Source organism: Pseudomonas sp. QLc11A (assembly GCF_052112305.1).
GTDB classification, from domain to species: domain Bacteria; phylum Pseudomonadota; class Gammaproteobacteria; order Pseudomonadales; family Pseudomonadaceae; genus Aquipseudomonas; species Aquipseudomonas laurylsulfatiphila.
Genome location: NZ_JAVAJJ010000019.1, coordinates 1 through 57,671, shown reverse-complemented (window position 1 = coordinate 57,671; position 57,671 = coordinate 1). Strand labels below are relative to the sequence as shown.

Annotated in this window: 45 protein-coding genes and 3 pseudogenes (1 of these 48 running past the window's edge); 33 read left to right on the top strand and 15 right to left on the bottom strand. The window is 61.4% G+C overall.

The window, feature by feature from the left end:
- The 9 genes from Q8X48_RS24025 to Q8X48_RS23985 form a co-directional block, all read right to left on the bottom strand.
- Nucleotides 1-253, bottom strand: the 5' end (the start) of a protein-coding gene (locus Q8X48_RS24025) for an acyl-CoA dehydrogenase family protein (protein WP_007974349.1). It extends 908 nt beyond the left edge of the window; only the first 253 of its 1,161 coding nucleotides appear in the window; its start codon is at nucleotides 251-253; its stop codon lies beyond the left edge, outside the window.
- A gap of 40 nt (nucleotides 254-293) precedes the next feature.
- Nucleotides 294-1,085: an enoyl-CoA hydratase/isomerase family protein gene (locus Q8X48_RS24020; RefSeq protein ID WP_407801649.1), complete on the bottom strand. Its 792-nt coding sequence runs from the start codon at nucleotides 1,083-1,085 to the stop codon at nucleotides 294-296.
- Nucleotides 1,086-1,438: 353 nt separating this feature from the next.
- Nucleotides 1,439-2,863 (bottom strand): amino acid permease, encoded by a 1,425-nt coding sequence (locus Q8X48_RS24015; RefSeq protein WP_407801648.1) that lies wholly within the window; start codon nucleotides 2,861-2,863, stop codon nucleotides 1,439-1,441.
- Nucleotides 2,864-3,071: 208 nt separating this feature from the next.
- Nucleotides 3,072-5,327, bottom strand: coding sequence for an ATP-binding protein (locus tag Q8X48_RS24010; protein ID WP_407801647.1), 2,256 nt, complete (start codon nucleotides 5,325-5,327; stop codon nucleotides 3,072-3,074).
- Entirely contained in the window at nucleotides 5,324-6,097 is a 774-nt protein-coding gene (locus tag Q8X48_RS24005) for a substrate-binding periplasmic protein (RefSeq protein WP_407801646.1), read from the bottom strand. The genes Q8X48_RS24010 and Q8X48_RS24005 overlap by 4 nt, the downstream gene beginning before the upstream one ends.
- A 5-nt stretch (nucleotides 6,098-6,102) precedes the next feature.
- Nucleotides 6,103-6,819: a response regulator gene (locus Q8X48_RS24000; protein ID WP_095967099.1), complete on the bottom strand. Its 717-nt coding sequence runs from the start codon at nucleotides 6,817-6,819 to the stop codon at nucleotides 6,103-6,105.
- Nucleotides 6,820-6,911: 92 nt separating this feature from the next.
- The gene (locus Q8X48_RS23995) at nucleotides 6,912-7,559 is read right to left on the bottom strand and encodes a TetR family transcriptional regulator C-terminal domain-containing protein (protein ID WP_007974341.1); all 648 of its coding nucleotides are present in this window, start codon (nucleotides 7,557-7,559) and stop codon (nucleotides 6,912-6,914) included.
- A 245-nt stretch (nucleotides 7,560-7,804) separates the two neighbouring features.
- Nucleotides 7,805-8,593, bottom strand: coding sequence for a class II aldolase/adducin family protein (locus tag Q8X48_RS23990; protein WP_407801645.1), 789 nt, complete (start codon nucleotides 8,591-8,593; stop codon nucleotides 7,805-7,807).
- Between the two features lie 74 nt (nucleotides 8,594-8,667).
- Complete coding sequence (locus Q8X48_RS23985; protein WP_126045964.1) at nucleotides 8,668-9,717, bottom strand: ABC transporter substrate-binding protein; 1,050 nt, start codon at nucleotides 9,715-9,717, stop codon at nucleotides 8,668-8,670.
- 317 nt (nucleotides 9,718-10,034) lie between these two features.
- Between Q8X48_RS23985 and Q8X48_RS23980 the strand changes: the two genes are divergently transcribed.
- Complete coding sequence (locus Q8X48_RS23980) at nucleotides 10,035-11,996, top strand: oxidoreductase (RefSeq protein ID WP_407801644.1); 1,962 nt, start codon at nucleotides 10,035-10,037, stop codon at nucleotides 11,994-11,996.
- Between the two features lie 177 nt (nucleotides 11,997-12,173).
- The gene (locus Q8X48_RS23975) at nucleotides 12,174-12,770 is read left to right on the top strand and encodes a cupin domain-containing protein (protein ID WP_126045966.1); all 597 of its coding nucleotides are present in this window, start codon (nucleotides 12,174-12,176) and stop codon (nucleotides 12,768-12,770) included.
- Here Q8X48_RS23975 and Q8X48_RS23970 read toward each other — a convergent pair.
- Nucleotides 12,767-13,699, bottom strand: a complete 933-nt coding sequence (locus Q8X48_RS23970) for a helix-turn-helix domain-containing protein (protein WP_102700076.1) — start codon at nucleotides 13,697-13,699, stop codon at nucleotides 12,767-12,769. The genes Q8X48_RS23975 and Q8X48_RS23970 overlap by 4 nt on opposite strands.
- 162 nt (nucleotides 13,700-13,861) lie before the next feature.
- On the opposite strand from Q8X48_RS23970, the gene Q8X48_RS23965 reads away from it, so the two are divergent.
- The 11 genes from Q8X48_RS23965 (at nucleotide 13,862) to Q8X48_RS23915 (ending at nucleotide 25,803) form a co-directional block, all read left to right on the top strand.
- On the top strand, nucleotides 13,862-15,220 hold the full coding sequence (locus tag Q8X48_RS23965) for a glutamine synthetase family protein (RefSeq protein ID WP_007974329.1): 1,359 nt from the start codon (nucleotides 13,862-13,864) through the stop codon (nucleotides 15,218-15,220).
- Nucleotides 15,221-15,372: 152 nt separating this feature from the next.
- Nucleotides 15,373-16,461, top strand: coding sequence for a polyamine ABC transporter substrate-binding protein (locus Q8X48_RS23960; RefSeq protein ID WP_407801643.1), 1,089 nt, complete (start codon nucleotides 15,373-15,375; stop codon nucleotides 16,459-16,461).
- The gene (locus Q8X48_RS23955; RefSeq protein WP_407801642.1) at nucleotides 16,458-17,759 is read left to right on the top strand and encodes an NAD(P)/FAD-dependent oxidoreductase; all 1,302 of its coding nucleotides are present in this window, start codon (nucleotides 16,458-16,460) and stop codon (nucleotides 17,757-17,759) included. Before Q8X48_RS23960 ends, Q8X48_RS23955 begins: the two co-directional genes overlap by 4 nt.
- Before the next feature lie 243 nt (nucleotides 17,760-18,002).
- Nucleotides 18,003-18,599 (top strand): paraquat-inducible protein A, encoded by a 597-nt coding sequence (locus Q8X48_RS23950; RefSeq protein WP_407801641.1) that lies wholly within the window; start codon nucleotides 18,003-18,005, stop codon nucleotides 18,597-18,599.
- Nucleotides 18,596-19,252, top strand: coding sequence for a paraquat-inducible protein A (locus Q8X48_RS23945; protein WP_015095269.1), 657 nt, complete (start codon nucleotides 18,596-18,598; stop codon nucleotides 19,250-19,252). The genes Q8X48_RS23950 and Q8X48_RS23945 overlap by 4 nt, the downstream gene beginning before the upstream one ends.
- Nucleotides 19,233-20,909, top strand: coding sequence for a PqiB family protein (locus Q8X48_RS23940; protein WP_126045971.1), 1,677 nt, complete (start codon nucleotides 19,233-19,235; stop codon nucleotides 20,907-20,909). The genes Q8X48_RS23945 and Q8X48_RS23940 overlap by 20 nt, the downstream gene beginning before the upstream one ends.
- Before the next feature lie 17 nt (nucleotides 20,910-20,926).
- Nucleotides 20,927-21,484: a PqiC family protein gene (locus tag Q8X48_RS23935; RefSeq protein ID WP_407801640.1), complete on the top strand. Its 558-nt coding sequence runs from the start codon at nucleotides 20,927-20,929 to the stop codon at nucleotides 21,482-21,484.
- Nucleotides 21,485-21,561: 77 nt separating this feature from the next.
- Nucleotides 21,562-21,873 (top strand): hypothetical protein, encoded by a 312-nt coding sequence (locus tag Q8X48_RS23930; RefSeq protein WP_407802786.1) that lies wholly within the window; start codon nucleotides 21,562-21,564, stop codon nucleotides 21,871-21,873.
- Nucleotides 21,874-22,120: 247 nt separating this feature from the next.
- Nucleotides 22,121-23,134, top strand: a complete 1,014-nt coding sequence (locus Q8X48_RS23925; protein WP_407801639.1) for an iron ABC transporter substrate-binding protein — start codon at nucleotides 22,121-22,123, stop codon at nucleotides 23,132-23,134.
- 3 nt (nucleotides 23,135-23,137) lie between these two features.
- Entirely contained in the window at nucleotides 23,138-24,736 is a 1,599-nt protein-coding gene (locus Q8X48_RS23920) for an ABC transporter permease (RefSeq protein WP_407801637.1), read from the top strand.
- A complete protein-coding gene (locus Q8X48_RS23915) occupies nucleotides 24,733-25,803 on the top strand; it encodes an ABC transporter ATP-binding protein (RefSeq protein WP_407801636.1) in 1,071 nt (356 codons plus the stop codon). The genes Q8X48_RS23920 and Q8X48_RS23915 overlap by 4 nt, the downstream gene beginning before the upstream one ends.
- Before the next feature lie 4 nt (nucleotides 25,804-25,807).
- On the opposite strand, the gene Q8X48_RS23910 is transcribed toward Q8X48_RS23915, so the two are convergent.
- The gene (locus Q8X48_RS23910) at nucleotides 25,808-26,746 is read right to left on the bottom strand and encodes a site-specific integrase (protein WP_095967082.1); all 939 of its coding nucleotides are present in this window, start codon (nucleotides 26,744-26,746) and stop codon (nucleotides 25,808-25,810) included.
- 316 nt (nucleotides 26,747-27,062) lie between these two features.
- Between Q8X48_RS23910 and Q8X48_RS23905 the strand changes: the two are divergent.
- The 7 genes and pseudogenes from Q8X48_RS23905 to Q8X48_RS23875 form a co-directional block, all read left to right on the top strand.
- Nucleotides 27,063-27,206, top strand: a pseudogene (locus Q8X48_RS23905) (DegT/DnrJ/EryC1/StrS family aminotransferase); the annotation flags it as partial.
- Nucleotides 27,207-27,355: 149 nt separating this feature from the next.
- Nucleotides 27,356-27,493: pseudogene (locus Q8X48_RS23900) on the top strand (4-amino-4-deoxy-L-arabinose-phosphoundecaprenol flippase subunit ArnF); the annotation flags it as partial.
- Entirely contained in the window at nucleotides 27,490-28,869 is a 1,380-nt protein-coding gene (locus tag Q8X48_RS23895; RefSeq protein ID WP_407801635.1) for a UDP-glucose dehydrogenase family protein, read from the top strand. The pseudogene Q8X48_RS23900 and the gene Q8X48_RS23895, both read left to right, overlap by 4 nt.
- A gap of 243 nt (nucleotides 28,870-29,112) precedes the next feature.
- Nucleotides 29,113-30,291 (top strand): MFS transporter, encoded by a 1,179-nt coding sequence (locus Q8X48_RS23890; protein ID WP_126045977.1) that lies wholly within the window; start codon nucleotides 29,113-29,115, stop codon nucleotides 30,289-30,291.
- A gap of 159 nt (nucleotides 30,292-30,450) precedes the next feature.
- A complete protein-coding gene (locus Q8X48_RS23885; RefSeq protein WP_407801634.1) occupies nucleotides 30,451-31,158 on the top strand; it encodes an HPP family protein in 708 nt (235 codons plus the stop codon).
- Between the two features lie 96 nt (nucleotides 31,159-31,254).
- On the top strand, nucleotides 31,255-32,718 hold the full coding sequence (locus tag Q8X48_RS23880) for a nucleobase:cation symporter-2 family protein (RefSeq protein ID WP_407801633.1): 1,464 nt from the start codon (nucleotides 31,255-31,257) through the stop codon (nucleotides 32,716-32,718).
- A 66-nt stretch (nucleotides 32,719-32,784) separates the two neighbouring features.
- Nucleotides 32,785-33,255 (top strand): LEA type 2 family protein, encoded by a 471-nt coding sequence (locus Q8X48_RS23875; protein WP_015095281.1) that lies wholly within the window; start codon nucleotides 32,785-32,787, stop codon nucleotides 33,253-33,255.
- Nucleotides 33,256-33,282: 27 nt separating this feature from the next.
- Here Q8X48_RS23875 and Q8X48_RS23870 read toward each other — a convergent pair whose 3' ends face one another.
- Both Q8X48_RS23870 and pssA read right to left on the bottom strand, forming a co-directional pair.
- A complete protein-coding gene (locus Q8X48_RS23870; protein WP_095967078.1) occupies nucleotides 33,283-34,299 on the bottom strand; it encodes an AraC family transcriptional regulator in 1,017 nt (338 codons plus the stop codon).
- Between the two features lie 306 nt (nucleotides 34,300-34,605).
- Nucleotides 34,606-35,949, bottom strand: a complete 1,344-nt coding sequence (pssA, locus tag Q8X48_RS23865) for a CDP-diacylglycerol--serine O-phosphatidyltransferase (protein ID WP_407801632.1) — start codon at nucleotides 35,947-35,949, stop codon at nucleotides 34,606-34,608.
- Between the two features lie 217 nt (nucleotides 35,950-36,166).
- Between pssA and Q8X48_RS23860 the strand changes: the two genes are divergently transcribed.
- From Q8X48_RS23860 to Q8X48_RS23850, 3 genes are all read left to right on the top strand, one after another.
- Complete coding sequence (locus tag Q8X48_RS23860; protein WP_015095284.1) at nucleotides 36,167-36,730, top strand: TetR/AcrR family transcriptional regulator; 564 nt, start codon at nucleotides 36,167-36,169, stop codon at nucleotides 36,728-36,730.
- Between the two features lie 55 nt (nucleotides 36,731-36,785).
- A complete protein-coding gene (locus Q8X48_RS23855) occupies nucleotides 36,786-37,262 on the top strand; it encodes a nuclear transport factor 2 family protein (RefSeq protein ID WP_015095285.1) in 477 nt (158 codons plus the stop codon).
- Nucleotides 37,263-37,452: 190 nt separating this feature from the next.
- On the top strand, nucleotides 37,453-38,232 hold the full coding sequence (locus tag Q8X48_RS23850; RefSeq protein WP_407801631.1) for a TSUP family transporter: 780 nt from the start codon (nucleotides 37,453-37,455) through the stop codon (nucleotides 38,230-38,232).
- Here the strand turns inward: Q8X48_RS23850 and nudC are convergent.
- Nucleotides 38,200-39,030 carry an NAD(+) diphosphatase gene (nudC, locus tag Q8X48_RS23845; RefSeq protein WP_015095286.1) on the bottom strand — a complete coding sequence of 277 codons (831 nt, stop codon included), beginning with the start codon at nucleotides 39,028-39,030 and terminating at the stop codon, nucleotides 38,200-38,202. The two genes, Q8X48_RS23850 and nudC, sit on opposite strands and share 33 nt — an antisense overlap.
- A gap of 6 nt (nucleotides 39,031-39,036) precedes the next feature.
- Nucleotides 39,037-39,849 carry a crotonase/enoyl-CoA hydratase family protein gene (locus Q8X48_RS23840; protein ID WP_102673559.1) on the bottom strand — a complete coding sequence of 271 codons (813 nt, stop codon included), beginning with the start codon at nucleotides 39,847-39,849 and terminating at the stop codon, nucleotides 39,037-39,039.
- A gap of 559 nt (nucleotides 39,850-40,408) precedes the next feature.
- Here Q8X48_RS23840 and glgA point away from each other — a divergent pair.
- The 10 genes and pseudogenes from glgA to Q8X48_RS23790 form a co-directional block, all read left to right on the top strand.
- Nucleotides 40,409-41,992 (top strand): glycogen synthase GlgA, encoded by a 1,584-nt coding sequence (gene glgA, locus Q8X48_RS23835; RefSeq protein WP_095967073.1) that lies wholly within the window; start codon nucleotides 40,409-40,411, stop codon nucleotides 41,990-41,992.
- Between the two features lie 12 nt (nucleotides 41,993-42,004).
- On the top strand, nucleotides 42,005-43,804 hold the full coding sequence (gene treZ, locus Q8X48_RS23830) for a malto-oligosyltrehalose trehalohydrolase (protein WP_407801630.1): 1,800 nt from the start codon (nucleotides 42,005-42,007) through the stop codon (nucleotides 43,802-43,804).
- Nucleotides 43,797-45,875 (top strand): 4-alpha-glucanotransferase, encoded by a 2,079-nt coding sequence (gene malQ, locus Q8X48_RS23825; RefSeq protein WP_407801629.1) that lies wholly within the window; start codon nucleotides 43,797-43,799, stop codon nucleotides 45,873-45,875. The genes treZ and malQ overlap by 8 nt, the downstream gene beginning before the upstream one ends.
- A complete protein-coding gene (locus Q8X48_RS23820; RefSeq protein WP_407801628.1) occupies nucleotides 45,872-48,667 on the top strand; it encodes a malto-oligosyltrehalose synthase in 2,796 nt (931 codons plus the stop codon). Before malQ ends, Q8X48_RS23820 begins: the two co-directional genes overlap by 4 nt.
- A 21-nt stretch (nucleotides 48,668-48,688) precedes the next feature.
- Complete coding sequence (locus Q8X48_RS23815; RefSeq protein ID WP_407801627.1) at nucleotides 48,689-49,009, top strand: DUF2934 domain-containing protein; 321 nt, start codon at nucleotides 48,689-48,691, stop codon at nucleotides 49,007-49,009.
- Nucleotides 49,010-49,227: 218 nt separating this feature from the next.
- Entirely contained in the window at nucleotides 49,228-51,378 is a 2,151-nt protein-coding gene (gene glgX / locus Q8X48_RS23810) for a glycogen debranching protein GlgX (RefSeq protein WP_407801626.1), read from the top strand.
- A gap of 215 nt (nucleotides 51,379-51,593) precedes the next feature.
- A complete protein-coding gene (locus Q8X48_RS23805) occupies nucleotides 51,594-52,352 on the top strand; it encodes a PIG-L deacetylase family protein (RefSeq protein ID WP_015095294.1) in 759 nt (252 codons plus the stop codon).
- Between the two features lie 267 nt (nucleotides 52,353-52,619).
- The gene (locus Q8X48_RS23800) at nucleotides 52,620-53,420 is read left to right on the top strand and encodes an endonuclease/exonuclease/phosphatase family protein (RefSeq protein ID WP_407801625.1); all 801 of its coding nucleotides are present in this window, start codon (nucleotides 52,620-52,622) and stop codon (nucleotides 53,418-53,420) included.
- A gap of 273 nt (nucleotides 53,421-53,693) precedes the next feature.
- Nucleotides 53,694-56,291, top strand: coding sequence for an autotransporter family protein (locus Q8X48_RS23795; RefSeq protein WP_407801624.1), 2,598 nt, complete (start codon nucleotides 53,694-53,696; stop codon nucleotides 56,289-56,291).
- A gap of 253 nt (nucleotides 56,292-56,544) precedes the next feature.
- A pseudogene (locus Q8X48_RS23790) lies at nucleotides 56,545-57,671 on the top strand (RHS repeat protein); the annotation flags it as partial.

Genomic DNA, 57,671 nt, shown 5'->3' with positions numbered 1-57,671 from the left:
AGGACACCTTGGACAGCTCACGTTCGATCAGCGCCTGGGACAGGTAGTCCAGGCCACCGCCGCCCACTTCTTCGGGCATGTTGAAGGCGTAGAACCCGGCGGCGATCGCCTTGCCGCGAATCTGCGCCGCCAGCTCCGGGGACACCTCGTCGGCGCGGTCGACTTGCTCTTCATAGGGCAGCAGTTCCTTCTCGACGAAGCTGCGTACCGAGTCCACCAACATTTCTTGTTCTTGGGTCAGTTGGAAATTCATGCTGCTACCTGTTGTTCGTGTACTGAAAGAAGTGTGGGAATCAACGGCCGACGAAATGTGCCGGACGTTTTTCCATGGCGGCGCGCAGGGCTTCGTTGCCATCCTCACTGCGACCGCAGAGCAGGCCCGCGGCGAGTTCGGCTTGCAGTTGTTCCGCCAGGCTGCGATCGGCGCCTTCGCGCATGAGTTTTTTGGTCTGGGCAAAAGCGAACGTCGGCCCGGCGGCCAGGCGTGCGGCCAGTTCGCTGGTGACCGTCAGCAGTTGATCGTCGGCACAGACATCGCCGACCAGACCGGCGTCGAGGGCACGGTCAGCACTCCACAGTTCATCGAGGAACAGCAGGCGCTTGGCTTTTTCGCTGCCGATCAGGCGCGGCAGGTGCCAACTGGCACCGGCATCCGGCGAGTAAGCCATGCTGGTGTAGCCGGCCTTGAAGCGTGCCGACTGCCCGGCAATGCGCAGGTCGCAGCACAGGGTCAGGTCCATCCCGGCGCCGACAGCGGTGCCGTTGATGGCGGCGATGGTCGGTTTTTCCAGGCTGTGCAGGCGAGTCATCAAGGCGTGGGCGGTCTCGGTCCAGCCGTAGGTTTCCAGTGCGCCCCGGGCTTCGGCATCCGCCCATTCATCGAGGTCGGCGCCCGCGCAGAAGCTGCGGCCACTGCCCGTCAACACCACCACACGCACCGCTGGATCGGCGTTGAAACCGTCGAGCAAGGCATGCAGGTTTTTCAACGTCGGAACGTCCAGCGCATTGCGCTGGGCAGTGCGATTGAGGGTGATCCAGGCAACGCCTGCTTCGACCTGGCTGAGCAGCGACGATTGAGTGGTCATGGGAATCCTCGAATTATTGTGATTGGTCTGAGGTGATGCGACTTGAGGCCATACTAAACGAGTGTTCAGTAAGGCGGCAATCGGTGGGGAAATGGGCTGTAACAAGTCAAAAAAATCTGTAACACATTGGTTTTACTGTGTTTTTTATAGATGCGTGAGCATAAGCCGTTTGCGCTGTTACAACTTCGAACAACTGACGACAGGAGGCCGGTCGCAAATTTACCGAACACCGTAAACCCCTGTGGGAGCGAGCTTGCTCGCGATAGCGGTAGACCAGTCAACAGTGATGTTGAACCTGATGCCGCCATCGCGAGCAAGCTCGCTCCCACAGGGAATGTGTTGGATTGAAGGAATTAAACAGTCGGCAAGCTCGGTGCCAACACGCCCTGACGCTTGCGATGAATCAGGAAGTACGCGCCATAGCACAGCGCAATAAATCCAAAACCCCAATACAGCGACGGACGCTGGGTTTCATCCAGGGCCAGGAACACGAACAGCGAGCAGCACAGCGTGATGCACATCAGCGGCAATACCGGGAACCACGGCGCGCGGTATTTCAGGTCGCTGAGTTTGCCGCCGTCACGCAGGTACGCCTTGCGGAACTTGTATTGCGCCAGGGCGATCACGATCCAGGTCACGGTGCCGGACATGCCGCTCACCGCCATCAGCACCATGAACAAAGTGTCGGCGGCGACGAAGCTGGTCATCAGCGATACCAGCGCGAAGCACAAGGTGATGCTCAGGGCCCGCAACGGCACGCCACGCTTGCTCAAGGGCGACAGGCTTTTCGGCGCCATGCCGGTTTTCGACATCGCCCACAGAATGCGCGTCGAAGCATAGAGGCCGGAGTTGCCCACCGACAGGATCGCGGTGAGGATCACGAAGTTCATCAGGTCGGCGGCGTAGGGAATGCCAACCATATCGAACACCTGCACGAACGGGCTTTCCATCAGTCCCGCCTGCTGCCACGGCACGATGGCCGACAGCACGACAATCGCCAGCACGTAGAAAATCAGCACGCGGAACACCACGTTGCGCACGGCGCGGGGAATGCTCTTTTCCGGCTGGTCGGTTTCACCGGCGGCCACGCCCATGATCTCGCAACCCTGGAACGCGTAGACCACGGTCATCATCACCGCGAACACGGCGGACAGACCGTTGGGGAACAGCGAATCGCCGATCAGGTTGGTCGCCATCGGTGCCGGTGCGCCGCTGCTCAGGGGCATCACGCCGAAGATCACCAGCACACCGACCACGATGAAACCGAGAATGGCCGCGACCTTGATCCCCGAAAACCAGTATTCGGCTTCACCGAAAGCGCGGGTGGCCAGGGCATTGATGCCGAACAGCACCACCACAAACAGCGCCGACCAGTACCAGATCGGCACTTGCGGGAACCAGCGGGTCATCAGAATGCCGGCGGCGGTGAATTCCAGGCCGACGGTGGTGGCCCAGCTCATCCAGTACACCCAGCCGATCATGAACCCGGTGGCCGGGCCGATGTACTTGGTGGCGTGGGTCTGGAACGAACCGGACACCGGCATCTGCACCGACAGTTCGCCCAGGCAGACCATCACCAGGTACATCAGGAAACCCGCGACCAGGTAAGCCAGGATCGCCCCCACCGGGCCACCCTGGTTGATGGTCACGCCGGAGCCCATGAACAGCCCGGTGCCGATGACGCCGCCCAAAGACAGCATGAAGATGTGCCGGCTCTTGAGGGCGCGGGTCAGCTGTATGCCTTTTTGATGAGTGCTGCGATCAGTGTTTTCGTTCATCTCGGCACCTCAGCAGTCGTTGAGGTGAACAGCGCATGACAGGACGTCACGGCGCAGGGAGGGATCAGCTTTACGGCAATTCATTATTATTATCTCCAATAAGCTTCGAAGACCGCGCTGCGGCGGTTGCGTCGATTATTGGAAAGCCATGTAAGTTCGCGTTGACCGTAAGGATCGAAGTTGTACAAAGTCGTAACAAATTTGTACGTCAGCTCTGCAACAGGCCTTTGAGGGTATCGAGCGAGTGCTGCAATTGCTCTTCCAGTGCGGGGCTCATGCGCTGGATGTCCGATTCATCGTTGGCCAACGCCAGGGTTTCCAGCGTTCTCAAGGTGCTGGCCAGGGCCCTGAAACCCAGGGAGTCGCAGCTGCCGGCCAGACGGTGCGCCAGTTGCGCGACCTCGGTGCAGTCAGCGGCGGCCATGGCTTCATGCAGCGCATCGCGGTGCTGCAGGATCGAATCGCGCAGCACCGCCAACAGGCCCTGGACCTTTTGCTCACCGAGCAAGGTGCGATGGGTCTGCAACAGCGGCCAGTCCATCGCTTCATCGCTCATCAGCGCCCCGGCGATGTGAGTACGCCCTTCCAGCACCTGGCGCAGGTTTTCCAGCTTCAAGGGCTTGGCCAGGACACCGTCCATGCCGGCCTCCAGATAACTGCGCACCAGTGCCGGTTGCACGCTGGCGGTCAGGGCAAAAATGCGCGTATGGCGGTTCGGCCCGTCGCTGTGACGGATCTGCCGGCATAACTCGACACCGCTGATGCCCGGCAGATGCACGTCCAGCAACAGCAAGTCGAAAACCTGCGTTGTGCAGTGTTGCAGCGCCTGCTCCGCGTCTTCGGCGAGCCACACCCGGTGGCCGTCGCGCTGCAGCAACCCCTTGGCCACTTCGCGGTTGAGCGCCACGTCTTCGACCACCAGGATATCCAGTGCCGGCCCCGCCGCCAGAACCGGCGGGGCCTCAGCCAAGCCGCTGGCCGGCTGCAGGGACAGCTCGAACCAGAAACAACTGCCGCGCCCCTCTTCGCTGTCCACGCCGATGCAACCGCCCATCTGTTCCACCAGGTGTTTACAGATCGCCAACCCCAACCCGGTGCCACCAAAACGTTGCGCGACTTCTTCGCTGGCTTGGGTGAAGCGCTCGAAAATCTTCGCCTGCATCGCCGGGGCTATGCCGATGCCGTCGTCAGTGACACTGACCCGCAGCCGCTGTCCCACTTGTTCGCCGGTTTCGCCGAGAAGCGCCACCTGGACACTGACTTCGCCACCTTCGGTGAACTTGATCGCGTTGGCCAGCAGGTTGCTCAGCACCTGGCGCAGGAATTGCTCGGCGCCGTGGTGATGGTCGGCAATCCGCTGGTCGACCCGGCAACTGAGGATCGTGTCGTTGTTCAGCGCTCGCGGTTCCAGCAATGTCAGCACTTCGTCGAGCAACTGGCGCAGCGAGAAATCCACCGGCTCGGGATGGCTGACGCCCTCCTCCAGCTTGGCGAAATACAGCACTTCGTTGAGGATCGTCAGCAAGCCTTCGCCGGCCTTGTGCAACGCATCCAGGCGTTTGCCGTCCTGGGCATCCAGGCGCGCGCCGCGCAACAGTTCGGCCATGCCGAGGATGCCGTTGAGGGGCGTACGCAGTTCGTGGCTCATGGTCGCCAGGAACCGCGACTTGGCAAGGTTGGCCGCTTCCGCTTCATCCTTGGCGCGCATCAGGCTGGCGGTGCGGCGCTCGACCATTTTCAGCAGCTCGTCACGGTTGTCCTGCAAGGCCAGGCGATCGCTTTCCCGGCGCTCGATGTCGTGCAGGATCGCCCGGCGCATATCATCCAGGGCATGGGCCACGGTGTCGATTTCGTCGCTGCCGCGGCGCTTGTCCAGTTGCAGGGGTTCCTGCCATTCACCGGCGGCGATGCGCCGGGCGAACTCGGCCATGACTTTCAGGTGTCGGGTCACCAGGCGATAAAACAAGCCCGACAACGCCACGGCCAGACCGCAGAGAAACACCGCCATCCACAACAGGCTGGTCAAACCGGTGGCGTAGAGACGCTGGTACACCGCGCCCAGATCCGTACTCACTTCCAGTTCGCCCAGTTGGCGCAACGGGCCGGACGGCGGCTGATAGTCCAGGGCAAAGCGCTCGATGCGCAGCGGCCCGACCGGCTCGGGATTGCCCTGTATCAGGTCGAAATCGGCACTGGTCAAGTGCACCCGCGCGACGTCGGAGAAGTCCACCAGCCCGCGCAACTGCACGTTCAACTGCTCCTGGTTCAAGTCCCACAGGCTGCGTTCCAGGCTGGCCAGGTAGCCGGCGCGGATCAGTTCCATGCGCGAATCGATGTCGCGCATTTCCCGTCGATACTCGATGTACAGTTGCACGCTGCTGGCCAGCACGGTGAAGCACAAGCTGAACAATAGAATGAACAGCAACAGGCGTCGCAACAGTCCACCGGGACGCGCTCGAATCATTGCGCATCCGCCGGCAGGTTGATCATGTCGCGGTAGGTCACTTCGCTTTCATTGAGCCAGCGCTCGATGTCGCCGGCATCGACCATGCGCTGCAATTGCGCGTTGATCTCGGGCATGCGATCGGCCAAGGGGGAGCGCCGTGACACGGCAACCCGCAGATAGTCCACGCTCAAGGCCCTGGGCAAGGCGACGATGTCCTGGCCGCCGGGCAGGTTTTCCACGTACAACTGGCCGGTGCGCCGCTCCTGGGTGATGAAGTCGATGCGCCCGCGAATCAGCTTGCCGAAGTTCTGGTGGCTGTCGGAGACCCATTCGATGTTGTTGTTGCGCGCGACCATGCGATCGAACTCCACACCGTAGCTTTCGCCGAACAACAGGCCGCCACGGTAATGGGCCAGGTCATCCAGTTGCTCGAATTTCACCGGGTGTTGACGGTTGATGAACAGCGCCACTTCTTCACGCAATACCGGCACCGTCGAGAACAGCATGCTCTGCTCCCGTTGCGCGGTGCTGTAGGCCAGCACGACGTCGACCCGACCTTCGGCGGCGTCCAGCAGGCAGCGTTTCCAGTTGCCCAGCACGACCATCTCGACTTCGTACCCCAACTGACCGAACAGGTTTTTCACCACGCTCGGCGCCAGGCCACGCACCTGTTTGCCATCGCTCCAGGAGATCGGCGGGTACACCGGGTAATCGCAATAACGAACCTTGTCCGCCGCGACGGCATGGCCGGCCACCAGCAGCGCCAGCAGGCAAAGCCATCGCGCCATCCGGTTCAGGCCGCCACGCCAGCGGTGAACAGGTAACCGGCGCCGTGAATGGTGATGATCAACTGCGGTTCGGCCGGATCGTCGTGCAATTTTCGACGCAGGCGTCCGACCAGCACGTCGATGGAGCGGTCGTTGGGCACCCATTCGCGGTTGCGGATCTGGTCCATCAACTGGTCGCGGCTGAGGGTGTGGCCGCTGTTGCGCAGGAACACGCTGAGCAACTGGTATTCGCCGTGGGTCAGCAGGGTTTCGTTGCCCGATGGATCGATCAGGCGACGGCGGTCGGTGTCCAGTGCCCAATCGGCGAACTGCTTGACCGGTTTGGCCTGCGCAACGGCTGGCTGTGGTATCTGCGCATGACGTACCCGGCGAATCAGGTTTTTCGCCCGGGACACCAGTTCCCTTGGATTGAGGGGTTTGATCACATAGTCATCGGCGCCGCATTCGAGGCCGACGATGCGGTCGATTTCGTCGTTGCGCCCGGTGATCAGAATGATCCCGACCTCCGAACGCACCCGCAGCTCGCGGGTCAGGGTCAGGCCGTCCTTGCCCGGCAGGCGGATGTCGAGCATCACCAGGTCGACGGACTGGCTGGCGAGGAAGGTTTCAGCCAGTTCCGCCGTGGCGGCGCAATGGACGTCGTAGCCTTCCTGGGACAGGTAGGCGTGCAGCAGATCGCGAATCAGCGGATCGTCATCGACGATCAGTACCCGAGGAGTCATCGCTTGGTGTCCGGCTCAGGCCCGAAGGCCAGTTTCTTATTAGAGTGTTTTCCCGCATCGGCGCCAGAGAGTATCCAGTGTTGAACAACTGATCAACAGTCGCTCGTCTGCACGCAAAAGCGCTGGCGTCCACCGGCCTGCAAACCATCGACCCAGGCCTCGCAAATCTGGATGCCCTGTTCCGGGGTAAAGGTCCCGGGGTTCAGCCCGGACTCCAACCACAAGCCGTCGAGCAAGGCGCTGAGGCTGATGGCGGCGAGGTCGGCGTCGAAGTTCTCCCACCCCTCCTCCTGGGCCAGTTCCGCCAGCACCTTGCGCAGGATGGCGCGATACTCGCCATAGGAATGATCGTGGGCCTTGTTGATCGCCTCCGCGGTTTTCACCGCGCCCCAGAACGCCAGCCAGGCATCGATCAGTTGCGGATCGAGCAGTTCGGCGGAAAACGAACCGCGGAAAAACGCCGACAACCGCTCTCGGGCATTCGGTGCGGCCTGTTCCATGGCGTCGCGCAACAGGGTCATGACCCGCCCGGTGATTGCCATGTAGGCCTCGGCCACCAGTTCATCCTTGCCGGAATAGTGATGGCTGATCAGCCCCACCGAGACCCCGGCCTCGGCGGAAATCTTGCGGATCGACGCGCCCTGGAAGCCGTGACGCTTGAGGCACACCAGCGTCGCCTCGATCAGGTTGGCTTTGCGCAGCTCCGGTTCCATACGGGAAAAACGGGCTTCCTGGTTCATGGGCGACACGCTCCTTGGTTCAATCGTTTGGGCCTGCGCGGGTTGGCGGCGGGCTGAACGACTGTACAGCAAGAGTGGGCCTTGTCTCCAGTCAAGAGCAAGCAAGATGGACCGCGGTGCCGCCATCGCTGGCAAGCCAGCTCCCACAATGTTTTCGGGTGCTCACAGATTTTGTGTACACCCACTAACCCTGTGGGAGCTGGCTTGCCAGCGATGAGGCCGGCCCGTTCAACACAAGGGCAGTGCTAGTCGCGATACCCCGGAGCCACCCGCTCCAGCATCCGCAACAACGCCGCCCACGCCAGTTGCATCGCATCCGGATCGTTCAACTCCCCTTCCTCCAACGGCCGCCCCGGATCATTGAACTGCCGCTCGGTGTGCGCGCAGACCTCGTGCGACGGCAGAACAACTTCACCGGCAGCTTGCGCGGCCAACTGGATTTCGCAGGCTTTTTCCAGGTAGTACATGCGCAGGAACGCCTGGCTCACGGTCTCGCCCACGGTCAGCAGACCATGGTTGCGCAGCATCAGGACCGACTTGTCGCCCAGGTCCGCCACCAGCCGTTGTTGCTCGCTCAGGTCCAGCGCCACCCCTTCGTAGTCGTGATAGGCAACCCGGCCATAGAACTCCATGGAAATCTGATTGACCGGCAACAACCCGCACTTCAACGCCGCCACCGCACACCCGGACTTGGTATGGGTGTGCAGCACGCATTGCGCATCTTCACGGGCACCATGGATGGCGCTGTGAATCACGAAACCGGCCGGGTTGACCGGGTACGGCGATGGCTCCACAGCGTGGCCATCGAGGTCGATTTTCACCAGGTTGGACGCGGTGATTTCGTCGAACATCAGCCCGTACGGGTTGATCAGAAAGTGATGCTCCGGCCCCGGAATGCGCACCGAGATGTGGGTGAAAATCAAATCGGTCATGCGAAAGTGCGCAATCAGGCGATAGCAGGCCGCCAATTCCTCACGCAGGCGCTGCTCGGTGGCGCTGCGCTCAGGGGCCAGGTGGCTGGCGATTTTATTCATTGTCGTGGTTCTCCAGGCTGATCGGCTGGGCAGACAGTAAGGCTGGACGCTTGCACACGTCCAGCCATGCGCATTTATTTACTGGCCCAGGCGTTGAAGCGCTCTTCCAGCTCTTCGCCATGATCGACCCAGAAGCCGACGTTCATCGCCAGCGCGCCCTTGAGGTTCTGCGGCGCCGTAGGCACCCATTGCGCCAGCTTGTCGTCCAACCGTGCGGCGGCCTGGATGTTGGTCGGGCCGTAAGGGATCTGCTGCACATAGTTGACCTGGGCGTCCGGCTGATTGGCGAAGGCGATGAATCGCTTGGCCTGATCCACGTGCCTGGAGCCTTTGATGATCGCCCAGTAGTCCATCCCGTACAGGCTGCCGGGCCAGACCAGGCCGAGGTGACTGCCTTTTTGCGCGGCGTCGGCGATGCGTCCGCTGTAGGTCGAGGTCATCACCACGTCGCCGGCGGTCAGCCACTGCGGCGGTTGCGCCCCGGCTTCCCACCACTGGATGTAGGGCTTGAGTTCAGTGAGTTTGGCGAATGCCCGGTCCACGCCTTGCGGGGTGCCGAGTACTGTGTAGACGTCTTCGGTTTTCACGCCGTCCGCGAGCAAGGCGAACTCCAGGTTGTACACCGCGCGTTTACGCAGTCCGCGCTTGCCGGGGGTTTTCTTCACGTCCCAGAAGTCTGCCCAGGAGGTCGGGGCCTGGGCCAGTTTGTCGGTGTCGTAGGCAATCGCCACGCTCCACACCAGTGCGGCGGAACCGCACTCCTGTGCCGCATCGGGGATCAACTGGTCGGCGTGGCCCAGGCGGGTCCAGTCCAGGCGCTCGTACATGCCTTCCTCGCAGCCGCGCATCAGGTCCGGGCCTTCGATCTGCACCACGTCCCAGTCGACGTTGCCGGTGTCGACCATCACTTTGATCTTGGCCATCTCGCCGTTGTATTCGCTCTGGATCACCTTGCTTTGATCCACGGCGGCGAAGGGTTGAAAGAACGCCACGTCCTGGGCTTTTTGTCCGGCTCCGCCGTATCCGACCACCACCATGTCCGATGCTGCCTGAGCGCTACCCAGGCCAATGGCCACGGACAACACCAAGGGATAAAAACCGTGCTTGAGCGTGTGCGATTTCATCAAGGGTTCCTCTTGCAGGTGCCGCCCGGACAGAGGCCGGCGCAGCCCTTTTTTATTGTTGTGAGGTACGGCCCGGGAGCGGGCTCGAAATGAAATTACTCCACGCCATAGTAAAAAAACAAGTTGATTTTTTACTGAAGGTAAATTTCTATAGCGCAATAATAACAACACTCAAAACCTGTTACCTCTGTAGGAGCGAGCCTGCTCGCGATGGACCTGAGAACGCCGCGGGGTGTCAGGTACCCAGCGTTATCGTTGACGTCCATCGCGAGCAGGCTCGCTCCTACACAGGTCAGCCTGCCTGGAGTACCTGCACCATGCCGACCTCGACACCTGCCTTCGCGCACCTGTTCGAACCCCTGGAAATCCGTGGCAAGCGCCTGAAAAACCGCATCATGTCCAGCGGTCACGACACCTCGATGCCCACCGACAATCTGGTCAACGAGCCATTGATCGCCTACCACCGGGCACGTGCCGAAGGCGGTGCCGGGCTCATCGTGCTGCAAGTGGCCGGTGTGCACGACAGTGCGCGCTACACCTCCCATGTGCTGATGGCCACCGACGATGCGTGCATCGAGGGCTATCGCAAACTGGCGCAAACCTGCCACGCCCACGGCACCCTGGTGTTGTCCCAGGTGTTCCATCCGGGTCGGGAGATCATGGAGTCCAGCGATGGCCTGCTGGCGGTGGCCTACTCCGCATCTTCAGTGCCCAACGAACGTTTCCGGGTGATGCCCCGCGCACTCGATCAGGCCATGATCGATGAAATCGTCGCCGGTTATGCCGCTGCCGCAAGCCGCCTGCATCAGGCCGGGATCGATGGCGTCGAAGTGGTTGCCAGCCATGGTTACCTGCCGGCGCAATTCATCAATCCGCGGGTCAACCGGCGCACCGATGGTTACAACGGCGAGTTGGACCAGCGCTTGCGTTTCCTGCGCGAAGTCATCGCCGCGGTGCGTGCGGCGACCGACGAGCAGTTCATCATCGGCCTGCGCATCTCTGCCGACGAGCGCGATCCCGAAGGCCTGACCGAAGACGAATCCCTGGCCGCCGTGCAGTCACTGCAAGCGCAGCTCGATTACGTGCACATCGTCGCCGGGACTTCGGCCTCCCTGGGCGGCGCGGTGCATATCGTGCCACCCATGGCGATCGAAGCGGCGTACCTGGCCAAGGAAGCCGGGACGTTCAAGGCCGGTTTGAACATTCCGCTGTTCGTCACCGGGCGCATCAACCAGCCCCAGGAAGCCGAGCTGATTCTGGCTCGCGGCCAGGCCGACGTCTGCGGCATGACCCGGGCGCTGATCTGCGATCCGCAGATGCCCAACAAGACCGACGCCGGCCGCGTCGAAGACGTGCGCGCGTGCATTGCCTGTAATCAGGCATGCATCGGGCACTTCCACAAGGGCTTGCCGATTTCCTGCATCCAGCACCCGGAAACCGGTCGCGAGCTGATTTTTGCCGAACGGCGACAGGCGATAAATCGCAAACGCATCATGATCGCCGGCGGCGGCCCGGCCGGGATGAAAGCCGCCGCTGTCGCCGCCCAGCGCGGACATGACGTGACCCTGTACGAAGCCGGTTCACAACTGGGCGGCCAGGTGTTGCTCGCGCAGTTGCTGCCACGGCGCAGCGAGTTTGGCGGCGCCAGTACCAACCTGCAGCGGGAAATGCAGCTGGCCGGCGTGCGCGTGGTGCGCAATACCCGGGTCGACCGGGCGCTGGTGGAGCAGGAAAAACCGGACATGGTGATCGTCGCCACCGGTGCCGAGCCCTACTGGCCAACCTTCGAGCGTGGCGGTGAATTGCAGGTGGTGGACGCCTGGCAGGTGTTGCGCGACGAGGTACAGATCGGCCGCTCGGTGGTGGTGGTCGACTGGCGCTGCGACTGGATCGGCCCCGGCATCGCCGAGCGCCTGGTGCGTGCCGGGCATCAGGTGCAACTGGCGGTCAACGGCACCCATTGCGGGGAAAACCTGCCACTGTACGTGCGCGATCAACTGGCCGGCGAGCTGCATAAACTGGGCGTGCCGATCACGCCGTATGCGCGGCTGTATGGCTGCGATGACAACACGGTCTACCTGCAACACACCGCCAGCGGCGAGCCGATGCTAATGGAGAACATCGATACGCTGGTGCTGTGCCAGGGTCATCAACCAGTGGATACGTTGGGCGCCGAGTTGCAAGGGCTGGTGGAGTTTCGCCGCATCGGCGACTGCCTGGCGCCGCGCACCGCCGAAGAAGCGATTTATGAAGGCCTGAAAGTCGCGTGGGAGCTTTAAGGCTGTTTATACTCCGGGGCTTAGACGGCTAACACCACCCCTGTAGGAGCGAGCCTGCTCGCGATGAACCCGAGAACACCGCTGGGTGTAAGGCTTGCAGCGTTATCGTTGGCGACCATCGCGAGCAGGCTCGCTCCTACAGGGATTTGCGCCACTCCTCCCGGTTCGGATTTGACCATGAGCAACAGCAGCACCACACAGCCCGCACCCGGCAGCGCCGAACCGCATTTCCTCGGCACGCGCATTCGCGGCCTGCGCAAACGCCGGGGCATGACCCTGGCGGAACTGGCGCAACAGAGCGAACTCACCGCCGGCTACATCAGCCAGCTGGAGCGCAACCTCGCCTACCCGTCGATTCCGGCGCTGTTCAACATTGCCCGCAGCCTCGGTGTCACCATCCAGTGGTTCTTCGCCAGTGAAGCGGTCACCGCCCCCGAAGACGATGGCGTCGTGGTGCGCAAGAACAGCCGCCTGAACGTGCATTACGAAGACGGTATCGTCGATCAGTTGCTGACGCCACAAGCCAACCGCCAACTGGAAATGCTCCACTCACGGTTCCCGCCCGGCACCTACAGCCAGCAAAGCTACAGCCACGATGGCGAAGAAGCCGGTTATCTGCTGTCCGGCAGCTTCGAACTGTGGGTTGGCGAACGCCATTTCCAGCTCAATGAAGGCGACAGCTTCAGCTTTTCCAGCCAGGAACCGCACCGCTACGGCAACCCCGGCGATGTGGACGCAGTGGTGATCTGGGTGATTACGCCGCCGACGTTTTAACGCCGTCCGCGCCCTATGGGCTGCGCGACACTCGCACGCTTGAGGGTGTCGCTCGGCAGTTCCTTGAACAGCGCGCGATAGCTGCTGGAAAACCGCCCCAGGTGCCAGAACGACCAGTGCATCGCCACTTCGGCCACGGTGGTTTGCGTCGGCGTGCGGCTCAGCAGTTCGCGGCGTGCGCTGTTGAGGCGGCGCAGGCGCAGCCATTGGGTCGGCGCCATGCCGGTGTAGGTCTTGAACGCATGCTGCAACTGGCGCAATGAAACCCCGGCCACCTGGGACAGTTCCAGCAGGTTGAGGTGTTCTTCCGGGGTGTCCGCCGCCCATTCCCCTACCCGCTTCATGATCGCCCGCTCTCCGGCACGGCGCTGCAATGCGCCCTGGTCGAGACCGACACAGGCGTTGTCGAGAATGAACAGACAGTCTTCCAGCAATTGCTGGGTCAGCGCTTCGCGGCTCGGTGGATCGAAGGTCTGCGACAGCCGCGTCAGGGTCCCGCTGAGCCAGCGGCAGAACAGCGCGTTCTGCTGCGAGTTGAGCGGCGCCATGAACAGCCCTTCGAGCCGGGCGATGTCGAGGCTGTGGCGTTTTACGAACTCCGGCCCGAACACCACGGCGATTTCCTGGTAGTTCTCCGGGGTGATCCAGATGTTGCGACTTTCGCCGTTCAACACGTACAGCGCGTTGTCGCCGCGATCGAAACAGAACGACAACGAGCCCTGGGGCGCACTGAAATTCTGCTCGACCCGGGTATTCATCGACTCTTCGTAAATCTCCACGCCCTGCAGATCCAGGTAGCGCACCAGCCCCGCGAAATGCCCCGGCGACATCTGCTGGTAATGCTGAGTCCAACCCGGTGTGGCGCGGATTTGCTCGGCGACATCGGCGGTGTTGAAGGCTTGGACCTGGAGGGCGTTGGAACCTGTCATGGGATGACCTTACGCACTCTTTTGGTGCGCTTTGTGCTGCTTAAAGTGGATAGATGGAACCGCAAGGGTCGCCCAAGATAGACCTCAACGCGCTACAGGGGAAGTGTCCGGCGGATGAAACCGGCTTCTCCTGGCGTTAATAAAACCAATAACGAGGTCTTTATGAATGTCCCTTTCGATCAGCTGTTCACTTGGCTGAAAGATCACAAGATTACCGAAGTCGAGTGCGTTGTCAGCGACCTGACCGGCATTGCACGCGGCAAAATTGCACCGACCAACAAGTTCCTGCATGAGCGAGGCATGCGCCTGCCGGAAAGTGTCCTTCTGCAAACGGTAACCGGGGACTTTGTCGACGACGACATCTACTACGACCTGCTCGACCCGGCCGACATCGACATGGTCTGCAAGCCGGACGCCGACGCCGTCTACGTGGTGCCATGGGCCATCGAGCCGACCGCCATCGTGATTCACGACACCTTCGACAAGTTCGGCAACCCGATCGAACTGTCGCCGCGCAACGTACTGAAGAAAGTCCTGCAACTGTACACCGACAAAGGCTGGCGGCCGATTGTCGCGCCGGAAATGGAGTTCTACCTGACCCAGCGCTGCGAAGACCCGGACTTGCCGCTCAAGGCGCCGATGGGCCGTTCGGGCCGCGCCGAAAGCGGTCGCCAGTCGTTCTCCATCGACGCGGCCAACGAATTCGATCCGCTGTTCGAAGACGTCTACGACTGGTGCGAACTGCAAGGCCTGGACCTCGACACGCTGATCCACGAAGACGGCCCGGCGCAGATGGAAATCAACTTCCGTCATGGCAACGCACTGGATCTGGCCGACCAGATCACCGTGTTCAAGCGCACCATGCGTGAAGCGGCACTCAAGCACAACGTGGCGGCAACCTTCATGGCCAAGCCGGTCGGCGACGAGCCTGGCAGCGCCATGCATATTCACCAGAGCGTGGTGGACATTGCTACCGGCCAGCCGATCTTCGCCGATGCCGATGGCAACATGAGCGAGCTGTTCCTGCATCACATCGGGGGCTTGCAGAAGTACATCCCGAAAGTGCTGCCGATGTTCGCACCGAACGTCAACTCGTTCCGCCGCTTCCTGCCGGACACCTCGGCACCGGTGAACGTCGAATGGGGCGAAGAAAACCGCACCGTCGGCCTGCGCGTACCGACGTCCAGCCCGGACGCCATGCGCGTGGAGAACCGTCTGCCGGGCGCCGACGCCAACCCGTACCTGGCCATCGCCGCCAGCCTGCTGTGCGGATACCTGGGCATGGTCGAGCGTATCGAGCCAAGCGCCGCGGTACAGGGCCGCGCTTATGAGCGTCGCAATCTGCGCCTGCCGATCACCATCGAAGACGCCCTGACCCAGATGGAAGAGTGCGACACCATCAGCCGCTACCTGGGCAGCAAGTTCGTACGGGGCTACGTCGCGGTCAAACGCGCCGAGCACGAGAACTTCAAGCGTGTGATCAGTTCGTGGGAGCGTGAGTTTCTGATGCTCAGCGTCTGAGATCTTCACCGTCCGTAATGTCCCCATCGCGAGCAAGCTCGCTCCCACATTTGAAATGCGTTCCCCTGTGGGAGCGAGCTTGCTCGCGATGAGGGCCGACAGACCACTAAAGAATCACCTGAAGAATCCAATAATTCCAAGAAGGTATCGATATGCGTCTACTGAAATCCGTGGTCCCGGCCGCACTGGCGGTTTTGTTCAGCGCCGTTGCCCAGGCTCAACCCCAGGTCAGTGTCTACAACTGGACCGACTACATCGGCGAAACCACCCTCGCCGACTTCCAGGCCAAGACCGGGATCAAGGTGATCTACGACGTTTTCGATTCCAACGAAACCCTGGAAGGCAAACTGCTTGCCGGTCGCACCGGGTATGACGTGGTCGTGCCGTCGAACCACTTCCTCGCCCGCCAGGTAAAGGCCGGCGCGTTCCTCAAGCTCGATCGCGAGCAGTTGCCGAACTTCAAGAATCTGGACCCGAAACTGCTGGCGCTGCTGGAGAAAAACGATCCGGGCAACGCCCACTCGGTGCCCTACCTGTGGGGCACCAACGGCATCGGCTACAACGTCGACAAGGTCAAGGCTGTGCTGGGCATCGAAAAGATCGACTCCTGGGCCGTGCTGTTCGAACCGGAAAACATCAAGAAGCTCAGTGCCTGCGGCGTGTCGATGATGGACTCGGCGGATGAGGTGTTCCCGGCGGTCCTCAACTACATGGGCATGGACCCGCGCAGCGAAAACCCCGAAGACTTCAAGAAGGCCGAAGCCAAGCTGCTGCAGATCCGCCCGTACATCACCTACTTCCACTCCTCCAAGTACGTCTCGGACCTGGCCAACGGTGACATCTGCGTGGCGTTCGGTTACTCGGGCGACGTGTTCCAGGCCGCCAACCGCGCCAAGGAAGCCAACAACGGCGTGAACATCGCCTACGCCATTCCCAAGGAAGGCGCCAACCTGTGGTTCGACCTGCTGGCCATCCCCGCCGACGCCGGCAATCCGAAAGAAGCCCACGCCTTCATCAACTACCTGCTGGATCCGCAAGTGATTGCCAAGGTCAGCGCGTCGGTCGGCTACGCCAACCCGAACCCGGCCGCCAAGCAGTACATGGACCCCGAACTGGTCAGCAACCCCGAGGTGTATCCGCCCCAGGAGGTCCTCGACAAACTCTACATCTCCACCACGCCGCCACAGTCGATCATGCGCCTGATGACCCGCTCGTGGAGCAAAGTGAAGTCCAACAAATGAATCAGTACACCCAGGAACATACCCACTCCTATTACGCAGCGTCCGCCAAGGGCATGAGGCAGCGTCCCGCGCTGGCCTCGGACCTGGTGGCCGATGTCTGCGTGGTCGGCGCGGGTTTCACCGGCATCAACACCGCCATCGAACTGGCCCAGCGCGGGCTCTCGGTGGTCCTGCTGGAGGCCCGGCGGATTGGCTGGGGCGCCAGCGGGCGCAACGGTGGCCAGTTGATACGCGGCATCGGCCATGACGTCAGCGGCTTTGCCCGACATGTGGGCACCGAAGGCGTGCAGTACCTGGAACAGGCCGGGGTCGAATCGGTGCAAGTCGTGGCCAATCGCATCCGCGAACACGGCATTGATTGCGACCTGCGCTGGGGCTTCTGTGAACTGGCCAACACCCCGGCGCATTTTGCCGGGCTGAAGGCCGAACACGCCCAATTGCTCAAGTCCCGTTACGCCCATGAAACGCGCCTGATCGAACCTGGCCAGATCCGCGAGCAGGTGGTGGACTCCGGCGTTTACGCGGGCGGCCTGGTTGACATGGGCTCGGGGCACCTGCATCCGTTGAACCTGGTACTGGGCGAAGCGCAAGTCGCCGAGTCCCTTGGCGTGCAGATCTTCGAGCAAAGCCCGGTGCTGGAGTTGATCCACGGCAGCACAGTGCAGGTGCGCTGTGCCGGGGGCACCGTGCGTGCGGCCACGCTGGTGCTGGCTTGCAATGCCCACCTGGAAGAGCTGGAACCGAAGCTCAGTGGCAAGGTGCTCCCGGCGGGCAGCTACATCATCGCCACCGAACCCTTGTCGGAAGACGCCGCCAGGCAACTGATTCCGCACAACGTCGCGCTGTGCGACCAGAAAGTCGGACTGGATTACTACCGGCTCTCGGCTGACCGGCGTCTGTTGTTCGGCGGTGCCTGTCATTACTCCGGGCGCGACCCGGCGGACATCGCGGCCTACATGCGCCCGCAGATGCTCAAGGTGTTCCCGCAACTGGCCAAAACGCGCATCGACTATCAGTGGGGCGGCATGATCGGCATCTCGGCCAACCGCTTCCCGCAGGTCGGGCGCCTGAGCCAGCACCCGAACGTGTTCTACGCCCAGGGCTACTCCGGCCATGGCCTGAACGTGACCCACTGGTGCGCGAAGTTGTTGGGCGAAGCGATCCATGCCGGACACAGCAAAGGCTTCGACGTGTTCAGCGCCGTGCCGCACATGACCTTCCCCGGCGGACGCGCCCTGCGCTCGCCGCTGCTGGCCCTTGGCATGTTCTGGTATCGGATGCGGGAAATGCTGGGCTGACACAATCCTCCAGAAAAGTAGATTCATCCTGTGGGAGCGAGCCTGCTCGCGAAGACGGTTTGGCAGCCAGAGAATGGGCTACCTGACACACCGCTTTCGCGAGCAGGCTCGCTCCCACAATGCTTTGGGCAACATCCGGTACCCCCTCCATCCCCTTGTTTCGACTTTCGATTTGCTCAATCGCGAGGCACTTCTATATTGAGGGGGTGCTCTGAATTTCCTGCCTCTTGTTGAGCTTGACCCATGGCAACTACCGATCAGCTGATCATCTGCGAGCACTGCGACAGCGTTTACCAAAAAGTGACGCTCGCCAAACATCAGAAAACCCTGTGTACGCGCTGCGGCGGCGTGCTTCAGCGCTATAACGGCCTGACAGTGGAGCAGCGTCTTGCGTTGACCTTTACCGCGCTGATGCTGTGGATTTTCGCCAATTTCTATCCCGTGATGAGCATCAGCCTCAAAGGCTCGAAGCACAGCGCCACCCTCTGGGACTCGGTGCTGGCCCTGAGCCTGGGGCCCATCACCTTCATCGCCATGGTGGCGGCGATCGCCATGATCGTCGCGCCGATCTTCCAGTTGTTGCTGCTGATCTGGGTGCTGGGCTTCGCACTCGCCGGGCAACGCTCACCCGGCTTCAAATTCTGCATGCGCTGGCTGGAAACCCTGAGGCCCTGGAGCATGCTCGAAGTCTGCCTGCTGGGCGCCATGGTCGCCGTGATCAAACTCGCCGGCCTGCTTGATGTGCTGCCCGGCATCGGGTTGTTTGCCCTGGCCGTGTTGAGCCTGATGATGATCCGCATCGCCGGGCGCGACATCCGCGAACTATGGGACATTGTATGAGCACGCCTCCGTACGCCGACGAGCTCAACCTGTGCCTGTGCCACACCTGCGGCCTGGCTTGCGACATGACGGGTGAGCCTCACGAATGCGAGCGTTGCGGTGCGCCGCTGCACCGGCGCAAAACCAATTCGCTGACCCGCACCTGGGCCTACATGATCGCGGCCCTGGTGTTTTACATCCCGGCCAACCTGTTGCCGGTGATGAACACCGAGATGGTCGGCCATGGTGCCGACAGCACGATCATGAGCGGCGTGCTGGAGTTCTGGGAAGCCGGGGCCTGGGACATCGCCCTGATCATTTTCATTGCCAGTATCGCGGTGCCGGGCATCAAGTTCGTCGCCATCACCTTGCTGCTGGTCACCGTCCAGCGCGACAGCGCGTGGGCACGCAAAGAGCGTTCGACGCTGTACCGCTTCGTCGAGGTCATCGGCTACTGGTCGATGCTCGATGTGATAGTCGTGGCCCTGGTGGCATCGCTGGTGAAATTCCAGGCCCTGGCCGACATCGAGCCGCGCCCGGGCATTCTGTTTTTTGGTCTGGTAGTGGTGTTCACCATGCTCTCGGCAATGAGTTTCGATCCACGCATGATCTGGGATAAAGAGCGGGAAAACCCGCACAATGAGGAGGTCACGGATGAAGTCGCAAGCCACTGACGGGCCGCAAGCCCCTGGGCAGGCACCGATCAAGACCCGCCGTTTCAGCGTTTCGCTGGTCTGGATCGTGCCGATCGTCGCGGTGCTGGTGGGTATTTCGCTGGTGGTTCACAGCATTCTGCAGCAAGGCCCGACCATCGTTGTCACGTTCAAGACAGGGAGCGGCCTGACGGCGAATAAAACCGAGGTCAAGTACCGTAATGTGGTGATTGGCCAAGTCTCGGATGTGGAACTGAGCGATGACCAGAAGAGTGTCAACGCCACCATCAAGCTGGCCAAGCAGGCCGAAAGCTTTACCCGCGAGGATTCGCAGTTCTGGGTCGTGCGCCCGCGCATCGGCGCTGGCGGCGTATCCGGCATCGACACCCTGCTGTCGGGCGATTACATCGGCGCCGATATCGGCCAGGCCAACGGCCGGGCGAAACACTTCACGGGGCTGGAAAACCCGCCACCCATCACCTACGGCGAACCGGGCAAGCGTTTCACCCTGTTCACCCAGGACCTGGGGTCCCTGGATATCGGCTCCCCGGTCTACTACCGCAAGATCCCGGTAGGCCAGGTGGTGGCCTATGCGCTGGACCCGGATGGCAAAGGCGTGAACATCGAGCTGTTCATCCACGCCCCCAACGACAAGTACGTTACTGAAAACACCCGTTTCTGGAACGCCAGCGGCATTGACGTGAACGTCGGCGCCAACGGTTTTGCGGTCAAGACCGAATCGTTGTCCTCCCTGCTGGTGGGCGGCATTGCCTTCCGCGCACCCGACTACAGCCCTGGCGATAAACCGGCCGCTGCGGAGTACGCCTACGAACTGTTCGACGACCAGCAAACCGCCCTCGCCCCGCCAAACGGCAAGCCGCAGTACCTGGCCATGCGCTTCGACCAGGCAATGCGCGGGCTCAAGGTCGATGCGCCGGTGGAATTCCTCGGTGTGGAAATCGGCAAGGTGGTGTCGGTCAATCTGGATTACGATGAGAAGATTCGTTCCTTTCCGGTCAACGTCGGCATCGTGATTTACCCGCAACGCCTGGGCAAGGCCCACGAAAAGATGCTCAAGGCGCTCAATCATGACCCCAATGACGAAGCGGGTGGCGTACGTCTGATCGGCACCTTTATCGACAACGGCCTGCGTGCCCAGGCGCGCACCGGCAACCTCCTGACCGGCCAGTTGTACATCGCCCTGGACTTCTACCCCAAGGCAGAAAAAGTCGCTTTCGATGCAACGGCGCGTCCGGTCATGATTCCAACCATTGCTGGCAGCCTCGAGCAATTGCAGGAAAAACTCGAAGCCATGGTCGACAAGATCAACAAACTGCCGATCGAGCGAATCGCCGGCAATCTCGATGGCAATCTCGTCGAACTGCGCAAGGGCATGGCGCAATTCAACGGCAAGATCATGCCCGGCGTGCAAACCACTCTGGCGGACTTGAGCAAGACGCTGGAAACCGCCAATACGACCCTGAAATCCGCCGGTTCGACCTTGGCCGACGACTCGCCGCAACGGGAAAAACTGGGCCAGACCTTGGATGAACTGGGACGCACGTCGAGATCCTTGCGAGATCTCTCGGATTACCTGGGACGGCATCCGGAATCGCTGCTTCGCGGCCGCCCGAACAATGCCCCGCCCATGGATCTGCAAGGGCCACCGCGCAATTGAGCACAGGAGCAACACCCATGGCTTTTCCGCTGAAATTCACAGTGTTCACCGCGTTGTTGCTGCTCACCGCTTGCCGCAGTGACCCGATTCAGTTCCATACCCTGACCCCGGCCCAGGTGGGCAATCATTCCAGGACCACCGTCGGGGTGATTCAGATCGAGACGCTAAGCTTGCCGCCCCAGGTCGATCGTGCGCAGATCGTCATTCGCGAGGGCAACAGTACCCTGGCGATCCTCGAAACCCATTGGTGGGGCGCAACCCTCGTCGACGAATTGAGCAGTGCGCTGGCCGATCAACTGGGCAACAGTCCCGTACAGGGCAGGTATTCGGTGCGGGTCGATGTGCAGCGTTTTGACTCTGTCCCCGGTCAATACGCGCTGATGGACGTGATATGGCGTCTGCGCAGCGCCGAGCCAGGCAACAAGACCCAGGTGATTTGCCGCAGCACCTTGCAAACGCCGTCAGGCGCAAGTGTCGATGAACTGGTACTTGCCCACCAAAACAACATCAAACGCCTGGCCGCGCTGATCAGCCAGGCAGCCACCCGCCCCCAGGCGAACTGCCCTTCGTCCTGAAGGCCATCCATCGCCAGCAAGCTGGGTCCTACAGTTTCAGCTTGGGCACGGTCCTTGTGGGAGCTGGCTTGCCTGCGATGGTCGTTAACGATAACGCGTGCCAACTGGATGAACGCGGCGCACTTGAGTCCATCGCCAGCAGGCTGGCTCCTACAGTAGTTTCAGCGTGGACACGGTCCCTTGTGGGAGCTGGCTTGCCTGCGATGGTGGTTAACGATAACGCGGGTGAGCTGGATGAACGCGGCGCACTGGAGTCCATCGCCAGCAGGCTGGCTCCTACAGTAGTTTCAGCGACCCGTTCCTCGGCACACCGGCAATCACCGAGCTATCCCTTCGCAACCCCGATGAACTCCGCGCGGGACCAGCAGCAACTGGCATCGGGTGGTTGAAAAAAGGCAGTCGTGGGCAACGTCGCATTCTGATCGACGACATCGTTTAATCGACGAGTCGCACCACGGCTGGCACAGTGCTGCTAATCTGAATGAAAATTACATGTATTAACGGTTTTTTTGACGTTATTTTCTCATTTGGATCTCTACATTCCCTGCAATTCCAGACATGCAAATGATTCGCATTGGTTAACTGGCGTTTCAATGCGCATGACTTTCAAAAAATGCACCAGGAGCAGCCCGCAGAATGATTCCCAAAATCCCTTCGTTCTTGAAAAAAGCCCTGCTGGCCACCGCTTTGCTGAGCGTTGGCCAGGTCTATGCCGCTGACTCCGTCGGCATCGTGGTGTACAACGCGCAACATGCAGGCCTGACCAAGGCCTGGGTCGAGGGCTTTACCCAGGAAACCGGTATCCCTGTCACCTTGCGCAACGGCGATGACACCGAGATGGGCAATCAGATCGTGCAGGAAGGCGCGTCCTCTCCGGCAGATGTATTCCTGACCGAAAACTCCCCGGCCATGGTGCTGGTCGACAACGCCGGGCTGTTCGCACCTGTCGACAAAGCCACGCAGGAGCAGGTCGACCCGGCCTATCGTCCGGCCCACGGCAAATGGGTCGGGATCGCCGCGCGTTCCACGGTGTTTGTCTACAATCCGAGCAAACTCTCGGAAACCAACCTGCCGAAATCGATCATGGACCTGGCCGACCCAAGCTGGAAAGGTCGCTGGGGCGCATCGCCGGGCGGTGCTGACTTCCAGGCCATAGTCGCGGCCATCCTGCAACAAAAGGGCGAAGCCGCCACGCTGGAATGGCTCAAGGGGATGAAAACCAACTACACCAGCTACCGTGGCAACAGCGCAGTACTCAAGGCGGTGAATGCCGGGCAGATCGAAAGCGGTGTGATCTACCACTATTACAGCCTGGTGGATCAATCCAAGACCGGGGAAAACAGCAAGAACACCGCCCTGCACTATTTCAAGCACAAGGACCCGGGCGCTTTTGTCAGCATCTCCGGCGGCGGCGTCCTCGCTTCCAGTAAACACAAGGAACAAGCCCAGGCGTTCCTCAAATACATTACCGGCAAGGACGGCCAGGCTGTGCTGAAGAACGGCAAGTCGTTTGAATACGCCGTCGGCAAAGGCGCTGAATCCAACCCTAAACTGGTGCCTCTGAATCAGCTCGATGCGCCGACTGTCGATGCTTCAAAACTCGACAGCAAAAAAGCCGTGGAGCTGATGACACAGGCCGGACTGCTCTAATTGATGCCTGAAACCCTGCCTGCGGGAGTCGCCAAGGCGACTCCCGCACCATTGCGTCGACGATCCCGCGGAATATTCGCCGGGCGTGGCGGTGTATGGGTGATCGGTTTGTCGGTGCTGGTTTCATTACTGGCACTGCTACCGATCGCTTACGTTATTGGCGTGTCCCTGCAGACAGGCTGGTCAACCGTCGTGACCCTGGTGTTCCGCCCTCGGGTCGGTGAACTGCTGGTCAACACCCTGTTGCTGGTGCTGCTGACGATTCCCTTGTGCGTGGCACTGGGGGTGACGCTGGCATGGCTGACCGAACGCACGAATCTGCCAGGGCGGCGCTGGTGGTCGTTGCTGGCCACCGCACCGCTGGCGGTGCCTGCGTTCGTTCACAGTTACGCTTGGGTCAGCCTGGTGCCACCGATTCACGGCTTGTTTGCCGGTGTCCTGGTCTCGGTCATCGCCTATTTCCCGTTCCTGTATTTGCCGGTGGCGGCCACGTTGCGCCGGCTCGACCCAGCCATTGAAGACGTCGCCGAGTCCATGGGGCTCAAACCCTGGAAAGTGTTTTTCCGTGTGGTGTTGCCGCAATTGCGCCTGGCGATCTGCGGCGGCGCGTTGCTGGTCGGCCTGCACCTGCTGGCCGAATATGGCCTGTACGCCATGATCCGCTTCGACACCTTTACCACCGCGATCTTCGACCAGTTCAAATCGACCTTCAACGGCGCAGCGGCGCACATGCTGGCCAGTGTGCTGGCGCTGTGTTGCCTGGCCATGTTGACGGCCGAGTCCGCCGCCCGGGGTTCGGCACGTTACGCTCGCGTCGGTTCGGGGAGCGCCCGGGAGCAACGGGTCGTGTGCCTGAAACCGGCATCCACCCTGCTCTCGTTGACGCTGCAAATCGTGACCTGTGCCCTGGCCCTGGGCGTGCCCTTGATCACCTTGGGCAAATGGCTGATCGCCGGCGGCGTGGAAGTCTGGGACATGGCCGAGTTGTTGCCTGCTCTGGAACAAACCCTGTTGCTCGGCGTCGCCGGTGCCGCGCTGACAACGTTAGCGGCGATCCCGATTGCCTGGCTTTCGATCCGTTACCCCGGCCGAATGCAACGCGTGCTGGAAAGCTGCAACTACATCACTAGTTCCTTGCCCGGAATTATCGTTGCGTTGGCCCTGGTCACCGTCACGATCCATTTTGCCCGGCCGATTTACCAGACCACCTTCACCGTGTTGCTGGCGTACCTGCTGATGTTCCTGCCCCGCGCCCTGGTCAGCCTGCGCGCCGGCATTGCCCAGGCCCCGGTGGAGCTGGAGAACATCGCCCGCAGCCTTGGCCGTTCGCCAGCCCGGGCACTGTGGCTGGTCACCTTGCGCCTGGCCGCCCCCGGAGCCGCCGCCGGCGCGGCGCTGGTGTTCCTGGCGATCACCAACGAATTGACCGCCACCCTGCTGCTGGCCCCGAACGGCACGCGCACCCTGGCCACCGGATTCTGGGCCATGACCAGCGAAATCGATTACGCCGCCGCGGCGCCCTACGCCTTATTGATGGTTGTGCTGTCGCTGCCGCTGACCGGACTTCTTTATCACCAATCGAAAAAAACGGCTGGCCGATGAACACTCTTGAACTGAATGCCCTCTACAAGTCCTATGGCGCCCATTGCGCGCTGGACAACGTCAGCCTGTCGGTGCCGAGCGGCAGTCGCACGGTCATCGTCGGCCCGTCCGGCTCCGGCAAAACCACCTTGCTGCGAATGATTGCCGGCTTCGAATTTCCCGATTCCGGGCGCCTGTCGCTCAATGGCCAAACCCTGGTCGACGGCACCCACGAAGTGCCGGCCCATCAACGCCTGATCGGCTACGTGCCGCAGGACGGCGCCCTGTTTCCGCATATGACCGTGGCGGCGAACATCGGCTTCGGCTTGTCGACCAAGGGTTCTGAAAAACAACAGCGCGTCGCCGAACTGATGGACAGCGTGGCGCTGGACGCGAAGATGGCCGAGCGCTGGCCTCACGAATTGTCCGGCGGCCAGCAACAGCGCGTGGCCCTGGCCCGGGCATTGGCACAACAACCACGGCTGATGCTGCTGGACGAGCCGTTCTCGGCGCTCGACACCGGATTGCGCGCCGCGATGCGCAAGATGGTCGCGCGGCTGCTGGAAGACGCGGGCGTCACCACCATCCTGGTCACCCATGACCAGAGTGAGGCCCTGTCGTTCGCCGACCAGTTGGCGGTGATGCGCCAGGGCCGACTGGTACAGTCAGGGCATCCGCTGGACCTTTACCGCTATCCCGAAGACGAACAGACCGCCCTGTTCCTGGGAGATGCTGTGGTGATGCCGGCACGCATCGAGGCCGGTTGGGCCCATTGCGACCTGGGGCGGATCCCGGTCAACAACCACCGCAACAACAACTCGGCGCAGATCATGCTGCGCCCCGAACAGCTGCAATTGGCCAGTATTCTTCCCAGCGACCCGGAAGCCGGTGGTTGCCGGGCCGTGGTCACCGATCGGGATTTCAGCGGCAACACTTGCACGCTGACGGTCGAACTCCAGTCATTGACCAGCCGCGAGCAACCGGGCCGATCACTGCTGGTGCGCAGTTCCGGCATGTACGCACCACCCGCCGGCAGCGCGGTTCAGGTCTCGACCATTGGCCACGCCCATGTGTTGAGCGAGCTGTAATCGATCACAGGTCGAAACGATCCACTGCCCGACGCCGCTCGTTGTCGTCGCGCACATCGTAGTTGGCCGTAGTCTGAATGTTGCTGTGGTGCGCCAGTTTCTGCGCAATCGACAAGTCATGCTCTTCGATCACCCGGGTAATGAATGAACGCCGGAAGTCGTGGGGCATGATTTTCACTCCGACCTGCGCCCCCCGTTGCCGGGCGATGTAGTAGATCGCATGCTTGGTGATGCGCTCACGGGTGATATGGCTGCCACGGCGAATGCGATTGAACAGGAACGGATCGTCCGGTTCGCCTTCCTTGAGCAGGGAGCGGCGCAGTTCAAGCCAGGCTTGCAGTTTGGCGAAAGCCCAGGCCGGCGCGTACTTGATCAACTGCTTGTTGCCCTTGGCCGTCACCTGCAGGCTGCGCTGGGTGAAGTCGACCTGATTCAGCTCCAGGTTCACCGATTCGGACTTGCGCATTCCCGAGCCGTACAAAATCCCGATGATCGCCGCATCCCGCAAGCCTTGTGGCCTCGGATCGGCGGCGCAGACGGCCATCAGTTCCTGGATCAGCGTACGCCTGAGGTTACGTCCCTGGGACAGCCGTGTACCGGCGATGCCCTTCACCGAGCGCATCTTCAACAGGTGCTCCTGCGAGATCAGGCTCATGCGCCACGCTTCGTTCATCACCCCGCGCACCGCGTTGACATACAGTGAAGAGGTGTTCGGTGCATAGCCGTCTGAACGCAATGTGGCCACCAGTGCGATCACGTCTTCGGGCTGCAGGTTGTGCCAGGGGATCTCCTCGATATCGCAGTCTTCGAAGCCCAGGCGGTCGGCGGCGTCCTGCAGTACATAGCGCATGGTCAGCTGGCTGGAGGGTGCCAGCCGCGCCAGATACAGGGTCAGCGGATTGGTGAGGGGCGTGCGAGAATCAATTACAGGTAAGTCAATCAAACGAAACGGCCTTGAATGAAAACAGGTCAAAGAAGCAACTAGGAAGAGAAATAACGATCATATAAAAGACATTGGTTCTGTAGAACTTTTCCTAAAACACCATAAACGCGGGAAGTCTGAACAGCAGATTAAATAGCCTTCAGATAAACGATTCCACCACCGCTTTTCATGTCCCTTTCACAAAATCGGGCATAACCTCCCATGACCTTGAAGCAACCCGAATGGGCGTCCAACCTGCCGCCCACGGCGAAAAAAGTCAATCGATGCAGTTTTTTACCGCCGACCGGTAACTATCTGATTTGATGCAGGTTCTGATATCGAGGCGGCGATCACACCGCGCACCAAAGCCATCATCCCGGTGCATTACGCCGGTGCGGCATTCGATCTCGATCCGCTTTACGCCCTCGCCGACAAACACGGCATTGCCGTGATCCAAGACGCTACCCACACCACAGTCACTCAGCCAGAGCGTCAGATTGCCGAGCAGCGACCTGGGCGCCGCTTCGACGTTGTCCTGGCGGATGACACGGCCGCACGTGGCTTTTTTCAACACGATAAGCAAATTGAAATATGGCCTTGCCTATCCTGCTGACCTGCCTGGGCCTGGGCCTGCTGGTCGCCGGCGTGCCGCTGTTCATCGAAGCGTCCAGCCTTACAAAGAGCCCAGGCGTGGCATTGGTCATCCTCGGCGTCATCACCATCAATTCCCGACCTGCTCGTGCGCCCGTACAAAGGAGTGCCCCATGAAAATCAGTGTGTTTGGTAGCGGCTATGTTGGCCTGGTGCAGGCAGCGGTACTGGCGGAAGTCGGCCACGACGTGATCTGCATGGACGTTGACGAGAAAAAGGTCGAACTGCTCCAACAGGGCCACGTGAGTATTTTCGAACCCGGCCTGGTCAGCCTGGTACGCGAAGGTCTTGACGCCAAACGGTTGCAGTTCACCAGCGACGAAAGATTAGCGGTCCAGCACGGCCAGGTGCTGTTCATCGCGGTCGGCACACCGTCCCGGGACGATGGTTCAGCAGACTTGCGCTACGTGATGTCAGTGGGCGAAGCGGTAGCACGGTATCGCGAACAGCCGGCGATCCTGGTGGAGAAATCCACCGTCCCGGTCGGCACCGGCGACGCCTTGCGCGCGCACATCGACAAATGCCTGCTCAGTGTCGGGCGGGTATTGCAGTTCGATATTGTCTCGAACCCGGAGTTCTTGAAAGAAGGTTCGGCCGTGGCAGACTGCCGACGCCCGGACCGTATCGTCATCGGCTGTGAACGCGATGAAGTGCGTGACGTGATGCGTGAACTGTACTCCCCCTTCAACCGCAACCACGAACGCATCATGTTCATGGGCCTGCGCAGCGCCGAACTGACCAAATACGCCGCCAACTGCATGCTGGCGACCAAGATCAGCTTCATCAACCAGATCGCCGAACTGGCCGAACACCTGGGTGCCGACATCGAATCGGTACGCCTGGGCATCGGCGCCGACTCGCGTATCGGCTACCACTTCATCTATCCCGGTTGCGGCTACGGTGGCTCGTGCTTCCCCAAGGACATGCGCGCCCTGATCCACAGCGCCGAAGAGGCCCATTGCTCCAGTGACCTGCTGCAGGCAGTGGAAGCCATCAACGAGCGGCAAAAGCACAAGCTGTTCGAGCGCATCAACGCGTTCTACCGGGGCGACTTGCGCGGCAAGACCTTTGCCGTCTGGGGCCTGGCCTTCAAACCCAATACCGACGACATGCGCGATGCACCGAGCCGGGTGTTGCTCGAATCGTTGTGGGCCGCCGGGGCGAATGTCCGTGCGTTCGATCCGGAAGCCATGCAGGAAACCCAGAAGCTGTATCCGGATGAGTCGAGACTGATGCTCATGGGTACGCCTGAGTCAGTCTTGTCCGGTGCCCATGCATTGATCATCTGCACCGAATGGCAACAGTTCAAGGCGCCGGACTTCGAGTTTATCCGCCAACGCCTCAACACGCCGGTGATCTTCGATGGCCGCAACCTGTACGACGCGGACCGCCTGGCACGCATCGGCTTTACCTACTTCCCGATCGGTCGGGGTGAGTCGCACAAGTTGCCGATCCCTTACCAGCAATGGCTGGCCGAGTCAGTGGTCGCTTAAGCCTCATGCTCCCGGCGGTTTGTCTTCGGATTGCCGGCATCGGCGCTGCTGCGTTGTCAGGCTCACGGAAAACCGGGTCCGCCTTGCGCTTGCTGCAATGCTGCGTAGCGGGCGCTTCGACGGGAATGACTGGGTGTTGCTGAACTGCCAGTAAATTGCATAGCAACGAGCGAGTGTCCGACTGCTAGAGTAGCGCCCACGATTGGCCTGATGCCGACCCGATCGAATAAGGATATTCACGCTGTGACCACCTACTCCCCCCTCATCCGCCGCCTGCTGATCTGCTCGCTGACCATCGTCGTCAGCCGCGCCATCACCAGCCCGTTACTCACGTTGTTCGTCAGCGACAAGCTTGGCCTTGACCAGCAGGACGTCGGCTTGTTGCTCGGCATTGCGGTGTTCGTCGCCACCCTGCTCTCCCTCTACGGCGGCTATATCATCGATCGCTTCGAAAAACGCCGATTGCTGGTGCTGTCGATGGCGTCCAGCGCGGTCGGCCTGGTGTTGCTGACCTTTGCCGAAAACCTCTACCTGACCACGATCACCCTGATCGTCACCGAAACCGCCTCGGCACTGTTCCTGATCGGTTCGAAAGCGATCCTCAGCGACAACCTGCCCGTGGGCCAGCGGGCCAAGGCATTTTCCTTGAGCTATACGCTGACCAACATTGGCTACGCGGTCGGGCCGATGCTTGGCGTGCTGATTGCCGGCGCCTTTGCCAGTGCGCCATTCCTGATCGCGGCGGCCATCGCTTTTTTCAGTATTTTCCTGATGACCGGCATTCCCGCGGATCCGGCCAAAGTGGCTCCTGCGGGTCAAGCGCAGAGTTTTCTGAAAACCCTGATCACCCTGAAAAACGACCGCACCCTGATCATGTTCACCGCCGGTTGCCTGCTCAGCACCGTGGTGCACGGGCGATTTACCTTTTACCTGTCGCAATACCTGCTGGTGACCAGTAATCCCAGGCACACCATGGAAATCATGGCCGCCCTGCTCGCCTGCAACGCCATCAGCGTGATCCTGTTGCAATACCAGGTCGGGCGTTTTCTCAAACGTGAACAATTGCGCCAGTGGATTGTGGCCGGCACCGGCCTGTTCATTCTCGGCCTGATCGGTTTCAGCCTGGCGGACAGCCTGGTGAGCTGGTGCGTGGCAATGTTCATCTTCACCCTGGGTGAAATCATCATTTACCCGGCCGAGTTTCTCTTTGTCGACACCCTGGCTCCGGAAGAACTGCGCGGCAGTTACTACGGCGCGCAAAACCTGGCTGCGCTTGGTGGCGCGGTGAGCCCGGTGATTTGCGGCTTCATGCTGATGCACAGTCCGGCGCCGACGATGTTTTATGCCTTGAGTGCACTGGCTGCGCTGGGTGGCCTGCTCTGCTACATGAGTGGTCGACGGGGCCACTTAAAGCAAAACTAATGCACTGAAAGCTCATTAATATGAATTTGTCAGTAGCTGGATTGAACGGCACACTGTGCCTGTTCCTCCCCCAACAGTTGGAACACCTTCAAGGGCTTTCTGGGTTTGCCAGCTAAGCCCTTTTTTTACCTCGATTTTTTCTGCCGGAGTTTTCTCGCAATGCTTGCCCGCTGGTTGCCCGTCGCCATCAACACCCGCCCCACCGAATGGAGCCGCGCCGCCATCGGCATGGCCTTGGGCACGTTGCTCAGCGTCTGGCTCTGTAGCCTGGTGTTTGGCATTGAGGTGGCCCAGCACCTGATCGGCCCGCTGGGGGCGTCTGCTGTGCTGTTATTTGCGGTGTCTTCGGGAGCGCTCGCCCAGCCCTGGTCGATTCTGGGTGGCTACTTGTGCGCCGCAGTGATTGCGCTGCTGGTGGCCCATGTGTTGGGCCGAACCCTCGGTAGCGCCTGTCTGGCGGCGGGCATGGCGGTGTTGCTGATGTGTTGGTTGCGCTGCCTGCATCCACCGGCCGGGGCATTGGCCCTGACCCTGGTACTGGCCGATCCGGTGACCATTGCCATGGACTGGAAAGCCATTGAGCCAGTCATGCTCAGCGCAGCGACGATGCTGCTCAGCGCCCTTGCCTACAACAACCTGACCCGCGTTCGTTACCCCAAGGGCAGCAGCGAACCGGCCGTCACGGTCCCGGCAGATCACCCGCCAGTCGACAGCCAGGCCATCACCGCCGAAGACCTGAAACTGGCGCTGGCGGACATGGAAGCCTTCTATGACGTCACGCCCGAGGACCTCGAACAGCTGATCCAGGCCAGCCAATTGCACGCCAAACGCCGCAGCGTCGCCGAGGTGTTCGCCCCGCGTCCGTAAGCCCCTGTTCTGGAGGATCTTTTGCCGTGGCCGGGCGGTTCTGGCATCCTGCGCCTCCATTTTCTGACCCGGCCGCCTTCTGGCACGCAAACCTCCATGACCGCCTCCGAAAAAGCCCCCGCGCCACGTAACAATGACCTGATCTACGGCCTCGACGACCGCCCGCACCTGACCGCCACCGTCTTCGCCGCCCTGCAACACGTGCTGGCGAGTTTCGTCGGCATCATCACCCCGACGCTGATCATGGGCAGCGCCCTGGGTCTGCAAAGCGAAATTCCTTATCTGATCAGCATGGCGCTGTTCGTCTCGGGCCTGGGCACCTTCGTCCAGGCGCGGCGCTTTGGTCCGGTGGGTTCGGGCCTGTTGTGCCTGCAAGGCACCAGTTTCTCGTTCATCAGTGTGATTCTCAGCGCCGGCTTCATGGTCAAGGCCCGGGGCGGCGGCACCGACGAGATTCTCTCGACCATCTTCGGCGTGTGCTTTTTTGCCGCGTTCATTGAAGTGGTGTTGAGCCAGTTCATCGGCAAACTGCGCATGCTGATCACGCCGGTAGTGACCGGGACGATCATCACGCTGATGGGTTTGTCGCTGATCAAGGTCGCCATGACCGACATCGCCGGAGGCTTCGGTGCAACAGACCTGGGTGCTGCCAGTCACCTGGCCCTGGCGGCGCTGGTGCTGGGAACCATCGTGGTGTTGAACCGGGTCGACGTGCCGTTTCTGCGCCTGGGGGCGATTGTCATCGGCCTGACCCTCGGTTACGTGGTGGCCTGGCTCATGGGCCAGGTGGATTTCAACGGCCTGCCCGACGTCCCGCTGATGAGCGTACCGGTGCCGTTCAAGTACGGTTTTTCCTTCGATTGGGTGGCGTTTATTCCGGTGGCGGTGATCTTCCTTGTTTCGCCATTGGAGGCCGCCGGTGACCTCACGGCCAACTCGATGATTTCCCGGCAACCGGTCAAAGGCCCGGTGTACATTCGCCGGATCAAGTCCGGCCTGCTCGCCGATGGTCTCAACTCGGCCATGGCGGCGGTGTTCAACAGCATGCCAATGGTGACCTTCGCCCAGAACAACGGGGTGATCCAGCTCACGGGCGTGGCCAGTCGCTACGTGGCGTTTTTCATTGCCGGTTTGCTGGTGGTGCTGGGCCTGTTCCCGATGATCGGCGCGGTACTGCAATTGATGCCCAAACCGGTGCTGGGGGGCGCGGAGCTGGTGATGTTCGGCACCGTCGCCGTGGCCGGGATCAAGATTCTCGCCGAGGCCGGCCTGCATCGGCGCAACATGCTGATCGTGGCGATTTCCATCGGCATGGGCCTGGGGGTGGCCGCCGTGCCGGAAGTCTTGCGTGAACTGCCCAAGGCCCTGCACAACATTTTCGAATCGCCCATCACTGTCGGCGCGCTGTGCGCTATCGTTCTTAATATCTTCCTGCCTGAGGAGTTCATCGAGCTGGAGGAGGACGAATTCGATCCGGAGGCCTCCGTGCTTCAGGTGATGCAGAACCCCGATGTGACCACCAGGGATGAACCCGCAAAAGCTGCGCTGGTTGCACCGTAAAACCGCCGGACGGGCTCAGGGGCTGAGCCGGTAGCGGAACAGCCCCTTTCAGATGAGAGCACGTCCATGCGCAGCGTTCACGCGGTCCTGATTTCCCTCCTGCTCTGCCTGAGCGCCTGTTCCTCGCTGCCCAATCGAGACCCGCTGAAAATCAACGTCGTGGGTATCGAGCCCCTGCAGGGCGAGGGCATGGAAGTACGCTTTGCCGTGACAATCCGCGTGCAGAACCCCAATGACAACAACCTCACCTACAGCGGCGTGGCCCTGGATCTGGACATCAACGGCCAGCCATTCGCCTCGGGCGTCAGCGATCAGAGGGGCGAGATCGGGCGTTTTTCCGACACCGTCGTGAGCGTGCCGGTCAGCGTTTCGGCATTTTCGTTCATCCGCCAGACCTATGGCATCAGCCAGATGAAAACCCTCAACAACATGCCTTATATCCTGCGCGGCAAGCTCTCGGGCGGGGTGTTCAACACGAAGCGTTTCGTCGACAGCGGCACACTCAATCTGCCGGGATCGACCACTGGCAGTCGCTAGCGAGAGCGGGTCAGGCTGGCGCTGAATTTACTCGACGTCATTGAGAATCAGGCTGCGGTAATGCCCCGGATTTGACCCCGACCACTTGCGAAAGGCCTTGTAGAACGAACTGGTGTCAGCGAACCCGAGCCGTGTGGCGATTTCGCTGAAGCTGATCGCCGGCTCGGCCAGCCAGACGATCGCCAGTTCCTTGCGCACGCTGTCCTTGAGACCTTGATAGGTTTGCCCTTCTTCGGCCAGCCGGCGACGCAAGGTCGATGCCGACATGCACAGGCGTTGCGCCAGGGCCTCGGTTTCCGGCCAGTGCTCGGCCGGCAGGTGACGCAGATCGTATTTGATACGGTTGGCCAGGCTCTGCGGATCACGGTATTTCACCAGAATGTTCGCCGGCGCGTGGGCCAGGAATCGCTTGAGCTCTTCGGGGCTGCGCTTGATCGGCAAATCCAGGCAATCGGCGGAGAAAATCATCCGCGTGCGCGGACGGTCGAAACGCAGGTTCTCGGAAAACATCACCTGATAATCATCGCAGAAATCCGGTTTCGAACAGCGCAGTTCAATGGCCAGAATCGGAATCCGCCGCCCTGCCAGCCAGCAGGCAACGCCGTGGACGATCATCCAGTAGGTGAAATAGGTGAAGGCCCGGCGTGGCTCTTTGTCGTCTTCGAGCAGGACGATTTCCGCCAGGCTTTGCTGACGCACCAACTGCGCCGGCAGGTGTTCGAGGATCAACGACAGAAACGCCAGGCCGCCAGCCAGTCCCGCCGCCACGTTGGGTTGGAGCATGGCGCTGCGGCACAGGAATGCGAAGCTGCCGGATTTGAGTTTGCGTGGGTCCATGCCAAAAAACTCATCATCCCCACGCCGTGCCAGCAGCCGCCACAGGCGCGCATAAGCGGTGGCTGGAACCCGGGCGCCGCAATTGCCCAACAGCTGTGGGTCGATGCCAACCTTGATCAACACCTCGTCCTTGTCGATGTCTGGCGCACAGCTTTGCAACAGTGCTTCACGCACCAGTTGGATGGAGATGGTGTCTTTTTCCGACATGGATTGCGGCAAGCCCTGTTCTTGTTCGAGTGGGGGCATATTAGCTGAAACCACCCATTGAACGCAGATCCCCTGTAGGAGCGAGCTTGCTCGCGATGGAGGTCAACGATAATGCAGGGAGCCTGACACCCCGCGGTGCTCTCAGGTTTTTCGCGAGCAGGCTCGCTCCTACAGAGCCCGCTGCCATCCATGGCCGGTGGCGGCTAACCCGGCATCCAAGCCGGGTTACCCACTGCGAAGAACCGCAACGAAGCCTCTCGGGGGGTAAGACGATCAAAAGCCAAAACGACCTTTTGATTTTAATCTTTAGAGAATCCGGTACAGCAAACGCTCGATCCGCACACGACTCACGCGCTTGAGGAACTTGGCCACGCCCATCGGGTATTCGGCCAGGGTCTCCAGGTTCTGGAAGTGCTCGATTCGCCGGGTGTGCTGGAAAATCTCCGCCAGTTCCTGACGGCGCGGCTCCAGCCATTCGCCGTACGGATCATCGATCAACAAGGCGTTTTCCAGATCGAGCCGGAACGCCCGCGGGTTGAGGTTGTTGCCGGTCAGCAAGGTATAGCGCCGGTCGATCCACATGCCCTTGAGGTGATAGGTGTTGTCACCATCAAGCCACAGGTGCAGGTTCAACTGACCGCTGTCGATGTTGCGCTGATGACGCTTGGCAAACCGGCGCAGGCTGATTTCGTACAGGTACGGCAGCGCCGATATGACCCGGAACGGTTCGCTCGGCGGAATGTAGAAGTCATTGGCCGTCTTGTCGCCGACCACAATGTCGATCTTCACCCCACGGGCCAGCGCGCGGTTGATCTCGCGGATGATCGCCAGCGGCAGGTTGAAGTACGGCGTGCAAATGGTCAGCTGCTGCTGGGCGCTGGCGATCAGCTCGCAGATCACCCGGTTCAGCGGATTGTTCTTGCCGACGCCGAGCAACGGGCTGACGGACAGGCCGGTCCGGTCGGTGGTGCCTCGCGTGGTGTCGTACGCTGCGTGCTTGAGCCGGCTGCGCAGGTCGCCGATGTCATTGCGCAGGCTGCGGGTGGTCGGCAGGTTCGGCAGGTCGAGGCGGTGCACCGCTTTGGAGGCCACCAGGCCATGCTGCACCAGGTGCTGCATCGAATCGGCCAGTTCGCGATTGTGCAGCACGTGATAGCGGTCGTAGCGGTACTTGTCGAACTTGTGCAGGTAGACGTTGTTCAGGCTCGCGCCGCTGTAGATCACGCAGTCATCGATCACGAAGCCTTTGAGGTGCAGCACACCGAACAGCTCGCGGGTTTGCACCGGGACGCCATAGATCGGCACAACGCTTTCGTGGGTGCGGGTCATTTCCTGATACCAGGCCGAGTTGCCCGGTTGCTTGCCGGCACCGATCAGGCCGCGCTGGGCGCGCAGCCAGTCAACGACCACCACCACATCCAGTTCCGGACGCGCCAGTTTGGCCGCGTGCAAGGCATCGAGAATTTCCTGGCCGGCTTCATCCTGTTGCAGGTACAGCGCAACGATGTAAATGCGCCGGGTCGCACTGGCGATTTTCTCCAGCAGGCAACGACGGAATTGGGCAGCGCCGGAGAGGATGCCGACGGCATCGGCCGTCAGCGGAAAACTGCGCAGCTTGGGCAGCAGGGAGCGTTTGAAAAGCGACGGCATAGGGCTCGCAATGGGTCGAATCCGAAGAACCTGAGAGCTTACACCATGCAAAGGTTCGGGTCTTGTTACGGTCTGTAATATCCCCTTCGCGAGCAGGCTCGCTCCCACATTGAAATGCATTCCCCCTGTGGGAGCGAGCCTGCTCGCGAAGACCATTTATCAGGCACTGCAAAAATATCGATTGACCAAGGAGAACGATCGTTCTACTGTTAGCCACATGAACGAAATCAATAGCAACGACACACGCGACATCATTCTGGATGTCACCGAAAAGTTGATCTACAAAAGTGGCATTGCCGCCACTGGCATGGATCTCCTGGTGAAAACCGCCGGTGTCTCGAGAAAAAGCATTTACCGCTACTTCGCCAACAAAGACGAACTGGTCGTGGCCGCCCTGCAACGCCGCGATCAGCGCTGGATGCACTGGTATCGCAGCGAAGTCGGCCAGGCACAGACCCCGGCCGGGCGGCTGCTCAACCTGTTTACCGTACTCAAGTCGTGGTTCGACAGCGAAGGCTTCCGCGGCTGCGCCTTCATCAACACCAGTGGCGAAACCGGCGACCCGCAAGACCCGGTGCGCCTGGTCGCCAAAGAACATAAACAGAAACTGCTCGACTACCTGTGCGAGCTGTGTACCGAACATGGCGCCGAGGATCCGCAGACGCTGGCCAGACAACTGCTGATCCTGATCGATGGTGCCATTACCGTGGCGCTTGTAACGGGTGATCACAGTGCCGCCGATAATGCGCAATGCATGGCGCGCAAGTTATTGGACCTGTAGCAACCAGATCAAGCTCGACAATTGTTTTAACTTTAACTTGATACGGAGACTTGAAATGTCTAATGCCGAAGTTCGTCCGCCATTGCCTCCTTTCACCCGTGAATCGGCCATTGAAAAAGTTCGCCTGGCTGAGGATGGCTGGAACTCCCGCGATGCGGAGCGCGTGTCCCTGGCCTACACCCTGGACACCCAGTGGCGAAACCGCGCCGAGTTCGCCTATAACCGCGAAGAAGCCAAAGGCTTCCTGACCCGCAAATGGGCCAAGGAGCTGGATTATCGACTGATCAAGGAACTCTGGGCCTTCACCGACAACCGCATCGCCGTGCGTTATGCCTATGAATGGCACGATGACTCGGGCAACTGGTTCCGTTCCTACGGCAACGAAAACTGGGAGTTCAACGAGGACGGCCTGATGGCCCGCCGCTTCGCCTGCATCAACGACATGCCGATCAAGGAAAGCGAGCGCAAGTTCCACTGGCCGTTGGGACGTCGTCCTGACGATCATCCGGGGCTGTCGGATCTGGGTCTGTAATTTAAATCCACACTAATCCCTGTGGGAGCGAGCTTGCTCGCGATAGCGGTGTGTCAGCCAGCATTTATGCTGGATCTGACGGCCTCTTCGCGAGCAGGCTCGCTCCCACAATGGTTTTGTGTTGTGCAGGTGGTTAAGATGCTGCCCTTCCCCGCAGCCTCTTTCTGCACCCGCCGAATAAGCCGATCCCATGCCTTTCGAACTCAGCGTTGACCTCTCCACCCTGGCCATCCTGGCCCTTGTCGCTTTTGTTGCCGGTTTCATCGACGCCATCGCCGGTGGCGGTGGACTGTTGACTACCCCGGCCCTGTTGACCGCCGGCCTGCCGCCGCATCTGGTGCTGGGCACCAACAAGCTCAGTTCGACCTTCGGCTCGGCGATTGCCAGTTTCACCTTCTACCGCCGCAAGCTGTTCCACCCCGCGCAATGGGTGCACGCCATCGTCGGCACCCTGGTCGGCGCGCTGACCGGTGCCGTGGTCGCGCATTACCTGCCGGCGGAATGGCTGAACAAAATGCTGCCGGTGATCGTCTTCGCCTGCGGTGTCTATCTCTTGTTTGGCGGTACGCCGAAAGCCCCCCTGGACAGCAACGCACCGATCAAGAAAACGTGGCAGTCGACCCAAGGCTTCAGCCTCGGTTTCTATGACGGCGTGGCCGGTCCCGGCACGGGTGCGTTCTGGACCGTGAGCAGCCTGTTGCTCTACCCCATCGATCTGGTGAAAGCCAGCGGCGTGGCGCGCAGCATGAACTTCGTCAGCAACGCGGCGGCGCTGTCGATCTTCATCTTTTCCGGTCAGGTGGACTGGGTCATCGGCCTGTGCATGGGCTCGTCATTGATGGTCGGCGCCTTCTTCGGCGCTCGCACCGCCATCAGCGGCGGCGCGAAATTCATTCGTCCGGTGTTCATCACCGTGGTGCTGGGCCTGACCGTGCGCCTAGCCTGGCAGCACTGGTTCAGCGTGGCCTAAGCGCCGCGCTACATAGACATCGATCAGGTAACGGGCAATCGAGCGGGACGCCGGCAACGGCGGTAGCGCGTGCACGTTGAACCACTGGGCGTCCTCGATCTCGTCTTCCTGGCAGACGATCTCGCCACTGGCGTATTCGGCATGAAAGCCGAGCATCATCGAGTGCGGGAACGGCCAGCACTGGCTGCCCATGTACTGGATGTTCCTGACCTCGATGCTCACCTCTTCACGAACCTCGCGAATCAGGCAGTCCTCGGCCGATTCGCCCGGTTCGGCGAACCCCGCCAATGTGCTGTAGACACCGCTGACAAAACGCGGCGAGCGTGCCAACAGCACTTCGTCGCCCCGAGTGACCAGTACGATCATGCTCGGCGAAATCCGTGGATAGCTGCGCAGATCACACGGCTGGCAATACATCGCCCGTTCGCGCGGCACCTGGGTCATGGCCTGACCGCAGTTACCGCAAAAGCGGTGCTCGCGGGCCCAGGTGCCGATCTGTGCGGCGTAACCGAGCACCTTGTAGACCGTGTGATCGCCTTCGAGCATGAACGCCCGCAAGCCCTTCCAGTTGCAGCCCGACACCTCGCTGTGACTGCGCAGCTCCAGCAGGTAGACCGGCTCGCCATCGAGATGACCGATGCCATGTTCGGCGAGAATCGGCAGGTCCTGACGCTTCAACCATTCGCGTGGAAACAGTGCGCCATTGTCATCGAACAGAAAGCCTTCGGGGCTGCGCGCGACGGCCCAGCCGCCGGGTTGGTCGGTGTCCAGTACTGCAGTGGTCCAGCGAGGAATCATGGTTAATCAATCCAGAAATTCGGGTTTCTGTTTGCTCATATGGGCGGCCATGGCCACGCGCAGATCGGTGGATTGCAGCATGGCGGCGTTCCAGGTGGCGATGTATTCGAGGCCGTCATCGATGCGATGGTCACGCATGTAGCTAATCATCTCCTTGGTGCCGGTGACGGCGATCGGCGACTTGCTGGCGATTGCGTAGGCAATGCCCATGACGCCGTCGAGCAGGCTGTCGTTGTCGCTGTAGACGCGATTGACCAGGCCCATGCTCCGCGCTTCGTCGGCGCCAAAGGTGCGACCAGTGTAAGCCAGTTCGCGCAGCATGCCGTCACCGATGATCCGCGGCAAGCGTTGCAGCGTGCCCACGTCGGCGGCCATGCCGATGTCGATTTCCTTGATCGAGAACTGTGCGTCCTCGGCGGCATAACGCATGTCGCACGCGGCAATCAGGTCGATGGCGCCACCCAGGCAGTAGCCCTGAATCGCTGCAAGCACCGGTTTACGGCAGTTGTCGACGGCATTGAACGACGCTTGCAGGGTAAGGATCTTGCGCCGCAACAGCCGCGCATTGCGGCCAACGTCCTTGCCCAGTTCATTGGCCACACCGGCCAGCATCATCAGGTCGATACCCGAGGAGAAATGCTTGCCTGCCCCGCTGAGGACCACCACGCGCACTTCATCGGTGTCGTCGATCCACTGGAAGATTTCGACGATCTCGCTCCAGAACGCAGCGTTCATCGAGTTGATCTTCTCCGGCCGGTTGATCTGCACATGGGCGATTTTATCAACCAGTTCGACGTTGAACGCGCTGTACTGAGACATTCCATTGATCCTTTTGCGGGCAGAAAACGAGGCCCGAACTATAACAAGGCATCGCGACCGGCAGTAAGGCAGCGGTTCAGCCAAATCCGGGACTTGGCACGCGCACCACATTGGTGCGCGACCGCTCGATCACGTCGCACATTGATGTGACGGCCCGGTGACTTTTTGCGGCAAAAACGCAAAAAAACATGCACTTCGTCGGGGCGTTTGCACCTCGATCAGGCACGTCCGTACCGTTACAAACCGATTGTCGAACAATTTTGCCATCTGCCCTTTACCGCTCTAAGTTCTGGCCTAGACTCATTTTCTCAAAGCGAAACCGGTCGGTCATAAAGTGGAAAAACAGTCGAAACTTTTTCCATTCCCGATCGGTCCTCTGACAAGAAGGTGCGTTGCGACTGGTGCAATCTTTGCAACGGCTCATTCACCCCTTTTGCTTCGAAGCATCGGGCAGCGCTTGCTCACTGATGCGCAGCGTTTTTTTGCCCGGCCACGGGAATTGGCCATGAAACACCGTTTGCCAGACCTAAGAATTAGATCAATAGCACGGGAGATTCATATGATCAGTACGGCTTTGGAAATACAGGGAGAACGTGCTCATCAGGTCGGCGAATCGAGCGCCGTAACTGCCGCGAACACCCAACCCGTCAGCGTGCCCGGCACCAGGACGCTGACCCCGGCAGCCCAGCAGAATCCGAACCGTAAGAAAGTGTTGTTCGTGACCTCGGAAATTGCCGACCTGGTGAAAACCGGTGGCCTGGGCGACGTTTCCGCGGCGCTGCCACGGGCTATGGCCCATCTGCACGATGTGCGGGTGTTGATCCCGGGTTACCCGCAGGTGCTGCACAGCGAGAACCCCATTCATATCATCGGCGAACTCGGCGGTCATGCCGCGTTGCCACCGTGCAAGATCGGGCGCATGGACATGCCCGATGGTCTGGTCATTTACGTACTGATCTGCCCCGAACTCTACGAGCGCGAAGGTTCACCCTACGGCGCCAACAACGGCCGCGACTGGCCGGACAACCATATCCGTTTCGCCCGCCTGGGCCTGGCGGCGGCCGATATCGCTGCCAACCTCGCGCAAATCCACTGGTGCCCGGACCTGGTGCACGCCCACGACTGGCCGGCCGGCCTGGCCCCGGCCTACATGCACTGGCGCGGACAGCGCACGCCAACGCTGTTCACCATTCACAACCTGGCTTATCAAGGCGTGACCAGCCTTGGCTCGTGCCCCGAACTGGGCATTCCCCATCACGCGCTGCAACAGGAAGGCATGGAGTTCTACGGCAAGATGTCGTTCCTCAAGGCCGGCATGGCCTACTCGAGCCACATCACCACCGTCAGCGCGACCTACGCCCAGGAAATCACCACCCCGGACTTCGGCTGCGGACTCGACGGTTTCCTCGCCGCCAAGACCCAGCAAGGCCTGCTCAGCGGGATTCCCAACGGCATCGATGAAAGCTGGGATGCGGCGACCGACCCGCACCTGTTCTGCCCGTTCGAAATCGGCGACTGGGATGGCAAGGCGGTGAACGCCGCCCATGTGCGCGAGCTATTCGGTCTGCAAGACTCCGAAGGGCCGCTGTTCGCCGTGGTGTCGCGCCTGGTCTATCAGAAAGGCCTGGACCTGACCGAAGCCGTCTCAGAGTACATCGTCAAATCCGGTGGCCAGATCGCGATCATCGGCCGTGGCGAGCCGGAAGAAGAACAGTCGATGCGCGAACTGGCCCTGCGTTTCCCCGGGCAGATCGGCGTGCGCATCGGCTTTAATGAAACCGATGCCCGGCGCATGTTCGCCGGCAGCGACTTCCTGCTGATGCCTTCGCGTTACGAACCCTGCGGCCTGAGCCAGATGTACGCCCAGCGCTTCGGCTCGTTGCCGGTAGCGCGCAATACCGGTGGCCTGGCCGACACCATCGAAAACGGCGTGACCGGCTTCCTGTTCGATGAATCCACCGTGCAGAGCTACCAGGAAGCCCTGAGCCGCGCGTTCAAGGTGTTCGCCTTCCCCGACCTGCTGCACGCCATGCGCTGCCGGGCCATGGCAGCGCCGTTCAACTGGTGCAAGGCGGTCGAACCCTACGCCGAACTCTATGAACAGCTTGTGGCAAAAGCGTTGGGGAAATCGAACAAACAGTAAGAGGCTTTCAAGATGCCGTTACGGACCCTTGAGACCTGGCCCCACGGCGCAATCATGCTGGACGCAGAGCACACGCGATTCGCGTTGTGGGCGCCAGATGCGTTTTACGTCAGTGTCGAACTGGAACATGGACAGTCCTTGCCGTTGTTGCCCCAGGCAGACGGCTGGTTCGTGAGCGACACCCGATGCCCGGCGGGCACGCGTTACCGCTACAGCATCGACGGCGAACTGGAAGTGCCCGACCCGGCTTCCCGCGCTCAGGACGGCGATATCGACCGGCACAGTGTGGTGGTCGATCCGCTGGCCTATGCCTGGCAACACAGTGCCTGGTCGGGACGGCCATGGAACGAAGCGGTGATCTACGAGTTGCACGTCGGTGCCCTCGGCGGCTTCAGTGCCGTCGAGCAGCATCTGGCGCGCCTGGTCGAGCTGGGGGTCACCGCGATCGAACTGATGCCCATCGCGCAGTTTCCCGGTGAGCGTAATTGGGGCTATGACGGCGTCCTGCCCTACGCGCCCCAGGCTTCGTACGGGTCACCCGAGCAGCTCAAACACTTGATCGACACCGCCCACGGTCATGGTCTGGCGGTGATTCTCGACGTGGTCTACAACCACTTCGGTCCGGACGGCAATTACCTGCATCGTTATGCCAAGGGCTTCTTTCGCGAAGACAAACAGACGCCGTGGGGCGCGGCCATCGACTTCCGCCGCCGCGAAGTGCGGGACTTCTTCATCGAAAACGCCTTGATGTGGCTGCTCGAATACCGTTTCGACGGTTTGCGCCTGGACGCGGTACACGCCATCGAAGATCCGGATTTCCTCCAGGAACTGGCGCAACGGGTGCGCCAGCAGACGGGACCGGCGCGCCATGTGTGGCTGATGGTGGAGAACGAACATAACCAGACCGGCCTGCTCGAACAGGGTTACGACGCCCAGTGGAACGATGACGGCCACAATGCCCTGCATGTGCTACTGACCGGCGAAACCGAGGCCTATTACGCCGACTACGCGCACAACCCCACCGAACAACTGGCGCGTTGCCTGAGTCAGGGTTTCGTGTTCCAGGGGCATGTCAATCGCCATGGTGTGGCACGCGGTGAACCCAGCGGGCACTTGCCGCCCGGCGCCTTCATCCTGTTCCTGCAGAACCATGACCAGATCGGCAACCGTGCCTTCGGCGAGCGCCTGCATCAACTCGCCCACCCGCAAGCGCTGCGGGCCGCCACGGTGTTGCTGCTGTTGTCGCCGATGATTCCGCTGCTGTTCATGGGCGACGAGTTCGCCGTCGAACAACCCTTCCTGTATTTCACCAGCCATCACGGCGAGTTGGCCAAGTTGGTACGGGACGGCCGGCGCAACGAGTTCGCGGCGTTCAGCGTGTTTGCCGACCCACTCCTGCGCGAACACATTCCTGACCCGAACGATCCGCAGACATTTTCAGCGTCCCGCCCTGTCATGCCTTCGACCGGCCATACTGAGATGCACGAGCTGTATTGCCGGCTGTTGCAGATCCGTCACCGGCTCCTCATCCCGCGCTTGCCGGGCACCCAGGCACTGGGGGCGGACAAGCTGGGCGAAGGCGCGGTCAGTGCCGCCTGGCGCCTGGGCGATGGCAGCGAGCTGCGCATTGACCTGAACCTCAGCGACAAGCCCGTAGTCCACACCTCACAGACCGGTGCCACGCGGTTGTTCGAATACCCGCCACAGAGCGCCGATCTGCTGGACCAGGGCATCCTTGCCCCGTATTGCGCGCTCGTCAGCCTCACCGCCGCAGCCCCTTTGCTAGTTCGTATGGAGAGCGTCCATGAGTGATGCGCAACTGGAAATTCTGGCCAGCCGTGCCGGCCTCGCAGTCGACTGGATCGACGCCAACGGCCGCCCGCAAAAAGTCGCGCCTTCCGTGTTGCGAAATGTGCTGACTGGCCTCGGTCACCCGGCGGGCAGTGCCCAGGAAATCGACGCCAGCCTGTTGGAATTGCAAGCGGCGCAGCAGACGCACCACTTGCCGCCATTAATCACCGCCGATGTAGGAGTTGGCCTGGATCTGGCGCGTTATTTTGCACCTGAAACGCCTTGCGAAATCCACCTCGAAGACGGTTCGCGGCTCAACCTCAAGCTGGACGCCAACGCAAAGCTGCCGGGGCTGGTACCGGTCGGCTATCAACAGGTCAGTATCGACAGACAAACCTTCACCCTGGCGGTGGCCCCATCCCGTTGTTACAGCGTCGCCGATGCCGTGGATAACCCGATCCCCCGTGCCTGGGGCCTGAGCGTGCAACTGTATGCCTTGCGCCGCCCCGGCGATGGCGGGTTTGGTGACACCCAGGCGCTGGAGGAGCTCGCCCGGGTGGCTGGTGAACGTGGCGCCGAGGCGCTGGCGATCAGCCCCTTGCATGCGATGTTTTCCAATGACGCCCAACGCTACAGTCCTTACTCGCCCTCCAGCCGTCTGTTTCTCAACAGCCTGTACTGCGCCCCCGGCACCATTCTCGGTGAGCGCGCCCTGCGCACCGCGATCGATGCAACCGGGCTGGCCATTGAACTCAAGGCGCTGGAAGAGCGTCCGCTGATTGACTGGCCGGCCGCAGCCGAAGCCAAGCATCGGCTGTTGCAGTCGCTGTACGAAGGTTTCGTCCAGGGTGAACACCCCTTGCACGAAGACTTCAGCAGTTTTCGTCACGCCGCTGGCGAAGCGCTGGAAAACCACTGTCGCTTCGAAGCCATCCAGGAGGCACGCGCTGCCCGTGGTGAACACCTCGACTGGCGGCAGTGGCCCGAACCCTGGCGCAACCCGCGCAGCGCCGAACTGGCGGCATTCGCCGAAGAGAATGCCGGGCGCATCGGCTTCTTCGCTTTCTGCCAATGGCTGATCACCCGCTGCCTGGAGCGCGCGCAAACCGCCGCCCGCGCCAGCGGCATGAGCATCGGCCTGATCGCCGACCTGGCCGTTGGCGCCGATGGCGGCGGCAGCCAGGCGTGGAGCCGTCAGGACGAACTGCTCGCGTCCCTCACCGTCGGTGCGCCACCGGATATTCTCAACCGCACTGGCCAGGGCTGGGGGATTTCCGCGTTCTCCCCTGAAGGCCTGGTGCGCAATGGTTTCCGGGCGTTCATCGAAATGCTGCGGGCCAATTTCGCCCACTGCGGTGGCTTGCGTATCGATCACGTCATGGGGCTGCAGCGGCTGTGGGTGATCCCCAACGGCTCGCCGCCGGCCGACGGCGCCTACCTGTATTACCCGGTGGACGACCTGTTGCGCTTGTTGACCCTGGAATCCCATCGGCACCAGGCCATTGTCCTCGGCGAAGACCTCGGCACCGTGCCGGACGGCCTGCGGGAAAAACTCATCGCCCGTTCGATGCTCGGCATGCGGGTGCTGCTGTTCGAGCAGGACAACACGCACTTCAAGCCGATCCTCGACTGGCCGGACAACGCCCTGGCGACCACCAGCACCCATGACCTGCCCACCCTCAACGGCTGGTGGCATGGCCGCGATATCGACTGGAACGCCCGGCTCGGCATGGTCGACGCCAGCGGTGAGATCGAATGGCGCCAGCATCGTGAGCGCGAGCGCGAGGGCCTGCGCCGGGCGTTGAGCCAGGACCCGCAGAACTTCCGCGAAGAATCCCACGAAACCGACCAGGTGCTCGATGCGAGCGTGCGTTTTCTCGGTCATACCCGGGCGCCCTTGGTGCTGCTGCCGCTGGAAGATGCCCTTGGCGTGGAACAACAGGCCAACCTGCCCGGCACCATCGACACCCACCCGAACTGGTCACGGCGCTTGCCCGGTTACAGCGAAGCCCTGCTCGACGGGCCGGATGCCGCGCGGCGCCTGGAACTGCTCGCCTGTGCGCGACTGCAGGCGGCCGAGCGTGACCGATGACCCGACAGCCGACCCGCCCGCTGCGCGCCACACTGCGCCTGCAATTTCATAAAGGTTTCACGCTGGAAGATGCGGTGCCGCTGGTGCCGTATTTCGCACGCCTGGGTATCAGCCATGTCTACGCCTCCCCTTTGCTGCGTGCCCGAGCCGGATCGATGCATGGCTATGACGTGGTGGACCCGACCAGGGTCAACCCGGAACTGGGTGGCGAAGTAGCGCTGCGCAGCCTGGTCAACGCCTTGCACGAGCAGGACATGGGGTTGATCCTCGACATTGTCTCCAACCACATGGCGGTCGGCGGCGCTGACAATCCCTGGTGGCTGGACCTGTTGGAGTGGGGACGCCTGAGCCCCTACGGCGAGTTTTTCGACATCCAGTGGCACTCTCCCGATCCGTTGATGGAAGGCCAGTTGCTCCTGCCGTTCCTGGGCAGCGATTACGGTGTGGCGTTGCAGGACGGCACCCTGCCCTTGCGCTTCGATGCCTGGCACGGCAGCTTCCATGTCGAGCACTACGAACACCGCTTTCCCATTTGCCCCCGGGATTACGGCGAGCTGCTCAAGACCGATGCAGCGCTCGATACGGAGCAGGCCGAACAACTGAAAAACCTGGCCGATCGCTTCAGCACCCTGAGCTACCAGACCGATGCCCACAGCCTGGCCATACCGCTGAAAGCGGAACTGCGCGATCTGGTCAGTGATCCGGCCATTGCCCAAGCCATTGAGCAACACCTGAAGCACTACGATTCACTGACCGGCGAGGGCTTCCAGCGCCTGCACAACCTGCTGGAGCGCCAGAGCTATCGTCTCGCCAGCTGGCGCACGGCCGCCGATGACATCAACTGGCGGCGCTTCTTTGATATCAATGAACTCGGCGGACTGCGCGTCGAGCGTCCCGCGGTGTTCGAAGCCACCCACGCGAAGATCTTCCAGCTGGTGGCCGAGGGGCTGATCGACGGGTTGCGCATCGACCACATCGACGGCCTCGCCGACCCGCGGGGCTACTGCCGAAAGCTGCGGCGCCGGGTCGACAGTCTGTCCGCGGGCCGCCACCTGCCGATCTTTGTCGAAAAAATCCTCGGCGAAGGCGAGTCCCTGCACCTCGACTGGTCGGTGGACGGCACCACCGGTTATGAATTCATGAACCAGCTGTCACTGCTGCAACACGACCCACGGGGCGCGCAGACACTGGCCGAACTCTGGCAACGCCACAGTGAGCGACCCGCTGACTTCTCCCGGGAAGCACAACTGGCCCGCCAGCAAATCCTCAATGGTTCCCTGGCCGGCGATTTCGAAAGCGTCGCCCAGGCCTTGCTCCAAGTGGCCCGGGACAATCTCATGAGCCGCGACCTGACGCTCGGCGCCATTCGCCGGGCCTTGCAGGAGCTGATCGTGCATTTCCCGGTGTACCGCACCTACATCGGCCCCCTTGGCCGGACAGGCCAGGACGAGGTGTTTTTCCAGCAGGCCATGGACGGCGCCCGCCAGACACTGAGCGAGGCTGACTGGCCGGTGCTCGACTGCCTGGCCGGCTGGCTCGGCGGTGAGCCCTGGCGGCAACGCCCGGCCGGTCGTCAGCGCAAACGCCTCAAGCACGCCTGCGTACGTTTCCAGCAACTGACCTCGCCAGCCGCGGCGAAAGCGGTGGAAGACACCGCGTTCTATCGTTCGGCCGTCCTCCTTTCGCGCAATGACGTGGGGTTCAGCACCGAGCAGTTCAGTGCGCCGGTGGCCGACTTTCATCGGGCCTGCATCGAGCGCCTTGAAACCTTTCCGGACAATCTGCTGGCCAGCGCCACCCACGACCACAAGCGTGGCGAAGACTCACGCGCGCGGCTGGCGGTATTGAGTGAGCGCAGCAGCTGGTACACCGAGCAGATCGGCCTGTGGCGCACCCTCGCCCGGCCATTGCGCCAAGACGATCAAGTGCCTTCGGCGGGCGATGAGTTGATACTGTACCAGGCCATCCTCGGCAGTTGGCCGCTGGGGTTGGCTATCGATAATCCGCCGGCGCTCGAGGACTACGCCAAACGCCTCTGGCAATGGCAGCGCAAAGCCCTGCGCGAAGCCAAGCTGCAAAGCAGCTGGAGCGCGCCCAATGACGCTTACGAGCAAGCCACCGAGGACTTTATTCAGCGCCTGCTGCTCAGCCCAGAGGGTGAGCTGCTGCGTGCGACCCTCGCCAAGGCGGCCCGATCGATTGCCGCCCCCGGTGCCCTTAACGGTTTGGCGCAAACCTTGCTGCGCATGACCGTACCCGGCGTGCCGGATTTGTATCAGGGCAACGATTTCTGGGACTTCAGCCTGGTCGACCCGGACAACCGTCGCCCCGTGGATTACGCCAGCCGCCAGCAGGCACTGCAGCAAGCGGCAGACCTGCCGGACCTGTTGTCGAACTGGCAGGACGGGCGCATCAAGCAAGCCCTGATTGCACGCACCCTGGGCCTGCGTGCCAAACACGCCGAGCTGTTTCGGCGTGGCACTTACCAGGCCTTGGAAGTGCTTGGCAGCGAGGCCCATCGAGTGCTGGGTTTTGTCCGTGAGCGGGAGGGAGAACGCGCCATCGTGATAGTGCCGATACGCTGTGCCGAATTGCTGGAAAACAGTGCCGCCCCCCAGGTCCACGCGCCGCTGTGGGGCGATACCCGGGTCAAACTGCCGTTCACCGTTGCGGACGAACATCTGAAGGGACTTTTTACCGGCATCACAGTCACAAAACACAGAGAGCTGCTGATCAGCGCCGCGCTGGGGGATTTCCCGGTCAATCTCATTATTCAAACTCACCACACTTGAGTTCAGTTCAGGAGCATTGCGATGAGTACCGACGATAAACGCATCCGCGAATTCGCCTATCAGATCTGGGAATCCGAAGGAAAACCCGAAGGCCAGGAAGCCCGCCACTGGGAGATGGCGTGCAAACTGGCGGAAGCCGAAGCCCTGGCCCCGAAGAAGCTAGCCAAACCAGCGGCGAGCAAAACCCCGGTCAGCAAAACGGCCAATGGCAAGGCCGGCGAAAGCAAAGTCGCTGCGCCCAAACCCAAAGCCAAGCCTGCAGCGGCCTCGAAAGTGATTCCGCCAGGGGAAAAGGCCGTCGAGAAAAAGCCTCGGGCGCCGCGAAAACCGCCCGCGGTTTGAATATGACTTGAGGCCCCTTCGCGGGAAAGCCCGCTCCCACAGTGTTTGGTGTTGTAACTGCAATCTGTGGCAACTCACAGGTCCCTGTGGGAGCGGGCTTGCCCGCGAAGAGGCCATCACTTCCAGCATTGATGTTGCCTGACACACCGCCTTCGCGAGCAAGCCCGCTCCCACAGGTTGCAATGCTGATCAGCGAGTATTTGTAGCCAGGAGCACTTATGACCAGCCCAAAGAAAGCCCCCCGTGTCGAAGCCACGCGAATCCGTGAAGGCCTGCCCTTCCCGCTGGGTGCCACCTGGGACGGACTGGGAGTCAACTTCGCCTTGTTTTCCGCCCACGCCACCCGGGTTGAACTGTGCCTGTTCGACGACAGCGGCGAGGTGGAACTCGAACGCATCGAACTGCCCGAATACACCGACGAGATCTACCACGGCTACCTGCCCGATGCTCATCCCGGGCTGATTTATGGCTATCGGGTCTACGGTCCGTACGACCCGGCCAACGGTCATCGCTTCAATCCCAACAAACTGCTGATCGACCCCTACGCCAAACAACTGGTCGGCAAGTTGAAATGGTCCGAAGCGCTGTTCGGCTACACCATCGGCCACCCCGACGCCGACCTCAGCTTCGATGAACGTGACAGTGCGCCCTTCGTGCCCAAGTGCAAGGTCATCGACCCGGCGCACACCTGGGGCCACGACCACCGCGTCAGCGTACCGTGGGACAAGACGATCATTTATGAAACCCATGTGCGCGGCTTCAGCATGCGTCATCCCTCGGTCCCGGAAAACCTGCGCGGAACCTTTGCCGGGTTGATGGTCGATGACGTGTTGGAGCACATCCGCAAGCTCGGCGTGTCGACCGTGGAGTTGCTGCCGATCCACGCGTTCGTCAACGACCAGCATTTGCTGCACAAGGGCATGACCAATTACTGGGGCTACAACAGCATCGCGTTCTTCGCCCCCGACCCGCGTTACCTGGCCAGTGGCAAGATTGCCGAGTTCAAGGAAATGGTCGCGCACCTGCACGAAGCGAATCTGGAAGTGATCCTCGACGTGGTCTACAACCACACCGCCGAAGGCAACGAGCAAGGCCCGACCCTGTCCATGCGCGGCATCGACAACGCGTCCTACTACCGCCTGATGCCCGATGACAAACGCTTCTATATCAACGATTCCGGCACCGGCAACACCCTGGACCTGAGTCACCCGTGCGTGCTGCAAATGGTCACCGACTCCCTGCGCTACTGGGCTTCGGAAATGCACGTGGACGGGTTCCGCTTCGACCTGGCAACCATACTCGGGCGCTATCACGGCGGTTTCGATGAGCGCCACAGTTTCCTCGTCGCCTGCCGCCAGGACCCGGTGCTGCGCCAGGTCAAGCTGATCTCCGAACCCTGGGACTGTGGCCCCGGCGGTTATCAGGTCGGCAATTTTCCGCCGGGCTGGGTCGAGTGGAACGACAAATTTCGCGACACCGTGCGCGCGTTCTGGAAGGGCGACGACGGTCAACTGGCGGACTTTGCCAGCCGCCTGACCGCTTCGGGGGATATGTTCAATGAACGGGGTCGCCGCCCCTACTCATCGCTGAACTTCGTCACCGCCCATGACGGTTTCACCCTCAACGACCTGGTCTCTTACAACGACAAGCACAACGAGGCCAACGATGAAAACAATCAGGACGGCAGCAACAACAACCTGTCCTGGAACCACGGCGTCGAAGGCCCCACCGATGATCCCGAGATCAACGCGCTGCGCCATCGGCAGATGCGCAACTTCTTCGCCACCCTGCTGCTGGCCCAGGGCACGCCGATGCTGGTGGCCGGCGACGAGTTCGCCCGCACCCAGGAGGGCAACAACAATGCGTATTGCCAGGACAGCGAGATCGGCTGGGTCAACTGGGACCTCAGCGAAGACGGCAAGGCCCTGCTCAAGTTCGTCAAACGCCTGATCAAGTTGCGCCTGACCTACCCGATCCTGCGCCGCGGGCGTTTTCTGGTGGGTAACTACAACGAGGACATCGGCGTCAAGGACGTGACCTGGCTGGCGCCGGACGGCACGGAAATGACCACCAGGCATTGGCACGATGCGCACAACCGCTGCCTGGGCATGCTGCTCGATGGACGCGCCCAGGAAACCGGCATTTGCCGCAAAGGCGTCGACGCGACCTTGATGCTGGTGGTCAACGCGCATCACGACATCGTCAATTTCCGCCTGCCGCAAGTGCCTGACGGCGGTTTCTGGACGTGCATGATCGACACCAACCAGCCGTCGATCCGTGGCCAGGAGCGCTTCGAGTTCGGCCACGAGTACTCGGTTACCGGCCGCTCATTACTGCTGTTCGAGTTGCAGCATGAGGAAGAGGAGTGACGAGGAGGTTCAGACTTTTAGCGCGCCACTGCCGCAGAGCGGAAAAATCATTTTGGCCGGGTTCGCGACGCGACGAATAGCGTTGCATGAGCAATACTCGATTCGCGGCGATCCAGGGTTGGGGTTGTCGCACCTCGCTATCCACCAGCCCTCACGGGTCGGCCGGGCTTGTCTCGCGCACGACTGAAGGCGAAGCAGCACAAGGACGTATACCCATGAAATCCGTTTCCCTCAGCGAAGCCAGCCTGCCCTCCCAGATCTGGAACAGTGCCCCGCAACTGGACAGCATTGCGGTCATCAACACCCAAACCCTGGTGCCAGCCGGTGCACGCGCAGTGCTCATTGCCCCGCACCCCGGCGATGAAGTCGTGACCTGCGGCGGCCTGCTGCAGTTGCTCAGCAACCTGGGCCACCCGCTGCAATTGATCTCGATCTCCGACGGCAGCGCCAGCCATCCCGGTTCTCGACAGTGGTCGGAAAAACGCCTAAGTGTGTTTCGTCCCCAGGAAAGCGTGGAAGCCATCCGCCGACTCGGTTTGCCGATGCACAGCCTGAAGTGGATCCGTGGCGGGTTTACCGACAACGCCCTGGTGGAACACGAAGAACGGATCACCCAGTTCATCAGGCGCTACCTGCGCCCGGGTGATGTGGTGTTCAGCACCTGGTGCGAAGACGGCAACGTCGACCACGACACCGTCGGCCGCGCCAGTGCCAGGGCGGCGGCCAGTGTGGGAGCCACCTACAACGACGTGCCGTTCCGGGCTTGGCACTGGCCCGCACGGGACCGGGAGCTGATCCCCTGGCACCGTGCGCGCAAGGTGCGCCTCGATGCCTGGACCGTCGCCCGCAAGAGCCACGCCACCCACGCCTACGCCAGCCAACTCGATGGTGAACCCGCCATCGGCCTTGCGCCGTCGCTGCCGCGCACGCTGCTGGAGCGCATTCGTTTGCCTTATGAAATCGTCTTCGTCTAAGCCCACTGCGCTTTCTGTAGGAGCGAGCTTGCTCGCGATGGAGGTCAACGATGATGCGGGGAGCCTGACACCCCGCGGTGCTCTCAGGTTTATCGCGAGCAAGCTCGCTCCTACAGGAAGCGTTGGCCGCCGATGCTGAAAACACAAACCCCTTAGGTGAGAGCGCCGCAAAGTGTCAGATCTGGCACGTTGGCGTTAACGGCAAACTGAACTGCCCGTCCATGCATCAGTCGCATGCATAGGCAGTCCCCAATCCCAGGAGCGAACGTGGCCAGTCATTCCAAGCGGCAAACAGCTGAATCGGTGCCGTTGAGTACTCCCCCGGACATCCACCGACTGCGCGTGCTGACGGTCAACACCCACAAGGGATTTACCGCACTCAACCGGCGCTTCATCCTCCCCGAGCTGCGTGAAGCCGTGCGCAGTACATCGGCAGACCTGGTTTTTCTGCAGGAAGTGGTCGGCGAGCACGACCGCCACTCCTCCCGCTACAACGATTGGCCACAGACCTCGCAATATGAGTTCCTTGCCGACAGCATGTGGAGCGACTTCGCCTATGGGCGCAATGCCGTCTATCCCGACGGTCACCATGGCAATGCCCTGCTGTCGAAATACCCGATCCGCGAATACCGAAACCTGGATGTCTCCATTACCGGCCCGGAACGCCGCGGCTTGCTGCACTGCGTGCTGGACGTGCCGGGGCACAGCGAAGTGCATGCCATCTGCGTGCACCTCAGCCTGCTGGAAAGCCATCGTCAGCTGCAATTGCAGTTGCTCTGCCAGCTCCTCGAGTCCCTGCCGGATGATGCGCCGGTGATCATTGCCGGCGACTTCAACGACTGGCAGATGCAAGGCAATGCCGCCCTTGCCCGCCGCGACTACCTGCACGAAGCTTTCGAGCGCCACCATGGCCGCCCGGCCAAAACCTACCCCGCGCGGTTCCCCTTGCTGCGCCTGGATCGCGTCTACCTGCGCAATGCCAGCAGCCATGAGCCGCAGATACTCGGGAACAAGCCGTGGACGCACCTTTCCGACCATTTGCCGTTAGCGGTGGAAGTGCATCTTTGAATCGCGGCGATTGAGTGTGAAGTAACGAGAAATCGTCCCCCACCTGTTATTTCTGACAGTAGCCATGCTGGATCGCTGCCTGCTACGTTGTTGCCGCCCTGACGGAAATCCGCAGGGGCTTGCGACACACACGTAGCGCCTTGGTTGCCGAAGGTACTTGCGGGTCATAGTCCCGCCCGATGTTGTCTTGCAACTCGCGCTGCCAAGCACGTCTGATTCCTGGCCATCGATAACGGCCAAAGGAACGGAAGTTGATCCCATCGCGGAGGCAACATGGAGTTTTCGACAGATCTGTCCAAGTACCGTTATGGCGCCTGCCTGTTCTCGATCTGGTTATGTGCAAACTGGCCCCAACCCACCTATGCCGCCTGCACACTCACCCCCACCGCCGGCAACGACAACTTCGTCTGTGACAGCGGCACCAGTGGGACGTTGACCGATTTGTCGGGCAATAACACCCTGACCTTCCCCGCCAATGGCACCGGCAGGATCAACGGCAGCGTGAGCTTCGGTGCCGGCGCCGACGCTGTGAACATGGCCTCGGGCATCGTGACCGGTGCAGTGGATCTGGGCGACGGGGCGGACAGCTTTATGATCAGCGCCGGGCAAGTCACCGGGGCGGTCAGCCAAGGCAATGGCATCGATGACTTCATCATGTCCGGTGGAACCATTAAGTCCCTGGCCCAAGGGGACGGCCGCGATACCTTCCTGATGACCGGCGGCACCATCCTTGGCGCCTTCGAAGATGGCGACGTGGCCAGCATGACCGACGGCATCATCGACCGGGTCGACATGAAACTCGATAACAATATCTTCGATATGTCCGGTGGGCAGATCCTCCGCAACCTGGTGACCGGTTTGGGCACCGATGAGATCATCGTTTCCGGGGGGCGTATCGGCGGCAACATCAGTGTCAGCAACGGCAACGACAGCATCACGATCACCGGCGGAGAAATCGTCGGCGAGATTCGCGCCGGCAACGGCGATGACACGCTGGTGTGGGATGGCGGCGGGATCATCCGCTCGCAAGTCCTGATGGAGGCAGGCAACGACCGCGCCACTTTGAGCAATCTGACCGAAAGCACCCTCGCCCTGACCCCGAGTCTCAATGGCGGTAGTGGCAATGACTTGCTGACCTTCGATCACACCACGTCATCGGGCGCTGCCCGGTATATCAATTGGGAAACCCTCAATCTGGTCAAGGGCTCGCGCCTTGATCTCGATGGCAATCTTCAACTGGGGGACAGCGCCACGGGCACCGGCGTGTTCAACATCGACGGCAGCAGTATGCTCACGTCAATTCAGGGCAGCATCACGTCTTCGACCGCGGGTCGGCTCGCGACCTTGAACAACAGCGGGGTCATCGACCTTGCCAGCGGTAACTCGCGTACCAACGATACCCTGACCGTTGAAGGCAATTACGTGGGTAACGGCGGCCAGTTGCTCTTGCAAAGCGCAGTGGGCGATGACAGCTCCCCCAGCGACAAGTTGGTGGTCAACAACGGAACGCTGACCGGCAGCACCCTGATCAGCGTCACCAACGTTGGCGGCGCGGGGGCCCTTACCCAGCAAAACGGCATCCAGTTGGTTCAGGCCCAAGGCACGGCGGTCAGCGACAACACCGCGTTCGCCCTCAAAGCCCGGGTGTCGGTTGGCGCCTTCGATTACCGCCTGTTCAAAGGCGGCATCACACCGGGCAGCGAAAACAGTTGGTACTTACGTTCCTCGGTGGTGGCGCCGCCCGTGGTTGCCGTCGCCAATCCTGATCCCGCTTTACCGCCGACGCTGGAGCCCATCGTGGCAGTGCCGGTCGCCGCGCCCGTGGTCGTGGCAACCGGGGTACAAGGATCTGAAGGCGTCGTGACGCTCGAAGCGCCTGTGCTACCGGCCGCCGTACCCGGCGCAAAACCTATCCCCCTGTATCGCGAGGCGGTGCCTGCCTGGTCGGTGGTGCCGCCGGCTGCAGCACAATTGACCCTGACAGCACTGGGTACCTTTCATGACCGTCAGGGCGATCAGCGTCTGCTGACCGAAACCGGCGCCTTGAGCGCAGGTTGGGGACGGGTCTACGGCAAGAACCTCGATCAGACCTGGGCTGGCACCGTCACACCAAGGCTGGATGGCTCGCTCAATGGCTTCCAGGTCGGCAATGACCTGTTCAGTACACAGTTGGCGGGTGGGCAAACCCAGCGCAGCGGTTTCTTCATCGGCCACAGTCGCCTGCAAGGGGATGTCGACGGTTTCAATCAGGGCTTCGAAGGCAAGCGCTCCGGCAACGTCGAGCTCAAAGGCGACAGCCTTGGCGCGTACTGGACCCTCACCGATCCCGCCGGCGCCTATTTCGATGCCGTGGCCATGTACACCTGGCTCAATGGCGACAACCGTTCCGAAAGTGGCCTGAAGATCGACAATGATGGCCACGTAACGACGTTATCGGCAGAGGTCGGATACCCGATCACCGTGGCAGGCAACTGGGTGGTCGAACCCCAGGCCCAGGCGGTTTACCAGAAGGTCAAACTCGACAGCCAGGACGACGGCATCTCCCATGTCTCGTTCGATTCCGACAGTGCCTGGACCGGCCGCGTCGGCGCACGCATGAAGGGTCGCTACGAAGTCAGTGGCCGGCCGCTGGAACCCTATCTGCGGGCCAATATCTGGCACACCTTCACGGGTACCGATACGGTCACCTTTGACCATGTCGATCAGGTCGAAACCCAGCAACGAACCTCGTCCGCCGACCTCGGAATCGGCATGGTACTGAGCGTCGCGGCATCCGTCAGTGTGTATGCCGGCGTCGACTACACCAGCAATATCGACAGCAACCAACAACGGGGGACATTCGGTAACGTGGGGGTTCGGGTGAAGTGGTGAGGAGATTAAATCGCTCTATCCAGTCGCGGGCTCCCGTAAAAACGGGCAGCCCGTGACGCCGTGGTATCGCCAGGACATCCCGACACTCGGTCTGATTCCTCTTGCAGCTGGCCACCACGACGCCGGTTAACCTTCTTCGCTTCAGCGAAGCAACCCACGGATATGTTGGTAAAACTGGTATTTCTTACAGTATCCACGGCATTGACGGCGATGCATTGTAATAGGCAAGTCACCCTGATCGAGGCCGGCACGGATGTCTGTGGACCATGCGCATCACGGCACGCCAACCCTTGCGGTTTCAGACGCGCGCGGGCTGGCGGTCAGGGCCATTCAATACCATCGGCGGCAAGCGACCGACCCGGCTGAGGCGCGGGTCACGCATCAACGCTTCGACGCCGCCGGGCGACCGGTCGCCAGTCGTGATCCGTATCTGTTTGCCCTGGCGCAGAACGATGCGTCGGTCCCGGCAAACCTCAGCCAGGTGTTCAGCCTGTCCGGCGTGCCGTTGGCGAGTGACAGCGTTGACGCCGGGTGGCGAGTCGCATTGCAAGGTGCTGCCGGGCAAATCGTTGAGCGTTGGGATGGTCGAGGTAGCCACACGCTGACTGAGTTCGATGCACTGTTGCGCCCCGTGGCGGTGCGAGAGCGTGGCGACGATAGCGCTGAACAGGTGCTTGAGCGTTTTACCTATGCTGGGGTTGATGCCGACACAGCCGAGCATAACCTGTGCGGCCAACTGATTCGCCATGACGATCCGGCTGGCACGCTGCACCTGAAGGAGTTGGGGCTCGGCGGCGCGGTGCTGCAACAGGTTCGGCATTTCTTGCGCGATACCGATACACCGGACTGGCCTGCGAGCGAAGCCGCCCGCGACGCCTTGCTCGAAGCCGGCGATAGCGCCACCACTTCCCATGTCTACTCGCCGGGCACCGAACCACTCCAGCAAACGGATGCGTTGGGCAACCGCCAGCACTTTGCCTACACCGTCGCCGGCGCACTGAAAAACACCCGGCTGACCTTGGTCGGTGAGGACGAGATGACGCTGGTCAGCGATCTCCATTACAACGCCTCGGGCCAGATCGAGTCGGAAACCGCCGGCAATCGCGTCATCACCCGCCATCGCTACGACCTCGCGGACGGACGCCTGATGGGCTTGAGCGCGCACAAAGCCGATGGCACACCCCTTCAAGACTTGCGCTACAGCTACGATGCCACCGGCAACGTGCTAAGCCTCGAAGACGCCGCCCAACCGATTCGCTACTTCAACAACCAGCGCATCGAACCGCTCAAGACTTTCCGCTACGACACCCTCGATCAATTGATCGAAGCCAGCGGCTGGGAAGCCAAAACCGGCCACGGCGGCCCCGCCCTGCCCGACCT

Excerpts from the sequence above, each read along its gene's own strand:
- Q8X48_RS24020 (WP_407801649.1), bottom strand. The coding sequence starts at position 1,085 with ATGACCACTCAATCGTCGCTGCTCAGCCAGGTCGAAGCAGGCGTTGCC.
- Q8X48_RS24015 (WP_407801648.1), bottom strand. The coding sequence starts at position 2,863 with ATGAACGAAAACACTGATCGCAGCACTCATCAAAAAGGCATACAGCTG.
- Q8X48_RS24010 (WP_407801647.1), bottom strand. The coding sequence starts at position 5,327 with ATGATTCGAGCGCGTCCCGGTGGACTGTTGCGACGCCTGTTGCTGTTC.
- Q8X48_RS24005 (WP_407801646.1), bottom strand. The coding sequence starts at position 6,097 with ATGGCGCGATGGCTTTGCCTGCTGGCGCTGCTGGTGGCCGGCCATGCC.
- Q8X48_RS24000 (WP_095967099.1), bottom strand. The coding sequence starts at position 6,819 with ATGACTCCTCGGGTACTGATCGTCGATGACGATCCGCTGATTCGCGAT.
- Q8X48_RS23995 (WP_007974341.1), bottom strand. The coding sequence starts at position 7,559 with ATGAACCAGGAAGCCCGTTTTTCCCGTATGGAACCGGAGCTGCGCAAA.
- Q8X48_RS23990 (WP_407801645.1), bottom strand. The coding sequence starts at position 8,593 with ATGAATAAAATCGCCAGCCACCTGGCCCCTGAGCGCAGCGCCACCGAG.
- Q8X48_RS23985 (WP_126045964.1), bottom strand. The coding sequence starts at position 9,717 with ATGAAATCGCACACGCTCAAGCACGGTTTTTATCCCTTGGTGTTGTCC.
- Q8X48_RS23980 (WP_407801644.1), top strand. The coding sequence starts at position 10,035 with ATGCCGACCTCGACACCTGCCTTCGCGCACCTGTTCGAACCCCTGGAA.
- Q8X48_RS23975 (WP_126045966.1), top strand. The coding sequence starts at position 12,174 with ATGAGCAACAGCAGCACCACACAGCCCGCACCCGGCAGCGCCGAACCG.
- Q8X48_RS23970 (WP_102700076.1), bottom strand. The coding sequence starts at position 13,699 with ATGACAGGTTCCAACGCCCTCCAGGTCCAAGCCTTCAACACCGCCGAT.
- Q8X48_RS23965 (WP_007974329.1), top strand. The coding sequence starts at position 13,862 with ATGAATGTCCCTTTCGATCAGCTGTTCACTTGGCTGAAAGATCACAAG.
- Q8X48_RS23960 (WP_407801643.1), top strand. The coding sequence starts at position 15,373 with ATGCGTCTACTGAAATCCGTGGTCCCGGCCGCACTGGCGGTTTTGTTC.
- Q8X48_RS23955 (WP_407801642.1), top strand. The coding sequence starts at position 16,458 with ATGAATCAGTACACCCAGGAACATACCCACTCCTATTACGCAGCGTCC.
- Q8X48_RS23950 (WP_407801641.1), top strand. The coding sequence starts at position 18,003 with ATGGCAACTACCGATCAGCTGATCATCTGCGAGCACTGCGACAGCGTT.
- Q8X48_RS23945 (WP_015095269.1), top strand. The coding sequence starts at position 18,596 with ATGAGCACGCCTCCGTACGCCGACGAGCTCAACCTGTGCCTGTGCCAC.
- Q8X48_RS23940 (WP_126045971.1), top strand. The coding sequence starts at position 19,233 with ATGAAGTCGCAAGCCACTGACGGGCCGCAAGCCCCTGGGCAGGCACCG.
- Q8X48_RS23935 (WP_407801640.1), top strand. The coding sequence starts at position 20,927 with ATGGCTTTTCCGCTGAAATTCACAGTGTTCACCGCGTTGTTGCTGCTC.
- Q8X48_RS23930 (WP_407802786.1), top strand. The coding sequence starts at position 21,562 with ATGGTCGTTAACGATAACGCGTGCCAACTGGATGAACGCGGCGCACTT.
- Q8X48_RS23925 (WP_407801639.1), top strand. The coding sequence starts at position 22,121 with ATGATTCCCAAAATCCCTTCGTTCTTGAAAAAAGCCCTGCTGGCCACC.
- Q8X48_RS23920 (WP_407801637.1), top strand. The coding sequence starts at position 23,138 with ATGCCTGAAACCCTGCCTGCGGGAGTCGCCAAGGCGACTCCCGCACCA.
- Q8X48_RS23915 (WP_407801636.1), top strand. The coding sequence starts at position 24,733 with ATGAACACTCTTGAACTGAATGCCCTCTACAAGTCCTATGGCGCCCAT.
- Q8X48_RS23895 (WP_407801635.1), top strand. The coding sequence starts at position 27,490 with ATGAAAATCAGTGTGTTTGGTAGCGGCTATGTTGGCCTGGTGCAGGCA.
- Q8X48_RS23885 (WP_407801634.1), top strand. The coding sequence starts at position 30,451 with ATGCTTGCCCGCTGGTTGCCCGTCGCCATCAACACCCGCCCCACCGAA.
- Q8X48_RS23880 (WP_407801633.1), top strand. The coding sequence starts at position 31,255 with ATGACCGCCTCCGAAAAAGCCCCCGCGCCACGTAACAATGACCTGATC.
- Q8X48_RS23875 (WP_015095281.1), top strand. The coding sequence starts at position 32,785 with ATGCGCAGCGTTCACGCGGTCCTGATTTCCCTCCTGCTCTGCCTGAGC.
- Q8X48_RS23870 (WP_095967078.1), bottom strand. The coding sequence starts at position 34,299 with ATGTCGGAAAAAGACACCATCTCCATCCAACTGGTGCGTGAAGCACTG.
- pssA (WP_407801632.1), bottom strand. The coding sequence starts at position 35,949 with ATGCCGTCGCTTTTCAAACGCTCCCTGCTGCCCAAGCTGCGCAGTTTT.
- Q8X48_RS23860 (WP_015095284.1), top strand. The coding sequence starts at position 36,167 with ATGAACGAAATCAATAGCAACGACACACGCGACATCATTCTGGATGTC.
- Q8X48_RS23855 (WP_015095285.1), top strand. The coding sequence starts at position 36,786 with ATGTCTAATGCCGAAGTTCGTCCGCCATTGCCTCCTTTCACCCGTGAA.
- Q8X48_RS23850 (WP_407801631.1), top strand. The coding sequence starts at position 37,453 with ATGCCTTTCGAACTCAGCGTTGACCTCTCCACCCTGGCCATCCTGGCC.
- nudC (WP_015095286.1), bottom strand. The coding sequence starts at position 39,030 with ATGATTCCTCGCTGGACCACTGCAGTACTGGACACCGACCAACCCGGC.
- Q8X48_RS23840 (WP_102673559.1), bottom strand. The coding sequence starts at position 39,849 with ATGTCTCAGTACAGCGCGTTCAACGTCGAACTGGTTGATAAAATCGCC.
- glgA (WP_095967073.1), top strand. The coding sequence starts at position 40,409 with ATGATCAGTACGGCTTTGGAAATACAGGGAGAACGTGCTCATCAGGTC.
- treZ (WP_407801630.1), top strand. The coding sequence starts at position 42,005 with ATGCCGTTACGGACCCTTGAGACCTGGCCCCACGGCGCAATCATGCTG.
- malQ (WP_407801629.1), top strand. The coding sequence starts at position 43,797 with ATGAGTGATGCGCAACTGGAAATTCTGGCCAGCCGTGCCGGCCTCGCA.
- Q8X48_RS23820 (WP_407801628.1), top strand. The coding sequence starts at position 45,872 with ATGACCCGACAGCCGACCCGCCCGCTGCGCGCCACACTGCGCCTGCAA.
- Q8X48_RS23815 (WP_407801627.1), top strand. The coding sequence starts at position 48,689 with ATGAGTACCGACGATAAACGCATCCGCGAATTCGCCTATCAGATCTGG.
- glgX (WP_407801626.1), top strand. The coding sequence starts at position 49,228 with ATGACCAGCCCAAAGAAAGCCCCCCGTGTCGAAGCCACGCGAATCCGT.
- Q8X48_RS23805 (WP_015095294.1), top strand. The coding sequence starts at position 51,594 with ATGAAATCCGTTTCCCTCAGCGAAGCCAGCCTGCCCTCCCAGATCTGG.
- Q8X48_RS23795 (WP_407801624.1), top strand. The coding sequence starts at position 53,694 with ATGGAGTTTTCGACAGATCTGTCCAAGTACCGTTATGGCGCCTGCCTG.